At 38.6% G+C, this 57,671-nt stretch carries 55 protein-coding genes and 1 pseudogene (1 of these 56 running past the window's edge); 38 read left to right on the plus strand and 18 right to left on the minus strand.

The genetic code is table 11. The features are described from left to right. Nucleotides 1-512: 512 nt before the first annotated feature. The 13 genes from ACQKMR_RS17940 (at nt 513) to ACQKMR_RS18000 (ending at nt 14,377) form a co-directional block, all read left to right on the plus strand. Entirely contained in the window at nt 513-2,132 is a 1,620-nt protein-coding gene (locus ACQKMR_RS17940) for a long-chain-fatty-acid--CoA ligase (protein ID WP_427698513.1), read from the plus strand. A 25-nt stretch (nt 2,133-2,157) separates the two neighbouring features. Further along, nucleotides 2,158-3,309: an acyl-CoA dehydrogenase family protein gene (locus tag ACQKMR_RS17945; RefSeq protein ID WP_427698514.1), complete on the plus strand. Its 1,152-nt coding sequence runs from the start codon at nt 2,158-2,160 to the stop codon at nt 3,307-3,309. 26 nt (nt 3,310-3,335) lie between these two features. Next, nucleotides 3,336-4,511: an acyl-CoA dehydrogenase family protein gene (locus tag ACQKMR_RS17950; RefSeq protein ID WP_427698515.1), complete on the plus strand. Its 1,176-nt coding sequence runs from the start codon at nt 3,336-3,338 to the stop codon at nt 4,509-4,511. 20 nt (nt 4,512-4,531) lie between these two features. Beyond that, on the plus strand, nt 4,532-5,296 hold the full coding sequence (locus ACQKMR_RS17955) for an SDR family oxidoreductase (protein WP_427698516.1): 765 nt from the start codon (nt 4,532-4,534) through the stop codon (nt 5,294-5,296). Nucleotides 5,297-5,314: 18 nt separating this feature from the next. Then, nucleotides 5,315-5,767: a MaoC family dehydratase N-terminal domain-containing protein gene (locus tag ACQKMR_RS17960; RefSeq protein ID WP_427698517.1), complete on the plus strand. Its 453-nt coding sequence runs from the start codon at nt 5,315-5,317 to the stop codon at nt 5,765-5,767. Beyond that, nucleotides 5,764-6,165 (plus strand): MaoC/PaaZ C-terminal domain-containing protein, encoded by a 402-nt coding sequence (locus ACQKMR_RS17965; RefSeq protein ID WP_427698518.1) that lies wholly within the window; start codon nt 5,764-5,766, stop codon nt 6,163-6,165. The genes ACQKMR_RS17960 and ACQKMR_RS17965 overlap by 4 nt, the downstream gene beginning before the upstream one ends. A gap of 132 nt (nt 6,166-6,297) precedes the next feature. After that, nucleotides 6,298-7,998: a sigma-54 interaction domain-containing protein gene (locus tag ACQKMR_RS17970; RefSeq protein WP_427698519.1), complete on the plus strand. Its 1,701-nt coding sequence runs from the start codon at nt 6,298-6,300 to the stop codon at nt 7,996-7,998. A 1,456-nt stretch (nt 7,999-9,454) separates the two neighbouring features. After that, nucleotides 9,455-9,538, plus strand: coding sequence for an AMP-binding enzyme (locus ACQKMR_RS17975; protein WP_427698596.1), 84 nt, complete (start codon nt 9,455-9,457; stop codon nt 9,536-9,538). A gap of 304 nt (nt 9,539-9,842) precedes the next feature. Next, the gene (locus ACQKMR_RS17980) at nt 9,843-10,706 is read left to right on the plus strand and encodes a branched-chain amino acid ABC transporter permease (RefSeq protein WP_427698520.1); all 864 of its coding nucleotides are present in this window, start codon (nt 9,843-9,845) and stop codon (nt 10,704-10,706) included. Nucleotide 10,707: 1 nt separating this feature from the next. Further along, nucleotides 10,708-11,703 (plus strand): branched-chain amino acid ABC transporter permease, encoded by a 996-nt coding sequence (locus tag ACQKMR_RS17985; RefSeq protein ID WP_427698521.1) that lies wholly within the window; start codon nt 10,708-10,710, stop codon nt 11,701-11,703. Between the two features lie 2 nt (nt 11,704-11,705). Next, on the plus strand, nt 11,706-12,470 hold the full coding sequence (locus ACQKMR_RS17990; RefSeq protein WP_427698522.1) for an ABC transporter ATP-binding protein: 765 nt from the start codon (nt 11,706-11,708) through the stop codon (nt 12,468-12,470). Continuing rightward, nucleotides 12,463-13,170: an ABC transporter ATP-binding protein gene (locus tag ACQKMR_RS17995; RefSeq protein ID WP_427698523.1), complete on the plus strand. Its 708-nt coding sequence runs from the start codon at nt 12,463-12,465 to the stop codon at nt 13,168-13,170. Before ACQKMR_RS17990 ends, ACQKMR_RS17995 begins: the two co-directional genes overlap by 8 nt. 25 nt (nt 13,171-13,195) lie before the next feature. Beyond that, complete coding sequence (locus ACQKMR_RS18000) at nt 13,196-14,377, plus strand: ABC transporter substrate-binding protein (protein ID WP_427698524.1); 1,182 nt, start codon at nt 13,196-13,198, stop codon at nt 14,375-14,377. Between the two features lie 90 nt (nt 14,378-14,467). Here ACQKMR_RS18000 and ACQKMR_RS18005 read toward each other — a convergent pair whose 3' ends face one another. Beyond that, nucleotides 14,468-14,593, minus strand: a complete 126-nt coding sequence (locus tag ACQKMR_RS18005) for a hypothetical protein (protein WP_427698525.1) — start codon at nt 14,591-14,593, stop codon at nt 14,468-14,470. A 220-nt stretch (nt 14,594-14,813) separates the two neighbouring features. Between ACQKMR_RS18005 and ACQKMR_RS18010 the strand changes: the two genes are divergently transcribed. After that, the gene (locus ACQKMR_RS18010) at nt 14,814-15,041 is read left to right on the plus strand and encodes a YpjP family protein (protein WP_427698526.1); all 228 of its coding nucleotides are present in this window, start codon (nt 14,814-14,816) and stop codon (nt 15,039-15,041) included. A 216-nt stretch (nt 15,042-15,257) separates the two neighbouring features. Next, entirely contained in the window at nt 15,258-15,620 is a 363-nt protein-coding gene (locus ACQKMR_RS18015; protein WP_427698527.1) for a hypothetical protein, read from the plus strand. 412 nt (nt 15,621-16,032) lie between these two features. On the opposite strand, the gene ACQKMR_RS18020 is transcribed toward ACQKMR_RS18015, so the two are convergent. After that, nucleotides 16,033-16,212 carry an H-type small acid-soluble spore protein gene (locus tag ACQKMR_RS18020; RefSeq protein ID WP_427698528.1) on the minus strand — a complete coding sequence of 60 codons (180 nt, stop codon included), beginning with the start codon at nt 16,210-16,212 and terminating at the stop codon, nt 16,033-16,035. A 415-nt stretch (nt 16,213-16,627) separates the two neighbouring features. Here ACQKMR_RS18020 and murQ point away from each other — a divergent pair, with 415 nt between their 5' ends. The 10 genes from murQ (at nt 16,628) to ACQKMR_RS18070 (ending at nt 29,486) form a co-directional block, all read left to right on the plus strand. Then, nucleotides 16,628-17,542 (plus strand): N-acetylmuramic acid 6-phosphate etherase, encoded by a 915-nt coding sequence (gene murQ / locus ACQKMR_RS18025; RefSeq protein ID WP_427698529.1) that lies wholly within the window; start codon nt 16,628-16,630, stop codon nt 17,540-17,542. Between the two features lie 12 nt (nt 17,543-17,554). Further along, a complete protein-coding gene (locus tag ACQKMR_RS18030; RefSeq protein WP_427698530.1) occupies nt 17,555-18,412 on the plus strand; it encodes a MurR/RpiR family transcriptional regulator in 858 nt (285 codons plus the stop codon). Between the two features lie 37 nt (nt 18,413-18,449). Beyond that, nucleotides 18,450-19,817, plus strand: coding sequence for a PTS transporter subunit EIIC (locus tag ACQKMR_RS18035; RefSeq protein WP_427698531.1), 1,368 nt, complete (start codon nt 18,450-18,452; stop codon nt 19,815-19,817). Then, nucleotides 19,814-20,827 carry a MupG family TIM beta-alpha barrel fold protein gene (locus ACQKMR_RS18040; RefSeq protein WP_427698532.1) on the plus strand — a complete coding sequence of 338 codons (1,014 nt, stop codon included), beginning with the start codon at nt 19,814-19,816 and terminating at the stop codon, nt 20,825-20,827. Before ACQKMR_RS18035 ends, ACQKMR_RS18040 begins: the two co-directional genes overlap by 4 nt. A 471-nt stretch (nt 20,828-21,298) precedes the next feature. Then, nucleotides 21,299-23,251, plus strand: coding sequence for a glycoside hydrolase family 3 protein (locus tag ACQKMR_RS18045; RefSeq protein WP_427698533.1), 1,953 nt, complete (start codon nt 21,299-21,301; stop codon nt 23,249-23,251). 12 nt (nt 23,252-23,263) lie between these two features. After that, a complete protein-coding gene (locus tag ACQKMR_RS18050) occupies nt 23,264-24,502 on the plus strand; it encodes an exo-beta-N-acetylmuramidase NamZ family protein (protein WP_427698534.1) in 1,239 nt (412 codons plus the stop codon). Between the two features lie 500 nt (nt 24,503-25,002). Continuing rightward, nucleotides 25,003-26,475: an N-acetylglucosamine-specific PTS transporter subunit IIBC gene (gene nagE, locus ACQKMR_RS18055; RefSeq protein WP_427698535.1), complete on the plus strand. Its 1,473-nt coding sequence runs from the start codon at nt 25,003-25,005 to the stop codon at nt 26,473-26,475. Between the two features lie 557 nt (nt 26,476-27,032). Beyond that, a complete protein-coding gene (locus ACQKMR_RS18060; protein WP_427698536.1) occupies nt 27,033-27,455 on the plus strand; it encodes a DUF1801 domain-containing protein in 423 nt (140 codons plus the stop codon). 66 nt (nt 27,456-27,521) lie between these two features. After that, on the plus strand, nt 27,522-28,562 hold the full coding sequence (locus tag ACQKMR_RS18065) for an oxidoreductase (protein ID WP_427698537.1): 1,041 nt from the start codon (nt 27,522-27,524) through the stop codon (nt 28,560-28,562). A 255-nt stretch (nt 28,563-28,817) separates the two neighbouring features. Next, a complete protein-coding gene (locus ACQKMR_RS18070; protein WP_427698538.1) occupies nt 28,818-29,486 on the plus strand; it encodes a DNA alkylation repair protein in 669 nt (222 codons plus the stop codon). Nucleotides 29,487-29,633: 147 nt separating this feature from the next. Here ACQKMR_RS18070 and ACQKMR_RS18075 read toward each other — a convergent pair whose 3' ends face one another. Next, the gene (locus ACQKMR_RS18075; RefSeq protein ID WP_427698539.1) at nt 29,634-30,824 is read right to left on the minus strand and encodes an MFS transporter; all 1,191 of its coding nucleotides are present in this window, start codon (nt 30,822-30,824) and stop codon (nt 29,634-29,636) included. A 124-nt stretch (nt 30,825-30,948) separates the two neighbouring features. On the opposite strand from ACQKMR_RS18075, the gene ACQKMR_RS18080 reads away from it, so the two are divergent. Both ACQKMR_RS18080 and ACQKMR_RS18085 read left to right on the plus strand, forming a co-directional pair. Then, on the plus strand, nt 30,949-31,395 hold the full coding sequence (locus ACQKMR_RS18080) for a MarR family winged helix-turn-helix transcriptional regulator (protein ID WP_427698540.1): 447 nt from the start codon (nt 30,949-30,951) through the stop codon (nt 31,393-31,395). 570 nt (nt 31,396-31,965) lie between these two features. Further along, nucleotides 31,966-33,558, plus strand: a complete 1,593-nt coding sequence (locus tag ACQKMR_RS18085) for a long-chain-fatty-acid--CoA ligase (RefSeq protein WP_427698597.1) — start codon at nt 31,966-31,968, stop codon at nt 33,556-33,558. Between the two features lie 189 nt (nt 33,559-33,747). On the opposite strand, the pseudogene ACQKMR_RS18090 reads toward ACQKMR_RS18085, so the two are convergent. Both ACQKMR_RS18090 and nagE (ACQKMR_RS18095) read right to left on the minus strand, forming a co-directional pair. Continuing rightward, a pseudogene (locus tag ACQKMR_RS18090) lies at nt 33,748-34,383 on the minus strand (transposase); the annotation flags it as partial. Between the two features lie 315 nt (nt 34,384-34,698). Next, nucleotides 34,699-36,609: an N-acetylglucosamine-specific PTS transporter subunit IIBC gene (gene nagE / locus ACQKMR_RS18095; protein WP_427698541.1), complete on the minus strand. Its 1,911-nt coding sequence runs from the start codon at nt 36,607-36,609 to the stop codon at nt 34,699-34,701. Between the two features lie 317 nt (nt 36,610-36,926). Here nagE (ACQKMR_RS18095) and nagA point away from each other — a divergent pair, with 317 nt between their 5' ends. The 5 genes from nagA to ACQKMR_RS18120 all read left to right on the plus strand — a co-directional run bounded on the left by nagA (nt 36,927) and on the right by ACQKMR_RS18120 (nt 41,394). Then, the gene (gene nagA / locus ACQKMR_RS18100; RefSeq protein WP_427698542.1) at nt 36,927-38,105 is read left to right on the plus strand and encodes an N-acetylglucosamine-6-phosphate deacetylase; all 1,179 of its coding nucleotides are present in this window, start codon (nt 36,927-36,929) and stop codon (nt 38,103-38,105) included. Further along, the gene (nagB, locus tag ACQKMR_RS18105) at nt 38,105-38,839 is read left to right on the plus strand and encodes a glucosamine-6-phosphate deaminase (protein ID WP_427698543.1); all 735 of its coding nucleotides are present in this window, start codon (nt 38,105-38,107) and stop codon (nt 38,837-38,839) included. Before nagA ends, nagB begins: the two co-directional genes overlap by 1 nt. A 15-nt stretch (nt 38,840-38,854) precedes the next feature. Beyond that, a complete protein-coding gene (gene phnF / locus ACQKMR_RS18110) occupies nt 38,855-39,577 on the plus strand; it encodes a phosphonate metabolism transcriptional regulator PhnF (RefSeq protein ID WP_427698544.1) in 723 nt (240 codons plus the stop codon). Between the two features lie 90 nt (nt 39,578-39,667). Next, nucleotides 39,668-40,390: an SIS domain-containing protein gene (locus ACQKMR_RS18115; protein WP_427698545.1), complete on the plus strand. Its 723-nt coding sequence runs from the start codon at nt 39,668-39,670 to the stop codon at nt 40,388-40,390. A gap of 479 nt (nt 40,391-40,869) precedes the next feature. After that, nucleotides 40,870-41,394, plus strand: a complete 525-nt coding sequence (locus ACQKMR_RS18120; RefSeq protein WP_427698546.1) for a YtxH domain-containing protein — start codon at nt 40,870-40,872, stop codon at nt 41,392-41,394. Between the two features lie 331 nt (nt 41,395-41,725). Here the strand turns inward: ACQKMR_RS18120 and ACQKMR_RS18125 are convergent, their stop codons facing one another. From ACQKMR_RS18125 to ACQKMR_RS18165, 9 genes are all read right to left on the minus strand, one after another. After that, a complete protein-coding gene (locus ACQKMR_RS18125) occupies nt 41,726-42,619 on the minus strand; it encodes a foldase protein PrsA (RefSeq protein ID WP_427698547.1) in 894 nt (297 codons plus the stop codon). Nucleotides 42,620-42,982: 363 nt separating this feature from the next. Then, nucleotides 42,983-44,056 (minus strand): ABC transporter substrate-binding protein, encoded by a 1,074-nt coding sequence (locus ACQKMR_RS18130; RefSeq protein ID WP_427698548.1) that lies wholly within the window; start codon nt 44,054-44,056, stop codon nt 42,983-42,985. Further along, entirely contained in the window at nt 44,053-44,856 is an 804-nt protein-coding gene (locus ACQKMR_RS18135; protein WP_427698549.1) for an ABC transporter permease, read from the minus strand. The genes ACQKMR_RS18130 and ACQKMR_RS18135 overlap by 4 nt, the downstream gene beginning before the upstream one ends. Before the next feature lies 1 nt (nt 44,857). Then, entirely contained in the window at nt 44,858-45,661 is an 804-nt protein-coding gene (locus ACQKMR_RS18140) for an ABC transporter permease (RefSeq protein WP_053348246.1), read from the minus strand. Further along, complete coding sequence (locus ACQKMR_RS18145) at nt 45,651-46,760, minus strand: ABC transporter ATP-binding protein (protein WP_427698550.1); 1,110 nt, start codon at nt 46,758-46,760, stop codon at nt 45,651-45,653. Before ACQKMR_RS18145 ends, ACQKMR_RS18140 begins: the two co-directional genes overlap by 11 nt. 72 nt (nt 46,761-46,832) lie before the next feature. Further along, nucleotides 46,833-47,375 (minus strand): helix-turn-helix domain-containing protein, encoded by a 543-nt coding sequence (locus ACQKMR_RS18150; protein WP_427698551.1) that lies wholly within the window; start codon nt 47,373-47,375, stop codon nt 46,833-46,835. Nucleotides 47,376-47,681: 306 nt separating this feature from the next. Continuing rightward, a complete protein-coding gene (locus tag ACQKMR_RS18155; protein WP_427698552.1) occupies nt 47,682-49,067 on the minus strand; it encodes a protoporphyrinogen oxidase in 1,386 nt (461 codons plus the stop codon). A gap of 306 nt (nt 49,068-49,373) precedes the next feature. Next, nucleotides 49,374-49,868, minus strand: coding sequence for a GNAT family N-acetyltransferase (locus ACQKMR_RS18160; protein WP_427698553.1), 495 nt, complete (start codon nt 49,866-49,868; stop codon nt 49,374-49,376). Between the two features lie 114 nt (nt 49,869-49,982). Then, complete coding sequence (locus ACQKMR_RS18165) at nt 49,983-52,016, minus strand: Na+/H+ antiporter (RefSeq protein ID WP_427698554.1); 2,034 nt, start codon at nt 52,014-52,016, stop codon at nt 49,983-49,985. 175 nt (nt 52,017-52,191) lie between these two features. Between ACQKMR_RS18165 and ACQKMR_RS18170 the strand changes: the two genes are divergently transcribed. Continuing rightward, a complete protein-coding gene (locus ACQKMR_RS18170; protein WP_427698555.1) occupies nt 52,192-52,344 on the plus strand; it encodes a hypothetical protein in 153 nt (50 codons plus the stop codon). A 150-nt stretch (nt 52,345-52,494) separates the two neighbouring features. On the opposite strand, the gene ACQKMR_RS18175 is transcribed toward ACQKMR_RS18170, so the two are convergent. Then, nucleotides 52,495-53,142 (minus strand): diacylglycerol/lipid kinase family protein, encoded by a 648-nt coding sequence (locus ACQKMR_RS18175; RefSeq protein WP_427698556.1) that lies wholly within the window; start codon nt 53,140-53,142, stop codon nt 52,495-52,497. 552 nt (nt 53,143-53,694) lie between these two features. Between ACQKMR_RS18175 and ACQKMR_RS18180 the strand changes: the two genes are divergently transcribed. The 5 genes from ACQKMR_RS18180 to yhfH (ACQKMR_RS18200) are packed head-to-tail and all read left to right on the plus strand — an operon-like array spanning nt 53,695 to nt 54,505. Then, nucleotides 53,695-53,823 carry a protein YhfH gene (locus ACQKMR_RS18180; protein WP_427698557.1) on the plus strand — a complete coding sequence of 43 codons (129 nt, stop codon included), beginning with the start codon at nt 53,695-53,697 and terminating at the stop codon, nt 53,821-53,823. A 46-nt stretch (nt 53,824-53,869) separates the two neighbouring features. After that, entirely contained in the window at nt 53,870-54,007 is a 138-nt protein-coding gene (gene yhfH / locus ACQKMR_RS18185; protein WP_427698558.1) for a protein YhfH, read from the plus strand. Nucleotides 54,008-54,036: 29 nt separating this feature from the next. Beyond that, nucleotides 54,037-54,177 (plus strand): protein YhfH, encoded by a 141-nt coding sequence (gene yhfH / locus ACQKMR_RS18190; RefSeq protein WP_427698559.1) that lies wholly within the window; start codon nt 54,037-54,039, stop codon nt 54,175-54,177. Nucleotides 54,178-54,200: 23 nt separating this feature from the next. Further along, complete coding sequence (gene yhfH, locus ACQKMR_RS18195) at nt 54,201-54,341, plus strand: protein YhfH (RefSeq protein WP_427698560.1); 141 nt, start codon at nt 54,201-54,203, stop codon at nt 54,339-54,341. Nucleotides 54,342-54,364: 23 nt separating this feature from the next. Next, the gene (yhfH, locus tag ACQKMR_RS18200; RefSeq protein WP_427698561.1) at nt 54,365-54,505 is read left to right on the plus strand and encodes a protein YhfH; all 141 of its coding nucleotides are present in this window, start codon (nt 54,365-54,367) and stop codon (nt 54,503-54,505) included. 160 nt (nt 54,506-54,665) lie between these two features. On the opposite strand, the gene ACQKMR_RS18205 is transcribed toward yhfH (ACQKMR_RS18200), so the two are convergent. The 3 genes from ACQKMR_RS18205 to ACQKMR_RS18215 form a co-directional block, all read right to left on the minus strand. Next, entirely contained in the window at nt 54,666-56,300 is a 1,635-nt protein-coding gene (locus tag ACQKMR_RS18205) for a PucR family transcriptional regulator (protein WP_427698562.1), read from the minus strand. Between the two features lie 310 nt (nt 56,301-56,610). Further along, the gene (locus ACQKMR_RS18210; protein ID WP_427698563.1) at nt 56,611-56,823 is read right to left on the minus strand and encodes a hypothetical protein; all 213 of its coding nucleotides are present in this window, start codon (nt 56,821-56,823) and stop codon (nt 56,611-56,613) included. A 16-nt stretch (nt 56,824-56,839) separates the two neighbouring features. Continuing rightward, nucleotides 56,840-57,671 carry the 3' portion of an NCS1 family transporter gene (locus ACQKMR_RS18215; protein WP_427698564.1) on the minus strand. The gene runs 653 nt beyond the window's last position, so 832 of the gene's 1,485 nt are visible here — the last part of the coding sequence; the start codon falls outside the window, past its right edge; it ends in the stop codon at nt 56,840-56,842.

Genomic DNA, 57,671 nt, shown 5'->3' on the forward strand with positions numbered 1-57,671 from the left:
AGGCGCAAAGGCGCCGAGGAGGCTCCCGGACCGCCCGCGGAAAGCGAGTGCCTGGAGTGGAAATCAACGTTCGGATTTTTAAAACCCTCAAAAAACTGTAGACAAACTCGATTTTCATCGAGTTTGTCTACAGTCTGAAGGATGCTGACAATAATCAGCATCCTTTTTATTTAGTTTGTTATGATGAAAAGCAAATAAAACAAATAAACTTAGGGTTCCGGTTATGTATCATGTTCATCGACCAGAAAATAATCTCCTGATAATAATCCATTATTTACAACAACTTCAATTTTTATTTTTTCGGGCTATATTCTTAAATCAAAAATGACTTATTGAGTCAATTTTAAATCCTTGTTCTAGCAACCTAATAATCTTATCCAGACAACAAATAATTCAATTATGAATTCTAATGCTTATAGAATCTATGCACCAGAACAATTTATTTTTGGCACACTCCTTGCATGTTATTAGAATGACTTCTTTATTTTTCGAATGAAGAAAGGGGAGGACTAATGGATAGACCTTGGAACAAGCATATTCCGTCCGGAAATCCAATGGAAATTGATATACCTGAAATGTCACTAACAGACTTATTTTACCAATCAGTTGGACTGTATCCAGATAAAACAGCTGTTACGTTTATGGATCAAACGTATACATATTATGAGTTGGGGCAGCTAGTGAAAAGATGTGCCCGGTTACTTGCTGATGATGGGGTTAAAAAGGGAGATCGTGTGGCTCTTATGTTACCCAATTGCCCGCAATATCCGATTAGTTTTTTTGGAACGCTTTTGAATGGTGCGATCATTGTCCAAATCAATCCAATGTATAAGGCAAACGAATTGATACATGTCCTGAAAGATTCAGGTGCAAGACACATCATTGTGCTCGATAAGCTTTATCCCACGGTAGAAGCGATATTACCAGAAACACGTGTTGAAAAGACAATAAGCGTGTCTATGGAAAATGGCAGGTGTGAGCTGACAAAAAGGCTTATGAAAGTAATAGAGGAAGATTTTACTGTTCCAATTGAACCTGGTGAAGATGTTGCTGTCCTCCAATATACAGGAGGAACGACGGGGCGTTCAAAAGGTGCGATGCTAACACATCGAAACATAGTGGCTAACACCCTGCAAAGCGCGGCTACTTCACAAATCAATACTCAAAAAGCGAAGGAAAGGGTACTTGCCGTTGCTCCTCTATTTCATGTATATGGTATGACTTCAGCTATGAATCTGACGTTTTATAATGGAGGTAATTTAATTATAGTACCTCGGTTTGAGGTGGCAGAGATAGTTGATATTATTAATAAGCTCAAACCGACTATTTTCCCAGCTGTGCCGACGATGTTTATTGCTTTATTACAATATTACCAGTCACATCCTTTTGATTTGCGTTCTTTAAAAACATGCACTTCGGGTTCGTCTCCATTGCCTCTAAATGTATTGTCACGTTTTAACGAAGTAAGCGGATCGATGATTGCTGAAGGATATGGTTTGTCTGAGGCTTCACCAGTGACACATCGAAATCCAGTTATAGGCCTCCAAAAACCCGGAAGTATTGGGATTCCTATCCCAAATACAGATGCCGCAATTATTGACAGTATTACAGGTGAGCCGTCCCTTTTGGTTGATACGCCTGGAGAATTGGTTATTAAGGGACCTCAGGTGATGAAAGGGTATTGGGGCATGCCAGAAGAAACGTTGCAGGCGATTCAAAACGGATGGCTATATACCGGAGATATCGCAAAGATGGATGAAGATGGCTTCTTTTACATTGTCGGACGCAAGAAGGAAATGATTATCGCAGGCGGGTTTAATATTTACCCAATTGAAATTGAAGAGGTTTTTTACAGTCATCCAAAGGTACTTGAAGCAGCGGTATTCGGTGTTCCCGATCAATATCGTGGTGAAACCGTGCATGCAGCCGTTGTTCTAAAGCCAAATGAATGGATAACGGAAAAGGAACTGAATGTATACTGCCGAAAACAGCTCGCAGCCTTTAAAATACCGGAAGTAATCACGTTTCAAAGTGAACTTCCCAAAACGGCTGTAGGTAAAATTTTAAAACGAAAGCTTAAGGAAAAACATATAACTGCTTATTTTGCAAAAGATGAAAGCGTTAACAAATAATTCATAGATAAAAAGGGGAATGCAAATGGACTTCCGCTTAGATGAAGACATCTTGCTTTTAAAAGAAAATATTCGGCAGTTTATCGAAGAAGAAATCGAACCATTTTCAATGCAGATAGAGGAAGATGATCATATCCCGGAATCCATCATCAATTTATCGAAGGAAATCGGACTATTCGGACTCAGTATTCCAGAACAGTATGGCGGGCTAGGAATTGGAATGGTAGGGAAATGTGCTTTATATGAAGAAATCGGTAAAACACATAATGGATATACCACTCTGATTGGTGCTCATACTGGTATAGGTACGGTCGGAATCGTAGAAATGGGCAATGAAATGCAAAAGCTAAAGTACCTGCCAGATATGGCAAGTGGAAATAAAATTGGCGCTTTCGCTTTAACTGAGCCTGCTGCTGGATCTCATGCGACGAACCTAAAAATGACTGCTGTCAAAAGCGGAGAAAAGTATATTCTTAATGGGACTAAGCAATATATAACCAATGCAGATGTGGCCGATATTTTTACTGTTATGGCTGTAACGGATAAGGGAAAAGGAGCAAAAGGAATCACTTCATTCATTGTAGAGAAGGGGTTCCCAGGTTTTCATATTGGTAGCATTGAAAGGAAAATGGGACTTCGGGGTTCACATTCTGCCGAACTGGTTTTTGAAGATTGCGAGGTTCCGGTGGAAAATGTACTAGGGGAAGTTGGAAAAGGCTATGTAAATGCATTAAAAATCCTTGCAAATGGCCGGGCGGGACTTGCCGCACGAAATTTGGGGTCCTGCCAATACCTGCTTGATTTATCGACCCATTATGCTACTGAACGTGAACAATTTGATGTTCCGATTATCGATCATCAAGCAGTATCGCATATGATTGCTGAAATGGCGATGGAAATAGAAGCGCTCCGCTCTTTCACATACCGGGTTGCATGGATGGTCGATCAAAGAGAGAAAATTATTAAAGAAGCGGCAATGCTGAAGCTGTATGGTTCGGAAGTATATAATAGGGTCGCTGATAAGGCCGTTCAAATTCATGGCGGGATGGGATACATGAAGGATTATCCAGTTGAACGTTTCTATCGGGATGCACGAATTACTAGAATTTATGAAGGAACGTCCGAAATCCAGAAAAATATCATTACAGGACAATTAAAGAAAAAATATCAAAAATAGTTTATTGAGAAAATGGAGGGATTATTATGGATTTACGTTTATCAGATGAACAAAAAATGGTACAAAAAACAATACGCAAGTTTGTGGAAAATGAATTGATTCCTTTGGAAAATGAAGTACTTCGCAACGAAATAGCAGGAAAACCTAGTTTACCTGAAGGGAAATTAATAGAATTACAGGAAAAAGCAAAAAAAGCAGGGTTCTGGGGCATTAATACGCCAGTGGAGTATGGCGGGGCCGACTTAGGGCAGATGATGATGGCAATCGTCTTGATGGAAGTATCAAAAACGTTTGTACCTTTCAGCTTTGGCGGTTCTGCGGACAATATTCTTTATTATGGAAACGAAGAACAGAAAAAGAAGTACCTGATTCCTACGATTAATGGGGAGAAAAAATCCTGTTTTGCCATGACAGAGCCAGGAGCAGGGTCCGATACTCGAAATATTAAAATGACTGCTATAAAAGATGGAAATGAGTGGGTGTTGAATGGTGAAAAAACTTTCATTACAGGTGGAAATGATGCCGATTTCGTCATGGTCATTGCTGTTACCGATAAAGAACTTCATCAAGAAACTGGAACAGAAGGGGTCACCTGTTTCATCGTAGATCGGAACATGGGCTGGAAATCTGAGTATATTAACACGATGGGAGAATGGGGACCGGCGGGTTTAGTTTTCGATAATGTTCGGGTACCCGAGGAAAATATACTAGGAGAAGTGCATGGCGGTTATAAACTTGGCCTTGAGTGGATAGGTTTTGCAAGATGGATCGTAGGGGCACGGGCTGTCGGTTCTTCAGAAAGATTGCTACAAATGGCTATAGATTATGCAAAAGAACGCGTCACATTCGGTAAACCAATTGCAGAGCGCCAGGCTATTCAATGGCAAATTGCTGACTCGGCTGTTGAAATCGAAGCTGCAAGGTGGCTTGTGTTAAATGCAGCCTACACACTTGATCATGGAGAAGACAATCGTCATCTAGCTTCTATGGCTAAGCTCTATGGAGCAAATATGGGGAATCGGGTCGTTGATCGGGTGTTGCAAATACATGGGGGCATGGGTTATACGAAGGAACTTCCAATTGAACGCTGGTACCGTGAGGCAAGACTTTGGAGAATATATGATGGGACCGATGAAATACAGCGCATGATTATTTCACGGAATTTAATTAAAGGACATGTTAAATTAGGACAATTTTTATAATAGATTAGGAGGAAAAGAATATGACAGGAAGATTTTCAGGGAAAACCGCTTTAGTTACTGGTGGAAGCAGGGGAATTGGCCGAGCAATCGTAGAACTATTTGCAAGTGAAGGCGCAAAGGTTGCTATCATAGATATCAATGAGGAAGTTTTAACCTCAACAGGAAATGAACTAAGGGATCAAGGCCATACCATTTTTACAAAGATAGCAAATGTGGTAGATTCAGAAGAGGTAGAAGCATCAGTAAAAGAAATAGCTGAAACGTTCGGTTCGCTAGATATTCTCGTGAATAATGCGGGAGTCATTCGAGATAATTTACTTTTTAAAATGACAGATTCAGATTGGCAGACAGTAATGGACGTGCATCTAAAAGGTACCTTCAATGCGGTTCGTGCCGCTCAGAAGTATATGGTTGAAAACAAATATGGGAGAATTATTAATATATCATCCACCTCGGCACTCGGTAACCGCGGTCAGGCTAATTATGCAGCGGCAAAAGCGGGATTGCAGGGGTTAACAAAAACACTCGCAATTGAACTTGGTAAATATGGAATAACGGCTAATTCGGTAGCACCTGGTTTTATTGAAACCGAAATGACGAAAGAAACAGCACGGCGAATGGGAGTGAGTTTTGAACAATTTATCCAGGATAGGGCAAACAGTATTCCGGTTGCTAGAAGCGGTTTGCCAAGTGACATTGCTAATGCTGTTGCATTTTTCGCTGATGAAGCATCATCTTTCGTTAGTGGGCAAGTTCTATATGTTGCGGGTGGTCCAAAAAATTAAGTGTAAAGGCGGGATGATATGTTCAATGAAAGTATTGGAAAACAATCTAAACCGGTTAAAAATCTAGTTGAACGGGGAGCCGTTAAAAAATTTGTGTTAGCGATTGGTGATCCGCATCCGATTTTCATCGATGAAGAAAAAGGTAGGCAATCAAGGTATGGTACGAATATTGCGCCGCCTACTTTTCCAAGAGTCTTTGATTTTGGAACGATTGAAGGCTTAAACCTCCCAAATAAAGGCTTGATACACGGAGAGCAGATATATCATTATAACCGCCCGCTGAGGGTAGGAGAAGAAATTACCTGTTACACAGAAGTGAAGGACTACTATGAGAAAAAAGGAAAGCAAGGGGAGATGGGATTCCTAGCCTTTAAAAATTACGGGACAGATGTAAATGGAGAAATTGTTTTTACTGCTGAACAACTTGTCATTATCAATGAAACGATAAAAAGGATGGTGATGAGCAAGTGACGACATTAACCGAACTGCATATTGGCGATTCGTTACATTCGATAGAGCTTGACCCTGTAACACGTTTGGATCTTATTAAGTATGCAGGGGCATCAGGTGATTTCAATCCCATTCATACGATTGATGAAGAAGCAAAAAATGCTGGTCTGCCAGGGATAATTGCACATGGAATGTGGACGATGGGAAACCTCGCAAAGATTTTCAGTAATCTATATGAAATCGGGTTCATCGAAGAATACAAGATTCGTTTCAAAGGTATGGTTTTCTTGAATGATGTTATCACCCTTCAAGCAGATTTAAAAGAGAAAAAGGAAGATAAGTATTATTTCAATGTATCAGCCATCAATCAATATGGTAAGGAAGCGATCAGTGGTGAGGTTATTATTAGGACATATTAAAGGAAAGTAGTGGTGAAATTTATTTCATCACTACTTTTTTAGGATTAAAATTCGACAATATTAAAGGAGATTAGAAATCTATCCAGAATTGTACTAAAATAAGAATTCATATTGCGGCGGTGAATATTATTAATGAATCAAGTAAAACAGGATTCTCAGATTAATTTTCTCAAAGAGTGGATCTTTCCTGCTCTAGTCGTAGATTCTGAATACCGGATTAGGGGTTGGAGCAGTTACCTTAATGATCGGATAGGACAGAATGGGAAGGAACTACTTACCGAACAATTTGAAGAGTGGCAATTTCTCGATGATAATAGAATGGCAGCTGCGCGCCTGCATGACAAAAGGTATTTATTTTTATTTATGACACAATTGGATAATGGCAATATTCTTTATGTAGGCAATGAAACACAATTTTTGGATAATTTATTGGTTGATGCACATGAATCGGAAAAATTGAATCGCGCTCTTGATGCCATTATTGAAAATTCCTATGATGGGATTTATATCACTGATCAAAATGGCATTACTCTTTACACAAATTCAGCGATTGAACGGATTACTGGCATTCCGAAAGAGTATTATATCGGCAAATCCGTGGACCAATTAATAAAACGAGGCATTTTGAATACTTCGGTGACACATAAGGTTGTAAAGCTGAGGAGAACGGTTTCAGTCGTACAGGATAATTTTGCTGGAAAAGAAACATTAATTACAGGAAGTCCCGTTTTTAATGAAGAAGGAGAAATTGAACAAGTCGTTACGAATATACGTGATTTGTCAGATTTAAATGAACTGATGCATGAATTGACGAAAGTTAATGAATTGAATAATCAATATAAGCAGGAAATTGAAAAACTGCGAAAGATTACAAGTCAGGATGGGGTCGTTTTTGTCAGTGACAAGATGAAAATGATTTATGAGATTGCTGAAAGAATCTCGGATATTGATGCGACAGTACTGATCTTAGGAGAAACGGGTGTTGGAAAAGATGTGCTGGCACGTAATATTTACAACCGGAGCATTCGATCTAAAAAAGGAGATTTCGTCAAAATAAACTGCGGGGCAATTCCGGCGGATTTATTGGAATCCGAACTCTTTGGATATGAGGGCGGTGCGTTTACCGGTGCTAATCAAAAAGGGAAACCAGGGATGTTTGAATTGGCTGAGAGTGGGATTCTATTTTTAGATGAAGTCGGTGAGCTTCCCCTACAGCTGCAGGTAAAACTACTTAGGGCACTTCAGGAAAGGGAGATTCAAAGAATCGGAGGAACGAAGCCTAAAAAAATCGATGTTCGAATAATTGCAGCCACGAACCGCAATTTATTGGAAATGGTTAAAGCAGGTGAATTCCGCGAAGATCTCTATTACAGGCTGAATGTCATACCAATAACGATTCCTCCTTTAAGGGAAAGAAGAGAAGATATCCTAGCATTGACGGATTTATTTTTAACAAAAGCCAACGAACAATATAAATTCTCGAAAGAAATAGATTCGAGATTGAAAGGATATTTTTGTCAATATGATTGGCCAGGAAATGTCCGTGAATTGAATAATATAGTGGAAAGGCTCGTAGTCCTAACCAATAATCAATTACTTTCACTTAGCGATCTTCCGGAAGAATATCAGCAGCTAAATCAGAATCATTCTAACCATAAAGCCACATTTACTTTAAAAGAAGCGGTAGAAAGAGCGGAAAAGGAAATATTAACAAAAGCGGCGCAAACCTACCAAACTACATATGAAATCGCAGAAGCCCTGGACTCGAGTCAGGCGACTATTGTGAGAAAACTTAAAAAATATCAATTAAAGGTTAGTGAAAAGGATAGGTAAGTAAGAGGGGATTTCTGTTTTTCGGAAATCCCCTCTTACTATTTGTCGTTATAATAGGGACTATCTTTATTTTAGGTCTTCATTGACCTAATTTAATTCAAAAATGATTTTTTCAGTCAAAAGTGAATGGTGACAATCGCATATAGGACCTCTTTTTTCATTTATTTGATTCAATAATGAATTTTCAGGGACTTTGGAATAGCCAAAATCACTGTATTTAACTATGGCACAGCTCTTGCATAATTAATAAGGAATTAATCTACGGAATTTCAATGTAGAAAGTGTGAGGTGAGATAATTGAACGATCCAGTGGACCGCCCAATGGAAAGCGGTTATTCACAGATGATGAATTCTGCGAATATCCCTAAAATCAACTTTTACAGAATGCTTTCCAACACTGTAAAGAAGTTTGGGGACCGGCAGACATTTATTATAAAGAACAAATGATTACTTATCATCATTTGAGACGATTTGTGGATGGTCCTTCAACTGCTTGGCATAAGCCTGGGGCTGCTATTAAACTAGGAATGATCATCATACCAATCAACCCATTATGTACGGATAGAGAAATGCGAGAGATTCAAGAAGACTTTCTTGAAATACTTAGTCACCAGAAATGAAAGCGTTAACATGATGGGCGTTTTTCAGCTACTGCTAGCCCACGTATATATGTAGGGGTGAAAATAAAGAAATAAAACTCACATTGCCTTTTGAATATCTTGATGACCTTATCCATACTCCTTCGCAAGAAGCAACTATAAACCAAAAGTTTGTATGGCTGTGATTCAGTATACAGTCTGGACTTTCTGACAGATAAGAGGTGTGGAACTATCCCATAATAATTTAGTTGCCAATGTGATTCAGAACCAAAGTTTTTTCAATCGGGGATTCGGTTCGATGAGGAAGTAATCATGACGGCTTCTCCGCTTTATCATGTGTATATGATGACTATCACGATAAACCTGGCTGTTATGCTTTGTGCTGCCAATGTCATCTAGCCCAGGTTTCAGGCTAAACGGGTCAAAGTGACCATTTTTCCTCGAATACCCCAAATGTATAACTCTTTAATCAAAGAACTCGGTGATACTCACAATTCTTTGCATACATTAAAGCTCTGTTTATTTGATTCAGCCCCGCTGTCCCCTGCGGTGTAATAACAGTTTGAAAAGCTAACAAATATAAAAATTAATGAAGACTACGGTTTAACTGAGGCATCTTCATCCACTTATCGCAACCTGTTTCCGGGCGAACGAAAAGTAGTCAGTATTGGAATTCCTTTGTCGTTAACCGAATCTAATATCGTCAATGAGTTCGTTGAAGAGCTACAGTCTATTGTGTAGGGATTTTGATAGTGCGTGGTCCATGTTATGAGAGGAAACTTTCATAAAGTGGGGGGACAAGTCAAGCCATCCAGAATGGAAGGCACTATACTGGGTATGGCTTTTCTATTAATCCGCTGGAAGTCGAAAAAGTTCTGTATGAATACCCTGATGTGGCGGAAGCTGCCGTTGTTGGCATCCCGGATGGAACAAGTGGTTAAAAAGTTAAAGCCTTTGTCGTCGCCAAGCAGGGCAGAGATATCCATTTAGAAGCTTTGAGATGTCATTGATATCGATTGTTAACCCATTATAAAGTACCAAAGGCATTTCAAGTCAACCATGCCACGTAATGCTGTTGGTAAAATGCTGAAACGACTGCTCATTAAGGAAGAAATTGATAAAAGGAATAGTTTGATAAATGAATAAGTTGCCTTTCTCTTTTAGAATGGATAGGTTTCAAGGCATGGCTATGATTGTGAACCGAGTAGTGTGATAAAAATTCAATAAATAAGAAGGAGGAAGTAAATGGATATTTTAATCCAGCAGCTTTTTAATGGTTTGACAATTGGAAGCGTTTATAGTCTAGTTGCACTGGGATTGACGCTTGTATATGGAATTTTGCATATCCCAAACTTTGCCCACGGAGCTCTCTATATGTTGGGCGGGTACATCACATTATCAATGATGACATTATATGGCGTTAATTATTGGCTTGCTATGTTTGTATCCGTTATTGTTGTTGGTTTGATGGGTGTTCTATTGGAACGTTTCGTGTTCCGCTTGTTAAGGGAGGCACCGCCGTTGCACGATAAAATTGCGGCAATCGGAATCCTTCTTTTTCTTGAAGCCTTTGCGCAATTTGTCTGGGGCGCCGATTTCCATACAATGACTTCTCCTTACGGTCAAGTCGTAAACATCATGGGTTTGACGTTTACGCTGCAGCGCTTGTTGATTATCGTTTCGGCTATCTTAGTGATGATATTGCTTTATCTTTTCCTCAAGAAAACGTATACCGGTTCAACGATCATAGCGATGTCCCAAAGTCGTGAAGGAGCTTCACTTGTAGGGATTAATATCAACAAAGTTGCTATGCTGACCTTCATGATATCGGGTGGCTTAGCTGCCATTGCCTCATCTCTTGCTTCACCGATTAACCTTGTTTTCCCGGGAATGGGACATCTTGTAATTCTGAAGGCATTCGTCATTATCATTCTGGGAGGAATGGGAAGTATTCCAGGGGCGATTGTCGGAGGGTATATCCTTGGTTTCAGTGAGAGCCTGGGAGCAACTTATATTTCAAATGATTATAAAGACATCATTGCATTTGTTCTTTTAGTCGTAATTTTAACAGTGAAACCGACGGGCCTTTTTGCTAAGGGGGAGAGGTAGTATGAAGATTTTGACGAAACGAAATGGAATTATTGTTCTTATCATCCTAGCATTTTTATTCCCTATTATCGGTCAAAACGACTATTATCTCCATATGTTAACACTCTCATTCATTTGGGCGATTGCTGTTTACGGAATCAATTTGTTATCAGGCTACACTGGTTATCTCTCGCTTGCTCATGCTGGATTTTTTGCAATTGGTGCATACTCACTTGGTCTGCTGACGGTAAAAGCTGGAATGAATTTTTGGCTAGCTCTTGTGGGGGCCTGTTTGATCACATGTGCGATTGGATTTCTAATCGGATTAATAGCATTGAGAACAAAGGAACACTTTTTTGCCATATACACATTATGTGTTGGCTATATCATATATCTGGTCATCGATAAATGGGAGGGACTGACGGAGGGAGTTAGAGGGTTGATTGGCATCCCTGCCCCAAGTAATATCGGTCCAATAACATTCGATACGGCAGCTTCACAATATTATCTTGTCCTTGTGTTTCTGCTTGCAGTGATCTTGGTCATGTATCGGATTATCCATTCGTTAACAGGTAGAACGTATATGGCCATCAGGAATAGTGAGGACCTTGCTCAAACGATTGGAATATCAACGATGAAGAATAAACTGACGGCCTTTGTCCTTTCTGCATTTTTCGCAGGTTTGGCTGGAGCCCTGTATGCTTCATTCATTCGGTTTATTGGACCTGATATCGGCTCCACTTCTATTATGTTCGACCTGTTGATGTATCTCTTAGTCGGTGGAATTGGGACACTTTCGGGACCGTTGGTGGGAACGTTACTGCTCGTAATACTTTCGCAAAATCTGCAATTCCTTCAAGAGTATCGAATGTTGATCTTCGGACCTTTGCTTACAATAATCATCATCTTTTATCCACGTGGAATCGCCGGTGCCATCTTTGATTGGAAAATCAAGCGAAAAGATAAGAAGCCGCATGTGCTGAGAAACGATGTTCCTATCAAATTTGAGGAGGGATGAAAATGATTATTGAAACTAAGAATTTGACAAAGCGATTTGGCGGCTTAGCAGCAGTCAATAATGTAGATTTTTTGATTAAAAAAGGAAAAATCAATGCTATTATCGGACCGAATGGGGCGGGGAAATCCACTTTTTTCAACTTGATTAGCGGCTTTCATCGTCCAAGCTCTGGGACCGTCCTTTTTAAAGGAATTGATATTACCAAGCTTCCTGCTAATGCAATAGCAGGGCTTGGAATTTCAAGGACCTTCCAAACGACCAGCCTTTTTGATAAATCGACCGTTTTGGATAATGTCATTGTCGGACATAGACTGCGCACCAAATCGAATTTGGTAGACGCCATTCTAAATACAAAACGCTTAAAACGAGAGGAAGCGGCATGTCGGGATAAGGCTATGGAGGTGCTGGAGATTGTTGGATTAACGGATGTGGCTGACAAAATAGTCGCTAGTATTTCGCAGGAGGAAAAGAAGCGGACAGCAATCGCCCTTGCTCTTGCCACGGACCCGGAAATTATCTTTCTTGATGAACCTGCTGCTGGAATCAACCCGGATGAAACGGAAGGACTGACAGGTCTGATCAAGCAATTAAATCAATCCGGTCTTACGATTTGTTTAATCGAGCACAAAATGCATATGATCATGAGCTTGGCTGACCACATCATGGTCTTGAATTACGGAGAAAAAATTGCAGAGGGTACACCTAAGGAAATCCGGGGTAATGAAGCGGTGATTAAAGCCTATTTGGGAGGTAGTGCGAGTGCTTAAGTTAAGTAATGTTGCAGTCAGTTATGGAAGTTTTACTGCGATTAAACATGTGAATATCGAAGTTGCCAAAGGAGAGATTGTCGTTTTATTGGGTGCGAATGGAGCTGGTAAAAGTACGACTTTTCGTTCCATCAGCGGTATCAGTAAGCTGTCTCAAGGAGAAATTTATTTTCAAAATAGTCCTATAGGCGGTCAGGCCCCGGATAAGAATGTTCAAGCTGGAATTGTTCAGTGTGCCGAAGGACGTAAACTGTTTCCACAAATGACTGTTCAGGAAAATTTGAGGATGGGGGCATATGTGCATCGAAATAAAAAGGCGGAAATCAAGCATTCTTTGGAAAAAGTATATCATTTATTCCCGATTTTAAAAGAAAAGTATCATGATGATGCAGGAAGTCTGAGCGGTGGGCAACAGCAGATGCTTGCCATAGGAAGAGCATTAATGTCTAAGCCAAAGTTGTTGATGCTTGATGAGCCTTCGGTTGGACTCGCACCTTTGATTGTAGAACAGATGTTTAGGGTTATCGAAGAAATTAATCGGGAAGGAATCACCGTTCTACTTGCAGAACAGAATGCAAATGCTGCCCTCAGCATTGCAGATAAAGGTTATGTTTTTGAAAATGGAAAAATTGTCGTTCAAGGAACAGCGGGTGATTTATTGGCTAATGGTGAAGTACGGAAAGCGTATATTGGAGCATGAAAAAAAGAATGGGGGATATATTTATATGAAACAACTGAAAGTGTTATTTGTATTCATGCTACTAGTAGTAACTGCTTTGGTTGGCTGTAACAAGGGAGATAGCCCCGCATCAAGTAGTGGTAAAAAAGGTAAAAGTGGAAATGTCGTTAACATCGGTTTTAGTGGTCCGTTAAGCGGTGCTGCGGCATTGTATGGGAAACGAACTTTGAATGGTGTGGAAATGGCTGTCAATGAAATCAATGATGATGGCGGGTTTGAAGTAGATGGGGAAAAATACACGCTTAATCTCGTTTCTTTGGATGATAAATACTTACCGAATGAAACAGGTTCGAATGCTAAACGCTTAATTCAGGAATATAATACACCGATTATTTTTACTCCGCATAGCGGCGGTGTCCTGGCGCTGCAGGTTTTTAATGAACAAGAGAAGTTTATCATTGGAGCGTATACGAGTGAGCCTGCAGTTACTGAAAGCGGAAATTCATTAACCGTACGAATTCCACCGAATTATGAAGGATATATCGAACCGTTTACAACGTATGCAATGGAACATTTCGGTAAAAAAATTGCAGCTTTGCCAACCTCTTCTCAATACGGAAAAGACTGGACAGAAGCGGTTCTCCCTCATTGGAAAAAGCAAGGTGGTAAAGTCGTTTATAATTCGTCGATTGATTTTGCTAAAGAAACAGATTTCTTTACGATTGTTACGAATGCATTGAAAAAGGATCCTGATGTACTGTTTATCGGAGGTGCGTCTGAACCGACGGCAAAAGTAGCGAAGCAAGCTCGGGAGTTAGGATTTAAAGGCGGCTTTATTATTATGGATCAGGCGAAGCTGGATCAAATGAAGCCAATTGCAGGATCATATGAAACATTGGAAGGCTCAATCGGTGTCCTACCACTTATTAACTCGGATGAAGAAGCAGTGCCAGCTTTTATTGAGAAATATCAAAAAAAATATAAGGAAGATCCTAGCTCCGAAGTCGGTTTAAATTACATCGCGATGTATACTTTTGTGGAAGCGATGAAATCGGCAGGAAGTGTAGATGACGCCAAGGCGATTCGTAAACATATGCAGGACGGGCTGACGAATATTTCTGCTGAACAGAAAATTTACGATATCCCAACAATTGATGAGAATGGAGGATTCGCATCTACAATTGTCGTTGGAGCGGTTGAAGATGGAAAAGTAGTTCCCATTCGTTAAGGTAACAAAGACAGTTCTGTTTTCACGTGAAGTATCCCTGATAATCAAGTAAACAGTCATAAAAAACAGTAGCTAGAGTTCGGCGGAATTCTACAAGTGTGTATTGATATAGTAGATTGTTGTATTTCTTGGACGTGCACCGGAATCCTCCAGTTGAGGGATTCCAAGTACACGTTCCTTTTTTTGTTTCTTCCTTTCTTCCACAAATGTATCCATTACTAGGTCCTTTATGGTACTTTGGAGAAATGATTATTTTCTAGTAAAGGACCTGAACGATAGAAAAATAAAGTAAAAGCGACAATAGCAAAAAGTGAGTATCGTGTAATTGTTTCTCTTTAAACTCGGTAAAAGAGTTTTTTGAAAATGACGGATCCTTACTTCCCTAAGGACGATTGAGAAAGATTTTTATAAGAAAGTACGGTCTACTCTAGTGAGAGTGGCAAAAAAAGGATATGATAAGCATGGGTATTCTAGACGTGTAGGACCAGTAAGCAGTACAGCACCTAATGGTAACAAACAAGGAGAGCATATTTTTGAGTTATACGGTGACAATGGAAATGCCTACTTAAGATTCCATGTATTTAAAAACCAATCTGGAAATCCAACAAATTGGCATTATCATACAAAAGGTGATTGGAGTGATCATAAAGGGTTATTAAATTAAATCATGATTCATTACCGAAATGGGGATCGAAGTAAATGATAGACTATTTTTTATTAACCTTTGGTTGTAATCTTGATCATAGCAATATTGAATATTTAGTAAAAGAAAGGCTAGAACCTTATGTAAGACCAATAAAGAAAAACAACAAAATAGACCGACGAAAATAACAAAATAAGAAAAGATTCAACTATACATTTTATGTATGATGTGAATGATGTGAATGATAAAAAACATAGTGAAAATTTGTATTACATCAAAGATTATTATTTAACGGAAGCACAACTGCTAGGTTTTGAGCACTCTTTGCGAAAACTTAAAGGAAATCATATTTGGTGCAGGCCTAATACCAGAGGTCACTTTAATTTGAAAATTGAAGAAATCGAATATACTGGGCATATATATGTAACTGTTAATAATGATAAAGAGATACGTTTATTGGACAGGGAAGTGTTAAATTCATTAAGAGGGCAGATTCATTTAGTCCCTGAAAAAGATCAATGGATAGAATTCCCAAGAAGTCTGACAGAAGAGGGAAAAGATAAAAAGGACACTAAATTGGATAGAAGAAAGTCTGATTAAAGTTGGAAAAATGTAACGATAATTCATTTATCATTTAACAAAGCATTTTTCATAAATAGAGGGGGTTATTCATAAAATAAGGATGAATATAAACTAAATAAATGATTCTAGTAAGCACTTTTTTAATAGGTGTGCTTATTTTTATTTATTTTAATCAATAGTGAAGAACCAATACATATCCACCAATCTCTTCAAAAAAACCACTAATACAATTACCTAACTTACCTCAACAATTCAATTTAACTACAAGCCTTCTCAGCAACAATGAACCCAATATGAAATGAAATTCAAAGGCAGTTCAAATCATGTTTCTCGATTTCATTTATAAGCAGCCATACTAATTCAGTATGGCTGCTACTATTCCCGTTTTGTTTTCTCGGGATGTTATGGGTAGATAGTGTTTTATAACTCTTTATATTTCTTTAAGCTCTTCAATTTCGACTTCTGACCTTTCCTCTAATGGTCCTCTTAGATGTACAGTAGCTGTTCTTCCATCTTCATTTACATTATCAATCCAAACTGAAGTGCCATTATATCTAACCTCAATGTCAGATGGTGAAGAAAGAATCTGTTTTACACGATTAACATCCACATAAATCCCTCCCTTATTATTTGTCTAATTATTATTTGAAAAGGTAAAAGATTTTATACTTTTTTTAAAAGGTATGCAAATGATCATCTAATAACACCGTCTACAATATAAGAAAATTCCGAAGTACTCATAAGAGTAGATACTGTGCTATCAAAAAAGTTTATCCTCTAAGAATCCATCTGATGGCTGGTGGTGTTACATACGCCATAATATGACGTGGTAAGCGTTCTTTTGAAATAATAGAATGATTTTATGAAATTAGGCATTAAAAAGTAATATAATACCAAACTTACAAAAAAAATCTTGTTATTTAGTAATGAAAGCGCTACCAATGAATATAATATGAAATATAATTTCAAGATTATTGAGAATAAATTGAAATTATATTTAAGTAATTGATAATAGGAGGATTTATTTGTCTATGGAAGAACAACTGCGTTCATTAACGACTGAATTACGCAATGAAGGGACCATGAACATCGACAGTGTAAATACACTGGAAATTATTACTGCTATTAACAACGAAGATTTAAAAGTGGCAGTAGCCATACAGGAGGTTTTATCAGATATTAAAACGGCTGTTGAATTTGCATATGAATCGTTAATGAAAGGAGGAAGACTCATCTACATTGGGGCTGGAACGAGCGGTAGACTTGGTGTTCTTGATGCCGTGGAATGTCCACCGACTTTCAGCACATCACCGGATAAGGTGCTGGGAATAATGGCTGGAGGGGAAAAGGCATTTGTTCGAGCAATTGAAGGAGCAGAGGATAAAGAAGAGTTTGGGGAAAGAGATTTAAAAAACGTAGATCTTACAGCTAATGATACGGTTATCGGCATTGCAGCAAGCGGTCGTACTCCTTATGTGAAAGGAGCTTTACATTATGCAAGAAAGGTAGGAGCAAAAACGGTGGCCTTATCGTGCAATAAAAGCTCCATTATCACGGAAGTCGCTAATATTGGAATTGAAGTTGAGGTCGGACCTGAAGTTGTAACAGGGTCTACGAGAATGAAAGCGGCAACTGCACATAAAATGGTACTTAATATGATCTCAACAGCTACCATGATTAGAATGGGAAAAGTGTATGAAAATCTGATGGTTGATGTAAATGTGAGCAATCAAAAACTGAAGGATCGTGCAATAAGCATTATACAAACTGTCACGAATGTTGAATATGATTTTGCGATGAAAATGCTCGAAAAAGCGAATAATCAAGTTAAAACTGCGATTGTAATGATAAAGGCTTCAACAAATTATGATCAAGCAACGGAGTTACTAGAACTAGCGGATGGAGATGTCAGAAAAGCCATCTCGATGCGCGAGGATTAAGGAGAGAAAGCAATGGCTACAGGAGGATTATCCATTATACAGACGATGCTAAGCAAGCTTCCACAATCAGAACAAAAACTAGCAGAATATATCCTGCAGAATCCTCATGAGGTAGTGAATAGCACTGTACAGGAGTTGAGCTCATCTGCCCATACAAGCGGGGCTGCTGTGATAAGGTTGTGCAAATCTCTCGGTTTGAAAGGATTTCAAGATTTGAAAATGCGAATTGCTGGTGATTTGATGAAGTCTGTTGAACAGGGCTACCGAGATATTGAGCCTTCAGAATCACTGTATCGAATTGTTGATAAAACAACTAGTAATACGATTCAGATTATTCGTGACACTTCTGAAATTATCGATCACGATAATCTCAAAAATGCGATTAAATTGCTGCTGAACGCTAAAACTGTTCACTTTTGTGGAGTGGGGGCTTCGAATATTGTTGCGGCAGACGCTCAGCAAAAACTGCTTCGAATCAACAAAGGGGCAACTGCTTTTACTGATATGCATTTAGTTGCAACTCTGATTGCCAATGCGGATGAAAATGATATCGTTTTTGCTATTTCATCCTCAGGAGAAACACCTGAAGTTGTCAATATATTAAAGCTTGCTAAAGATCGAGGAGTCAAAACGATCGGCCTGACTCATTTTGGTCAAACAACGGTATCTTCTTTGTGTGACACATCGCTGTATACATCCTTTTCAAATGAAGCTCCGTTTAGAAGTGCTGCAACATCTTCCCGATTGGCACAGTTATATATGATTGATATTTTATTTTTAGGAATGGCGTCAGAACAGTACGAAGAGACTGTCCAATATATTGATAACACACGGGCAGCCATCCAATCGATGACAGATCATTATAAATGAACATTCATTTGGAGATTTTGACAAAGGGGGCTTTTGAATGGGTAAGGGGGATAAGCACGCCGATTTAGCACGAGAATTATTAGAAAAGTTAGGTGGGGCATCAAATGTTGCAGGATCTGCACATTGTATGACCAGGCTGCGGGTATCACCAATCGATCGTTCAAAAGTAAACATGGATGAAATTAAAAAAACGGAAGGCGTTCTTGGTGTTATCGAAGAAGAAACGATTCAAATCGTTCTAGGTCCAGGAGTAGTGAACAAGGTGTACGCTGAATTTGAAAAGCTTCTCGCATCTTCTGGAGATTTTAATTTAAAAGAAACTGCTTCCAAGAACAAATCAGAGATTGATAGGAAAAATGCAAAACCTTTTAAACTATTTTTACGTAGAATTGCGAGTATCTTTATCCCGTTAATTCCTGCATTAGTAGCTTCAGGTTTGATTACAGGGATTACAAAAGCGGTCGTTCAAGCGGGCTGGCTTGCGGGAGATTCACAATTAGCCATTATTTTAACTGTTATCGGATCTGGATTATTTGCTTACCTTGGGATTTTAGTTGGGACGAATGCGGCAAAGGAATACGGGGGATCACCTGCACTTGGTGCATTGGCTGGTATCTTGGTTATCAATCCGGCAGTCGGCGACATTTCATTATTTGGTGAAAACTTGCTCCCAGGACGTGGAGGGTTAATTGGAGTCCTTTTTGCCGCGATTTTTATAGCATTGGTAGAAAAGCAGGTAAGGAAATTCATTCCTCAATCACTGGATATAATTTTGACTCCAACCATCGCTTTACTTATTACAGGGATAGTCACTTACATTGTTTTTATGCCGGTAGGAGGATTTTTATCGGATACGATTACTACAGGTTTATTAAATGTATTAGATTTCGGTGGAGTTGTAGCTGGATTTGTGCTTGGAGCAACATTCCTACCGCTAGTCATAACTGGTCTGCATCAAGGTTTAACACCTGTTCATCTTGAATTGATCAACGCGATTGGAGACGATCCTCTGCTTCCCATTTTGGCAATGGGTGGAGCCGGCCAAGTAGGTGCGGCATTCGCCATCTATTTCAAAACGAAGAAAGCAAGCCTAAAGCGAGCGATAGGAGGAGGTCTTCCATCAGGAATGCTTGGTATCGGCGAACCTCTTATATTTGGAGTGACATTACCACTCGGTCGTCCTTTCTTAACGGCATGTCTAGGGGCAGGGGTAGGAGGCGCATTTCAAGCTCACTTCGGAATTGCGACCACTGCAATCGGTGTATCTGGATTACCACTTACCTTTTTAGTTCATCCAAACCAAATTGTGCTTTTCTTGGCAGGGTTATTCATTTCCTACGGAGCAGGATTTATTTTTACGTACTTATTTGGATTTAAAGATGAAATGGCGGCTGAATTCAAGTGATTGGAATCTCTTTTTATCTACAAGACCCAGATGCAGAAACACAAATCATTCATGCAGCAAACTTAGGTGTGAAGCGAGCATTTACCTCGCTTCATATTCCTGAAGAAAAAGGTGATCACGTACAAAGAATGGTTGAACTATTAAAGCTTGTAGAGTCATATGAAATGGAAATCCATGCAGATGTCTCATTAAACACGCTTAATCATTTAGGAATTAGCAAGTTTGAAGAATTATCCTCATTAGGGGTTAAGGGAATTCGCTTGGATGATGGGTTTGACTATGAAACGATAAGATCTTTATCTGAGGTATTTTCTCTTTCACTAAACGCAAGTACGTTAAAGGAAGATGAACTAAAGGCTGTACTTGGGAGCGGAATAAAACCTGATAGACTCATAGCCTGGCATAACTTCTATCCAAGGCGTGAAACGGGTCTCCAGGAAGAATTTTTTCAAAAACAAAATCGAATGTTCAAGAAATATGGGATACCTATTGTTGCTTTTATCCCGGGTTCTGGAAGTAAGCGAGGACCCCTTCATGATGGACTTCCGACGCTTGAAAAACACAGGTTTATGAATCCTTTTGCAGCCGGAGTTGAACTGTTTCAGCATGTGAATGGAGTATTTATTGGAGATCAAGGTGTGGAAAACGATTTGATTGAGAACCTATCCGCCTTTAGTAATCAGAATATTCTATCTATACGCGTGAAGTCTTCCGTTTTGCAAAGCGGTATTTACCATTTACGACCAGATGTTTCAAGGGATGTATATCGGCTGCAACATACCCGTGTCACAACACAAGTTAAACCGCAAAATACTGTCGAACGATGCCTTGGTTCCATTACGATGGACAATGATGAATATGGGCGCTATCGGGGAGAAATCCAAATTTGCAGGCGAGATTTAGAAGCAAATAATCGAGTCAATGTGATAGGGCAAGTCATAGAAGAAGATCTTCCTTTGTTAGCACTTCTGGAACCTGGTCAAACCGTAAAGCTAAAATGTGAAGAATAATATATATAGATTTAGAAATACACGGAAAATAGATGAGTATTTCACTCACTTCAGTACTTACACTCTATTACACTCATGAACTGAAGCCCTTGCTCACGAAGTGTTAAATAGCAACTGTAATTGTTGGTAACGATTCAACAATAGGATTTTCTGTCATTAAGAAAGCTGAGATCCCAGAAAAAGAGCTGAATTTTCCTTGGAGAATAAAAAAGTGAATGAGAAATTGAAAAAGGTGGCCACTGGATTTCAAGGTGCTGCCTTTATTGTCATAAGAGTGTGGAAATTTGTAAAAAACGATCATACCGCTAACAACATTCAGTACACATCATGACACACTTAAGAAGCATTGAAGATACATGAGGATACACTGACTTCTTTAAACAGATATTGATTAAAACTCTTGGGAACCTTTTTACCCACTACTGCTAAGGAAGCCTTTTGAGTTTAAAAAGTAAAAAGGAGGATGCCACAATGAATAAAAAAATATGGGCACCTGCTGGGTTAGCTATTTCCTTGGCTTTATCCACTCTTGGTGGAGTTACCTCAGCAAGGGAGTTTGCGGAAGAAAAAACAGTGCCGGATGTTCAGACAATCGTAGAAAATATGTCCATTGAGGAGAAAGTCGGTCAAATGCTCATGCCAGATTTTCGTAATTGGCAAGAACAAGGAGAAAGTAAAGCAACAGGTTTTATAGAAATGAACTCAGAAGTTGAAAGCATCATTGAAAAATATCATTTAGGCGGAGTGATCTTGTTTGCTGAAAATGTTGTAGATACTGAGCAAACGGTACGGCTGACAGATGGTTTACAGAATGCGAGCAAGGATCTTCCACTATTTATAACTATTGATCAGGAAGGAGGCATCGTAACTCGCCTTCAAACAGGAACGAATCTTCCAGGAAATATGGCACTGGGTGCAACAAGAAATAAGGATTACGCCTATCAGTCTGGAGAAATCATCGGCAAGGAATTGTCCTCTCTTGGTATAAATGTAAATTTTGGACCGGCTGTTGATGTCAATAATAACCCTGACAATCCAGTTATTGGCGTCCGTTCCTTCAGTTCTGATCCAGACCTTGTATCAAAACTTGGGATTCAAACCATAAAAGGATTGCAAAGTCAGAATATGATAGCAACGACTAAGCATTTCCCTGGTCATGGAGATACGGCGGTTGATAGTCATTATGGTCTTCCTCTTGTTTCGCATAATAAAGAGCGCTTACGTTCTATAGAGTTAGTTCCTTTTCAAAAGGCAATCGATGCTGGAGTAGATATGATGATGACCGCACATGTTCAATTTCCTGCATTCGATGATACTACTTATATCAGTAAAAAAGACGGACAAGAAATCATGGTCCCGGCAACACTGTCACAGAAGGTCATTACTGGTCTTTTACGTGAAGAAATGGGATTTGATGGCGTAGTGGTTACAGATGCATTGAATATGAAAGCCATTGCGGACAATTTCGGACAAGAAGATGCTGTTGTTTTGGCCTTGAAATCGGGTGTAGATATTGCATTGATGCCTGCACAAGTAAACTCGCTTCAAATGGAAAAGAATATAACCACTGTATTCGATGCAGTGAAGGAAGCCGTGGAAAGTGGTGAAATTCCGCTTGATCAAGTCAATCGTTCTGTAACAAGAATACTTGAGCTAAAAGTGAAAAGAGGGATTCTAAAGCCGGGAAAAGAGGCTGCCGACACCCCAATTGATAAAAAAATATTAAGGGCTCTTCAAGTGGTCGGTAATAAAAATCATTTGAAAAAAGAAAGGGAAATCGCGGAGGATGCAATCACTCTTTTGAAAAATGAAGATAAAACATTGCCCTTCAAACCTAAGAAAAATGAAAATATTTTAGTTCTTGCTCCTTTTGCCGATCAGGTTGAAGCTATGTCAAGGAGCATCAATGAATTAGTTGATCAAAAGAGAATAAAGAAAGTCCAAGTAAAAGGTATGAGTTTTTCAGAAAAGTCATTCACTAGTGAAGTGGCAAGACTCATTGATGAAGCCGACTATGTCATTACTGGGTCCTATATTGTTAAAAACGATCCGGCTGTAAATGATGGAGTAATTGATGACAGCGTTCAAGATTCAAGCAAGTGGGCAACAGCCTTTCCAAGAGCAGCCATGAAATATGCACAGAAAAAAGATAAAGGGTTTGTGTTAATGAGTTTAAGAAACCCTTATGATGTTGCCAATTTTGAAGAAGCAAAAGCCGTGATGGCTGTATACGGATTTAAAGGATATTCAAATGGACGGTATAGGCAGCCAAATATACCGGCAGGCATCGCGACGATCTTTGGAGAATCAAAACCAAGGGGGACGTTACCAGTGGATATTCCTTCCGTGACAAAACCATCCGAAAGCCTATATAAATTTGGGTATGGATTAGATATTAAATCTGGCAAGCCTATTAAAAAGTAGAGGGGAAACACAATGAAAAGAATTCTTATTATATTCACCATTTGTCTGTTGGCCTTTAATATAGTTTCCTCTAAAAGTGTTACTGCCGATAAGGAAAAGAAAAAACAAAAGGTCAGGCCTGGTATTGAGGTTCTTTTAAAAGATGAGAAAGATGTACTTAAAGGAAAAAAGGTGGGGTTGATTACAAATCCAACAGGAATCGATTCCAAATTAACGAGCATCGTTGATCTGCTGTATGACGATCCGGATATTGAATTAACTGCGTTATATGGACCCGAACATGGAGTTCGTGGAGATGCACAGGCAGGGGCAAGCGTTGAATTTTATATAGATGAAAAAACAGGATTGCCCGTTTATAGCTTGTACGGTAAAACGAAAAAGCCAACTCCTGAAATGTTAGAAGGTGTAGAGGCACTTGTCTTTGATATCCAAGATGTCGGAACGCGTTATTACACCTATATTTATACGATGGCTTATGCAATGGAAGCCGCGAAAGAAAATAACATCCCGTTTATCGTGTTAGACAGGCCGAATCCGCAAGGGGGGATATCAGTAGATGGACCAGTACTTGAACCGGAATTCTCCTCATTTGTTGGTTTGTATCCGATTCCGCTTAAACATGGGATGGCAGTCGGCGAACTCGCTGTTTTGTTTAATAAAGAGTTTAAAATTGGTGCAGATTTAAAGGTCATTAAAATGAAAGGCTGGAAGCGCTCGATGGATTATGACGAAACTGGGCTTCCATTTGTCTTGCCATCGCCAAATATGCCAACAGTGTCCACTACATTTGTATATCCAGCTACAGGGTTAATTGAGGGAACAAATGTCTCGGAAGGCAGAGGGACGACTAAGCCATTCGAATTAATCGGTGCACCGTATATCAACAGCGATGAACTTGCCGGAAAATTAAATGCACTACGTTTGCCCGGTGTGAAATTTAGGGCTGCCTCTTTTACACCTTCTTTTTCAAAGTATGCAGGTAAACTTAGCCATGGAGTTGAAATCTATGTAACGGATCGTGATGAATTTAGGGCTGTACCAACTGGACTGCACATTATAAAGACCATTCATGATCTTTATCCAGATGATTTCGAATTTCTCGCAGCCAATAATTTCAGTCTATTAATAGGTAATGACTGGGTGAGAACGATGATTGAAGAAGGCTCATCTGTTAATGAAATTATGAAAGTATATCAGCCAGAGCAAGATGCTTTCAAAAAGGTTCGCGCACAGTATTTACTCTATAAATAACCGGAGGAAATTAGAAAAGTCTGTAAGTCTTGGTTAATCTCACTTTAAAGACGTTCTCGATAAGCACGTGTTTCAACCAAAAAGACTGTAGGCAAAAGCGGTTATATCTATTTGTTAAAACAAAGTGGATTGGAACGGATGGTGCGAGACTCCTGCGGGAAAAGCGCGTCCAAGGGAGACCCCGCAGGCGCAAAAGGCGCCGAGGAGGCTCCCGGACCGCCCGCGGAAAGCGAGTGCCTGAAGTGGAAAGTAACATTCCAATTTTACAACCCCTCAAAAAAACTGTAGACAAACTCAATTATTTATCGAGTTTGTCTACAGTCTGAGAAAAGTCTGTAAGGACTTTTCTCTTTTTTTATAAGAATTAAAGGGGCATAACGTAAAGAATTTCCTGGAAATAGACAGTTTATAAAAGAAATAAAGTTCTAAAAAAGAAGGAACCGCTGTCTAATAGGTGTATAGGGTTATCCTAAATTAATAACTGTCAGGGGGGAAGCGGGATGAAAAAATATCTTCAAAAAATTGGCCGTTCATTGATGTTGCCAGTAGCCGTATTGCCGGCAGCTGCCATTTTAATGGGGATTGGTTATTGGATAGATCCAGCAGGATGGGGAGAGGGAAGTCCGATAGCGGCTTTCTTAATTAAAGCTGGTTCTTCCATCATTGACAATATGTCTATCTTGTTTGCTGTCGGGGTTGCATTGGGGATGTCGAAAGGAAAAGATGGATCAGCCGCTTTGAGTGGGCTGGTAGCCTATCTAGTCGTAACGACATTGCTTGCCACAGAATCAGTAGCTATGCTGCAAGGTATTGATGCAGAAAGTGTAAATCCAGCATTTGAGAAAATAGAAAATCAATTTGTCGGAATTCTCTCGGGCCTTATAGCTGCTGCTATGTATAATCGGTTTAGTAAGGTCGAGCTGCCGGATGCCCTCGCTTTCTTTAGTGGTAAACGGCTGGTCCCCATACTGACTGCGGTTATTATGTTACTAGTTTCCCTTATATTATTTTTTGTATGGCCGCTCATCTACTCTTGGTTAGTTAATTTCGGTGAAGCGATAAGTGGATTAGGTGCTGCAGGTGCAGGGTTATATGGATTCTTCAATCGGTTATTGATACCAACGGGTTTACATCATGCATTAAACTCCGTGTTCTGGTTTGATGTAATTGGACTTAACGATATCGGTAATTTCTGGGCAGGAACTGGAACAAAAGGAACTACAGGCATGTATCAAGCCGGATTCTTCCCTGTCATGATGTTCGGATTGCCTGCCGCGGCACTTGCTATGTATCATTCAGCAAAATCTAAGAAGAAAAAACAAGTGGCGTCATTAATGCTCGCTGCAGGATTTGCTTCATTTTTTACAGGAGTTACAGAACCCCTTGAATTTGCCTTCATGTTTGTAGCACCTGCACTTTTTGTTGTTCATGCTTTATTAACAGGAATTTCGTTAGCCATTGCTGCATCTTTCCAATGGACAGCAGGTTTTGGTTTTAGTGCAGGCTTTGTTGACTTTGTTTTAAGTTCAAGATTGCCATTAGCAAATGAACCTTTTATGCTCCTTCTTCAAGGGCTGGCTTTTGCTGTCATTTACTATTTCTTATTCCGCTTCTTGATCGCAAAGTTTAACTTAATGACTCCAGGGAGGGAAGATGATACAGATGAAGATCTTAATGTTGGAGGAGCACAGACTAAAGCAAGCAACCATGCTGAGTCAACAGGAAGTAAATTCTTTGGGATGGCTACAGCGATTTATGAAGCCTTAGGTGGAGACGATAACGTAATGTCTGTTGACAACTGTGTAACCCGTTTGAGAGTTGAAGTAAAGAATATGGAAGCTGTTGATCAAAATAAAATTAAATCAACAGGTGTCGCGGGAATTAATATTGTTGGTCCACAAAGCATTCAAGTCGTTGTGGGTACACAGGTACAATTCGTAGCGGATGAAATTGAAAAGATTCGTAGACAATAGAGCTCCCATAATTTGTTGTTCGAGGAATCCTTCATCTTTTATTTAGAAATAGGTTACTTGCGAGATTATTAGACAAGGATTATACTCAACGATCAGGAATGAGATCCTGTTCCATACCTGATCGTTGAGATTATTATGCGAAAGCGCTGTAGTAACGTTTTATCAAGCATGAGAACACTTTATCAAAAACCTTTATTTTGGCTTTTTTTATGAACACTTGATTGAAATTAGAATAAAACAAATCAATGTTCTATAATATATTAAGGATATTTGTTTGGAGGGTATTGGATGACGTTCGGAGAATTAATAACAGAGAATAATTTAATCTCACATAAAATCATTTGAAAGAATTCTTTATTCATTCTCTTGCGTAATTTTCAGCTAAAGATAGCTTCAATTACCGAAAAACCTCACCAGATCTAACTCCACTCCCTTATACCGCACTCATAAGCCTGATGCTAAACCAAATTCAAATGTGCTTATTAAATGATCTATATTTTAAGCAAAGTTATCTTTGTAAAATATTTATAAAATCCCTTAGTATAGGAGAGATTCTATTGTACCAACCAAAAACCAAAGAAACTGACAGCAGTGTTATCGAATTTATTGAAAATGTCGACAGCCCCAAAAAGCGTGAAGATGCGTATCAATTATTAGATATTTTTACTGAAACGACGGGTTTTATAGCAAAGATGTGGGGACCGAGTATTATTGGATTCGGTACATATCATTATAAATATGAATCTGGTCATGAAGGTGATGCTCCTCTTGTAGGTTTTTCACCTCGAAAAGCAAAAATAAGTTTGTATTTTGCTACGGGTGACACAAAACGAGAGGAATTATTAAAGGACTTTGGAAAACATACTTCCGGAAAAAGTTGTGTGTACATAAATAAAGTAGCAGATATTGATCTTAATGTTTTAAAAGATTTAATTAACCAATCTGTAAAATTTTTGAGAGAAACCTATCCGAATAATTAGAGTGAAAGTATATGGATGATTATCCTTTAATTGTTTCAGAAGATAAAGAAAGTGAGAGGGAGCAGAATGAGAAAAATTAAAGTGGGTATAGTTGGATACGGACTTTCAGGTGCTACATTTCACGCGCCTTTGCTAAGTGTTTTAGAGCAATTTGAAATAGCGAAAGTAGTAAGCTCCAAAAAGGAAAAAGTGCAGCAGGATTTGAAGCACGTGGCAGTAGTAAGTAGCTTAGAAGAAGTTTTAGAAGATGCAGCGATTGAATTAGTAGTTATTACGACACCAAGCGGCTTGCATTATGAAATGGCTAAACAGAGTTTACTTGCTGGAAAACATGTTATCTTGGAAAAGCCGATGGTAGTAGAAACATGGGAGGCAGAGGAGCTCATACAGATAGCTGAGGAAAAGGAGCTGCTTTTAAGTATATATCATAACAGAAGATGGGATAATGATTTTTTGACAATTAAAAAGCTTATAAATGATGGTGTGCTTGGAGACATCAATACATATCAGGTCCATTATGATCGCTTTAGACCGGTGGTTAGAGATAGGTGGAGAGAAAAGGAAGGTCCAGGAGCAGGCATGCTATATGATTTAGGCTCACATCTAATTGATCAAGCCTTACATTTATTTGGTTGGCCACAATTCGTATGGGCAGATGTTTTTGCGCAGAGAGAGAATGCAGAAACGGATGATTATTTTCATGTTATTTTAGGGTACGACAAGCTACGGGTGATATTGCATTCAGGTTCCATCGTCCCGATTAATGGACCGCGGTTTCAGGTACATGGAAGTAAAGGAACTTTTATTAAATACGGGCTTGATGGACAAGAGGCTGCGCTAAGTGAGGGGAAAAAGCCTGTAGATAACACTTGGGGTGCAGATAATCCCCAATTTTATGGTCAGCTGGTTACGATTGATGAAGAAAAAGAAAAACATGAAACAATTCAAACTATACATGGTTCTTATTTAACATATTATAAAGAAATTGCTGAAAGTATATTTGAGGGAAAAAAGGCTCCTGTAACTTCGGAAGAGGGGCTATCTGTCATCAAAATCATTGATGCAGCGCTTGAAAGCAGTCAAGGGAAAAAAGCTATATATGTTTAATGAGATACTTTGTTGTCACATTTGAATTCTTTTTTCCTCTTTTTGTATTAAAATGAAATGAGAAGATTTAAATAATAGGCAGCCTTGTTTTTCCAAACGGAATAAACAGGTTGCTTTTTACTGCTGTCGATAAAACAGGAACTCAAGGTTAGTTTCAAAGGTTTTTGATTTCCCTTCATATCACTATGAAGTTATATAAAGGGAAATCAATTTTGGGGAACATTTTACAAAGTGTATTAAATTATGGAGGTAATTATGAATTCTTATATTCAAGAACTGGTTAAAGTATATTCAAAACACACTGATGTGGAATATGCAGAATGGTCTAAAAAATATTTGAGGAACCAATTTGAATTTTTGGGGATTCGATCCCCTATTCGTCGGACATTAACTAAACAGTTTCTGAAGGAACACGGATTGCCAACGGAAAGTAATCGTAAAGATATCATTCTTATGCTTTGGGACCGCCCAGAAAGGGAATACCAAAAGGCAGCCCTTGATATTCTTGAAAAGGAAAAAAAGAACCTCTGCCCTGAGGATATGCCTTGGTTAGTCAATTTGATTGTAAGTAAGTCATGGTGGGATACAGTAGATGTACTTTCTCCTCATGTTATGGGCTATATGTTTTCAACTTATCCTAAACTCATTCCTCAATACTCCGATTTGTGGATTGAAGATGAGAATATTTGGTTGCAAAGATCAGCGATATTATATCAACTACACTACAAAGGCGGAACGGATGAAGAACGTCTATTCCGTTACATAATAAGACGAGCAAATAGCGATGAATTCTTTGTTCAAAAGGCAATTGGTTGGGTGTTACGTGAATATGCAAAAACTAACCCCGAGAGCGTGAAATCATTTGTTTTAAATCACCAATTAAAACCTCTTAGCAAGAGAGAAGCGCTAAAACATCTAGCTTAATATGGGGTATTTTTGAATAATGAGAGACTTCAAAGGTGAGGAGCTTCCCTTATTTTCAATAATATCTAATAAATTTAACAATACCCCGAATAGTTGCCACTATTCGGGGTATTGTTAAAAGTATATACATTATCTTTTATCGTAGCTCTACGATAATGCCTTCGCATGAAGGGATCTCTTTTGCCAAGCCATTGTAATCATTAAAGTTAGGATCAAGAGTAAGAGGCCTAAAATGAAAGGATAGGTAATTTGAACGTCATACATCAATCCGGCAAGAGTGGGTCCAAGCACATTTCCAATGCTCATATATGCATTATTCATACCCATCGCAAATCCCTGCTCATTCCCCGCCATCTTAGAAATCAGTGTGTTTAAGACTGGTCGAAGGATGGAGGTAGAAAGGAAGATGATGAGAGAGATTCCAAAGAAAATTAGGTAACTTGAAGCAAAAAGCGAAAGAAGGAATCCAATGGCTGCGACGCTAATAAAGATAATTAGCACACTTACCTCCCCAAAACGACGAACAATCCGGTCAACAACAAAGAGTTGAACGATTACGCTGACGATACCGGTAGCTGTAACCATTGTTGCGATGTCCTTAGGTGTTGAATTAAATTGATTGTCAAGATAAAGGCCGATAACAGATTCATATGCCATTAATCCAAAGCTCATCACAAGTGTAATGATAAGAGGAATGAAATAAGGCATTTTCACAGACAAGGCAATTTTACGAACCATCGATTCGTTATTTGCCATGTCCATAGCTTGTGAAGCTTGTTTCGTTTCGCTTTCCTTTAAAACAAAAATAGAAAATATTACTGCGACAAGTGATACTAGCGCAGAAATCAAAAATGGAAATTTTAAGCCGAAGTCAGCTAAAAATCCACCAATTCCTGGGCCAACAACAATCCCTAGGGACATGGCGGCAGATACTAAACTATTGCCTTTAGCCCGTTGATCGAAAGTGGTGATATCAGCAACATAAGCAAATATTGCTGGTACAAGCAAAGCAGCCCCAACCCCACCGACAACCCGAGAAGCATACAGTAGCCAAATGGAATTAACAGCATAAAAAATAAACATGGAAATAGTCAAACCAATTAATCCATATATAATCATTTTTCTACGACCAAATTGATCAGTCCATTTTCCGGCTATTGGCGAAAAGATAAGTTGGGCACCTGCGAAAATGGCAATCATTAGCCCAGCTGCAGTTCCACCTTGATTAATGGAAGCCAGGTATGCGGGTAAGATAGGAATAATAATACCGAAGCTTCCTATTGCTATAAACATATTGATCATAAGGATAATTATCTTTTTACGTTGTTCTGCTGACATAGACAGCCTCTCTTTCCCTTTTAAAAAATCAATAACCAATTTAATTCGCATGGTTAATTTTTTGACACGTTAATTATGTTATAGTTTTAGATAGATAGTTGTCAATAAGAAAGGATTGTCAAACATGTATTCTAGTGAATTATATAATTTACATTCAGCGATTAAAGAGCTTAGCGGTCTCTCACAAGAATTAATTGAACCGTTATTAGTTAAATATGATTTAACTTCTGTGCAATATCACGCATTACAATTAATTGTCTTAAAGGAATCCATAGCTGTTAAAAATGTTTCAAATCATTTGAAAATTAAGCCTGCAGCTGGGACAGCGTTAATTGACCGGCTTGAACGGAAGAATCTAATTGAAAGAGTTCACAGTGAGGATGATCGACGTGTCGTTTATATTAAATCCACCACAACTGGTAGAGAAACCTATCATTCTATCAATAAATGCTTCGCAAATATTTTTCAAGATTTTTATAGTGTTTTAAATGAAGATGAAACGCAACGACTTAAACAAATCGTGGGAAAACTAACCGAACATGTGTCATCACGTATAGAGAACAAACTATAGCAAAACATCAGAGGATAGTTGAAAGGTTTAGTAAAACTATAGGTCATCTCATCTGAAGCTTGTACAAGAAAAACCGCTATAAAAGCAGTGAATTTCGCAATAATCTCACTGCTTTAGCTATTTTATGAGATGTAAGCGGATGATCGGCGATCAATCCATTGTTTACTCCGAGTAGAAAAACATTTAAAACAAAAACCCTCTAGACTCTTCTTCACCTCTCATCTGCTTCTAGTTACAACTGAAACTTTTCCTTGCAGACTCATAACCTGTTACCTCTAAGAATTGATTACTATTAAGCTTATTGTAGCAATAGCGAAAAGAACCCCTTATAAATTGTTTTGTTAGTAGGTTTTCAAATAGAAAAGACTAGTATAAGATTCTCTTTAAAAGCTACTGATTTTTATTTGCTGACTGATTTGAAGTGAGTGGCTAACTATTTATGGAGATAATTTTTTTGTTTTGTCGGGTGAAATTTCTTAATTAGAACATTGACGAAACTAGTAGAGGTAAGTATACTGAATTTTACAAATATTCAAGCAAAAGAGATGTTAAAAAAAGGAGTTGTTTATGATGTTTTCCCCATTAACCCCAATGGACTGGAAACGTAGGGCTGTGAAATATTATCCGCATAAAGTGGCTGTCATTGATGAAGAGAAGGAGTTTACATATAAGGAATTTGGGCAGCGTGTAGATCAACTTTCTATGGCTTTAAATAAAGCAGGTATAGAAGAAGGTGACCATGTTGCAGTGATGTTGCCAAACACTCATTATATGTTGGAATGCTTCTATGGTATTTGTCAAATGGGTGCGGTAATGGTGCCTTTGAATTACCGTCTCTCAGCTGAGGACCTGGAGTATATTATCAGTCACAGTGATTCAAAAATGTTAATCGTCGATGAAGAATTTATTGCTCCGATTGAGAACATCGTTCATAAACTTGCCTTGGATAAAATCATTATCGTATCTGTCACAGGGCATAATACATCTTTAAATGGTATAGATTATGAGACCTTTATTCAACAAGCTAAAGATTTTGAAGCACAGCCAGAGGTTGTAATCGATGAAAATCAGCTTCTGACTTTAAATTATACGAGTGGAACGACTTCAAAACCAAAAGGGGTTATGTTAACGCATCGTGGAAATTACATTAACGCTGCAAATTTCATGTATCATCTTGGAGTAAAACATGGTGATGTGTATCTTCATACATTACCAATGTTTCACGCGAATGGGTGGGGTGGTGTTTGGGCGATTACGGCTGCTGGTGCTACTCATGTATGTTTAAGAAAAGTTGATCCTCCTCTTATTCTGGACTTATTTGAAAATCAAAATATTACATTGTTATGTGGAGCACCAACTGTCGTCAATATGCTTGTGAATGATCCGAAAGCAAAAGAGACCAATATCAAGATGCGCCTACGTATGGCGACAGCTGGTGCTCCTCCAGCTGCGGCTCTTATTCATAAAGCACAAGATATCCTTGGGTTAAATATGATTCATGTGTATGGATTAACAGAAACTTCACCTTTCATTCTTTATAATGAGTGGAAGAATGAATTTGAATCTAAATCGCTTGACGAACAAGCAACAATTAAGGCAAGACAAGGAATAGAATTGGTTTTTAACGGGGAAACAAAGGTTGTTAATCAAGATGGCGAAGAAGTCGCTTGGGATGGGAAGGAATTAGGAGAAATCATTACCCGCGGCAATGTTGTGATGGATGGATATTACAAGGATCCGGAAAAGACTGCCGAAGCAATAAGAGGTGGATGGTTTTATACTGGGGATTTGGCAGTAACCTATCCTGATGGATATATTGAAATACAAGACAGAGCTAAGGATTTAATCATTTCCGGAGGAGAAAATATTTCTTCTACAGAGGTTGAAGGGGTTTTGTATAAACATCCAGATGTATTGGAAGTGGCTGTTATTGCCGTTCCAGATGAGAAATGGGGAGAAACTCCTAAGGCAATCATTGTGCTGCATTCCAATGTGAATGTGACTGAAGAAGAAGTTATTAATTACTGCCGGTCTCATATGGCTCACTTTAAAGCACCTAGATTAGTAGAATTTGTGGAATCTTTACCAAAAACAGCTACGGGAAAACTGCAAAAATATCGTTTGAGAGAAATGCATTGGAAAGGATCGAAGAAGGTAAATTAAAGGCTTTCTCACTTGTTTTTCAGATAAACGGTTATTATCAACTGTTTGTAAATACTAAGATTTTAGTATGCAATATTGCGTTTTAAAAGGATCTTCTAATTGAAGATCCTTTCAGTTTGTAGACAAAAGGGGTTCGGAATTAAAACATTCCGAACCCCTTTTGAAATTTCCTTTGAATTTTGCTCAATATTCACGGTCAGTTGTACTTTGTTTAATTTCTTTGGTTTCTTCCTTATTAAGTTTATCTGGTGGAAAAAGTTTTTTATTATGGTTTTCACGGTCTTGATTTATTTCTTCTTGAAGTCGTCCTTGATACGCACGTGTTTCCTTGTGAACGATTTTCTTTTCAAATTTCCGCTTATTCGCACTGGCTTTCACATGTGTGGAATCGACAAATACGTGTTCTGCACTTATTAACTTTCTATCAGTGGCTGTCATTAAGATGCAATAGAAAATCTGTTCAAATAAGTCTGTATCTTTAAAGCGTCGCTCATAATTTTTCCCGAACGTTGAAAAATGAGGCACTTTATCACGGAAACCATAGCCTAAGAACCAACGGTAAGCCATATTTGTTTCAACTTCTTCAATCGTTTTACGCATTGAACGAATACCGAAGGTATATTGAATGAATGTCAGTTTAACTAAAATAACTGGATCAATACTTGGGCGTCCTACCTCTGAATACATATCTTTCACCAAGTCATATATGAATGAGAAGTCAATGGCGGCCTCAATTTTTCGAACCAAATGGTTCGCTGGCACCAGTTGATCTAAAGTAATCATTTCAAGTTGATCTCGCTGAATAGAATCATGTTTAGAAAGCATCCTCATCACCTCAAGTTTTAATACTTCCATTTTAAAACAAAAAAGACTGTAGGCAAAAGAGGTTCTATCTAAATGTTAAAACAAAGTTGATTAGAGGGAAGGTGCGAGACTCCTGCGGGAAAAGCGCGTCTAGGGGAGACCCCGCAGGCGCAAGCCGAGGAGGCTCCCGGACCGCCCGCGGAAAGCGAGTGCCTGGAGTGGAAATCAACGTTCAAATTGTACAAGCCATAAAAAAACTGTAGGCAAACTCGATTTTCATCGAGTTTGTCTACAGTCTGAGAAGGCGTCCTATTGGACGCCTCTTTTTTACTGTTATTATAGTTTTTCCACCCGAATGATGTCTGCAGTATTTTGTTTCTGGAACCCTGTCTTCTGCAATTTCACTGCCGTTCCTTCTGGTAAGTTAGTGAATATGATAGGAGTGACCGTAGACGGAGCATTCCGTTTTATGAATTCAAGATCGATTTCCAAAAGAGGTGTACCTTTTGTTACCCTTTGACCTTCTTGCACTAGAGGTGTGAAACCTTCTCCATTTAATTTAACTGTATCTAAGCCAAAATGGATCAGAATTTCCAGACCATTATTCATTTTCAATCCCAATGCATGATTTGTCGGGAAGATACTAAGTACTTCCCCATCGATTGGCGATACTAGCTTCCCGTTGACTGGCTCGATAGCAAAGCCGTCGCCCATCATTTTCATCGCAAACACTTGATCTGGAACTTGTTCGATCGGTAAAACGGCTCCTTCAATTGGAAGGACAAAATCATTGGCGCCGATAGCTTGGTTTTCTTCCACTCTATCCTCGACTGCTTGTGCAGATGGATCCATTTTCACTTGGCTTGGATTGACGTCATTTTTGACAAGTTGTTTCATTGCATTTGCAACGAATTCTACATTCGTTCCAACAATGACTTGCACACTCGATTTATTTAACTTCATAACGCCACGTGCACCATGTCTTTTTAATGCTACTTCATTCACATTTTCTGAATCGGCAACTTCTAGACGTAAGCGTGTTGCACAGTTATCAATTAGTTTGATATTTTCTTTCCCGCCAAGGTCTTGAATGAAAAGTGACCCCATATCGGTATATTTATCCCCTGTTTTCACAACAGTATCTTCTTCTACTTCTTCCTCATCGTCTTCACGGCCAGGTGTTTTTAAATCCATGATCTTGATGACGAAATAGAAAATCACGAAGTAAACTGCTGCGTATACTAAGCCAATCGGTATTAACCATAGTGGTTTTTGAGCAATTCCAAAGTTCAAGAAATAATCAATGGCTCCTGCCGAAAACCCAAAACCATGATGTATATCCAATATAACAGCGAGAGCCAATGAAATCCCAGTTAAAATGGCATGTATTACATATAATACTGGAGCAATGAACATAAACAGAAACTCAATTGGCTCAGTGATTCCTGTTAAAAAAGAAGTAAAAGCTAAACCAACCAGCATCCCCGTCACCAATTTACGTTTCTCTTTCTTAGCAGCTGCAATCATCGCTAAAGCTGCTGCTGGTAAACCAAACATCATGATAGGGAAAAAGCCTGTCATAAATGGCCCAGCAGTTGGATCACCTGCGAAGAAACGATTTATATCACCAGTTGCTCCATTGTATTCACCAAATACAAACCATACCATACTATTCAAGACGTGATGTAAACCTACTGGAAGCAATAAGCGATTCAATACGCCAAATACGCCTGCACCTAATGCTCCTGCACCTGTAATCCAGTCTCCAACGTTATTGATTACATCTTGAATTGGCGGCCATACAAAACCAAATATTCCTGCCAATATAATCATCGCTAACGATGTAATAATCGGAACAAATCGTTTCCCTGAAAAGAATCCAAGCCATTCAGGGAGTCTTATTTCAGAGTATCTATTATATAGGAAGGCAGCAACTATACCTGATATAATCCCGCCCAAAACAGCCATGTCGATATCTTTATTAATTGCTTGTGTACCATTCGTCAAAACAAAATAACCAACAAGACCAGCTAATGCGGCTGCACCGCTTCCGTCTTTAGATAATCCTATCGCTATACCTAAAGCGAACAGTATAGCAAGATTATCAAAAATCGCTTTTCCTGCGGCAGCCATAAATGCAATATCAAGTAAATCCGGTTGACCTAGGCGAAGCAATAAAGCCGCTGCTGGCAAAACAGCAATCGGTAACATTAGAGCTTTCCCAATTTTTTGTAAAAAATTTAACATCGAACTCATCTCCCTTGTTCCAAATTTCTTTTTTGATTCAGCAGCACGCCAAGACATATAAAGCGTTTTCATTTTTTAAAGTTTCGATACAATGAAATTATACTAGCATATAAAACATATAGATGTCTATACCAATTCTCTTGAAAATATACTATATTCTTCGAAAATAAAGCAAAAACATCATTTTTATACCCTTTACTCCTCAACTGGTCTAGACAACTATTAATAAAAGCGATAAAATGAGGGCAAAATATATGAGACCAATTCACAATTCATGACTCATTCATTAAGTTTTACTTTCATAAAGGAGATTATGTATGAAAACATTCATTATTAATAATCTAATAGTTTATAACGAAAAGGAAACATACAAAAATGGGTACATTAAAGTCGTCGACGGAAAAATTGCCGAAGTAGGTCCAGTCAACCAATACAAACATGACGATGATGTTAAAGTAATTACTCTTTCACCGGATTATCAGGTAATTCCAGGTGCCATCGATATTCATATTCACGGGGCATCCAATGCTGATGCAATGGATGCCACATTCGAAGCTTTATCTACAATGGCAGAAACTCTTCCAAAAGAAGGAACCACCAGCTTTCTGGCCACTACAATGACTCAATCGACAGATGCCATTGAATCAGCACTCTTTAATGCTGGTCAATATATCGGAAATCAAACACAGGATCACGCTGAAATAGTCGGAATTCATTTAGAAGGTCCTTTCATTTCACCAGCACGTAAGGGAGCACAGCCTGCAGAGTATATCGTTGATCCTGATGTCCCCCTATTTAAAAGATGGCAGGAAATTGCCCAAAATCAGATCAAGCTTGTAACGCTTGCACCTGAACAACCAGACGGATTAGATCTTGCAGCTCATTTAAAGGAGACAGGCGTCGTCGCTTCCATTGGACATTCAGATGCAACGTATGACCAAATAGGTGAAGCGATTTCTGCAGGGGCTACTCACGTCACGCATCTTTATAATGGGATGCGGGGTCTTCATCACCGCGAGCCTGGTGTATTAGGTGCTGCTTATCTTCGAGACGAGCTGTTTGTTGAACTCATTGCTGATGGCATTCACTGCCGACCGGAAATGGTGAAGTTAGCTTATAACCAAATTACCAGTGACCGGATGATCTTGATAACGGACTCGCTACGTGCCAAATGGCTTGAAAAGGGTACCTATGATTTAGGTGGTCAGCCCGTGTATGTTAACGAAACGACAGCAACGCTTTCAAATGGAACACTCGCAGGCAGTATATTGAAAATGAACGATGCCATTAAGAACACCTTGCAATATACAGGTTGTTCCATGACTGACATTATTAAAATGACGGCAGAAAATCCTGCCAAACAGCTCCAGATTTTTGACAGAAAAGGCAGCATCCAAGTTGGTAAAGACGCCGACCTTGTTATATTAAATGAACGATTGGATGTTGAAATGACGTTCTGTAAAGGTAAATTAGCATTTAAAAAGGAGAATGTATAATGAATATTATTAAAGTACAGGATTACAAAGAAATGAGTCAGTCAGCTGCAAAAATAATCATTCAAAAAGTTAAAGAGAATTCGAAAATCAAGCTCGGTCTTGCAACAGGCGGGACGCCAAAAGGGACGTACGATGCTCTAATTGAAGATCACATGCAAAATAATACTTCGTATGAAAACGTAACATCATTTAATCTTGATGAGTACATCGGCTTAGATTCAAATGATCCAAACAGTTATCATTATTATATGGACCAATCATTATTCGCTCATATTAATATAAATAAAGAACAAACTTATCTTCCAAATGGTACAGCAGATAATCTGGACATGGAATGTACTCGTTTTGACAAAATGATTGAAGCCCTGGGCGGGATTGACCTTCAAATACTTGGAATTGGGCAAAATGGTCATATTGGTTTTAATGAACCAGGAACTTCTTTCTCATCTGGTACACATGTAGTCGCACTTGAGGAATCAACTCGACAAGCGAACGCACGCTATTTCGACTCCATCGACGAAGTGCCCACACATGCAATTACAATGGGAATTGCCACAATAATGAAAAGTAAAGAAATTCTGCTGCTAATATCTGGAGAAGAGAAAGCCGGAACCTTGAAGAAATTAATACATGGGGAAATAACAGAGGAATTTCCTGCATCTATCCTTAAAAAACATAATAATGTTACAATTATCGCAGACCAAAAAGCGTTATCTGGAGTGTTAATACCCTAAAAGGAGCGAAGATCAATGATTGATAAAAACTCACCTCTTCCAATTTATTTTCAAATTGAAGAACAAATAAAAAGACAAATAGAAAGTGGTGAGTTCCAAGCACACAATGCCCTTCCATCTGAACGTGAATATGCAGAAAAATTCGAAATTAGCAGAATGACTGTCCGTCAGGCCATAAATAACCTAGTTAATGATGGCTACCTATATCGTCAAAAAGGCAGAGGAACCTTTGTAGCAGATAAGAAGCTGGAGCAGCAGCTTAATGGATTGACTAGCTTTACAGAGGATATGAAAGCCCGAGGGTTAAACCCAAGCAGTAAACTGCTGAGCTTCGAAATCATTCCTGCAAGTAAAAAAATTGCTAATGAACTGCACATTTCCATTTATGCTCCTGTTTATGAAATAAAGAGGATACGATTGGCCGATGATGTTCCAATGGCACTCGAAACGGTGTATATGTCTGCGAATTTAATTAAAGGATTAACTGAAGAAATTATAAACCTGTCTCTTTACCAATATGTAGAAAATTACGTTAAACTTAAAATCGACTATGCAACGCAAACATTGGAATCAGCGATTGCTTCAGATACAGAGATTACCCATTTAGCAATTCCTAAACATTCGCCCATTTTATTCATTCAAAGGAATACGTTTCTAAAGGATGGAACACCCCTTGAATATGTTAAATCAGCTTATCGTGCAGACAGGTATAAGTTTACAATCACAATAACTAGATGATTTGAATAATTGGCCGGTATTCCTTCACTTGAAAATGGTCATATATTTAAAATTCTTTTAATTGCTAAAGGTAATCGGAAGGAGTTACATATGAACTCATATTTTGAAGAAGTGAAAGCTTTACTCTCAGCTGCGGTAAATCAAGAGCAAAACGCAATTAAAGAATCTGTGAAGCATATTGCCAAATCCGTGATGTCAGATGGAATCATCCATTTATTCGGAAGCGGTCACTCTCATATTTTGACAGAAGAGGTATTCTACCGCTCAGGCGGGTTAGCAGCCATTCGTCCTATTTTCGTTGAAGATTTGATGCTTTTTAAAGGAGCATCAAGGTCATCGCAACTTGAAAGACAAAATGGCCTATCAGAGAAATTCATGAATGATGAGGACATCCGTCCTGGTGATGTCTGTATCGTCATTTCATCCTCTGGTGTGAATCCCGTCCCCATCGATGTTGCTGCAATCGCAAAAGAAAAAGGCGCCTTTGTTATTGGATTGACTTCACCTGAGTATGCTAAAAGTTGTCCTTCACGGCATAAACAGAAACTTTATCTCCACGATGTCGTTGATTTAGTCATAGACAATCATATTTCCAAAGGTGATACATTACTGAAATCAGATAACATATCATTTGGATCTGGATCGACTGTAATCGGAGCTGTCCTTCTAAATATGATTTTCACTCAAGTCATTGAGACCATTATTGAATCAGGGGTGACCCCTCCTGTTTTCCTAAGTGGGAATATCGAAGGGGCAGATGAACACAATCAAAAGCTTATCGCGAAATATAAAACAAGAATTCCCCAATTGTGAATCCTTTTAGCCAAAAAGAATCAAAATTAAAAGAAGGTATCCATACGATGCCTTCTTTTAATTTTAGAGGTACTCCTCTTATTCCTGTATTAATGTGGCAATCACTAATAGCGCGAAAAACTCCTGCAGGCATCATAGCAACAAATGGACCTACGAGCAATGACAGATGCAGAGATAATAACCGTACCCCCACTTTTCTCATGAACAAGTACATCGCTTCTTTGACTTGTTTGTCTTTAATTTCGTTAAAGCGATCCATCTAGAAAAGCGATGTAAAGCGCAATCAAGATAATAAAAGGAACCTTTCATATATCGATCAGTCAATCCAGAAACTGTCTAATTACTCATCATTTTACCTCTTAAAATTTGGATTATTATGCAAATTCCATAACAGTCTATTATTACAAGTTTAAGTTATGGTAAATAAGGGAAAATCCCAATAAGCAATCAATCTACTATTCTTAGAGGAGGAAATATAAATGACACAACCAACTATCGACACTGAAACGAATAGCAAACTGTTAAAAGGTATTCTTATTGGCGGACTTGTAGGTGGTGCTTTAACCTTACTTGACTCCAACATAAGGAATAAAGTAAAACGGTCGGCAATTCTTTTAAAAGATAACTCCGTGAATATGATTGAACAAGTTAAGGAAAATCCAGGCGAAGTGAAGGAACAGATGGTATCTGGTGTTAAAGGAGCAGCCAACACGATTAAAGAGGCAATCAATGACGTTGAAACTTTATATGAAAACATCAATGAAGACGTGGTAGGCAAGGTAACCGAAGTAAAGGATATCTCCACCGATGCCCTTGATTCAGCCAAAGAAGCAACAAGTGAACTAAAAGGCATCAGCTCCAAAGTTGTAGTGGCGGGAAAACAATTGAAAGAAACACCAGCTCAGTCATTAAAAGCTGACAATAAAAAAGGAAAAAAAGAAAGTGATGAACTAGTTACAAAATCAGAACTCTCCAATGAAAAGTCCATTTCATCCAACTTCTGATATATAAAAAAGCTGAGGCATTACGCCTCAGCTTCACTTTGTAGACAAAAGGGGTTCGGAACACGTATTAACACCTTCAATTCCTTAGATATGGTTTCTTTCAAAAGTTTTAATAACAAAGTTGATTGGAGTGGAAGGTGCGAGACTCCGGGAAAAGCGCGTTTGGGGGAAGACCCCGCAGGCGCAAGCCGAGGAGGCTCCCTGACCGCCCGCGGAAAGCGAGTGCCTGGAGCGGAAATCAACGTCCAAATTGTACAAGCCATAAAAAAACTGTAGCTGAGGCATTATGCCCCAGCTACAGTTTTTCCATATATCATCTCACTTGATAACCTTAGTTAGAACCTTCTAATTTATTCGTTATATCATGATCTTCTTTTACTTCAGCTAACCAATTGGGATATTCCTCTTGTAATCTTTCAGAAAGAAGCGTTTGTTTAATTACTTCTTTACTGTCTTCTAAATTAGCTTTTTTTGCTTCCTTCTTACCGGTTACTTTTATGATATGGTATCCATAATCGGATTTGACTGGATCACTAACTTTATCTATATCAAGATTAAAGGCAACATCTTCAAACTCGTCCACCATATCACCTTTGCCAAAGTATCCTAAGCTTCCACCGTTTTCTGCCGTTTCTGTATCAGTAGAATATTCAGCTGCCAATTTAGCAAAATCGCCGCCTTCTGCAATTTCTTTAGCAACTTTCTTAGCCGTTTTTTCGTCTTCGACTAAAATATGACTAGCTTCCACTTGTTCTGCTTGAGCAAAGGAATCTTTATTATCTTCAAAATACGTACTGATTTCATCATCTGTCACGGTAATTCTCGGTTCAATCAATTTTTTTGTTTGAAGATAAACTACGATGTCTTTTTTCAAGGCAGCCATGGAAGAACCGCTTGCTTCCAATTGCTCTTTTAACGCTTTTTCATCACCACCATAGGATTCAACCATAGTATCGATCTCTTTCTGGATTTCTTCATCCTTTATTTTAATCCCCGCTTTTTCCGCTTCCAATTCAACCAATTTATTTGTAATCAACAGGTTTAATGTATCTGCTCCATACCCCTCAACAAGCGTGTCATAAAGCTCATCCTTATTGATTTTCTCTCCATCCACGCTCGCCATTGTCTTATCTGTAGACGAAATCATCGCAAATACCATGATACCGGCAATGATTAAAATGCTTCCTGCCCAAACATATGCCTTCGTGCTTCTTAATAGTTTCATGAATACTCTCCCTTAATTTTTCTATTATGATAGCTTGGAAATATTAATTAATCCTTAAGGTTTTACTCCCAACTGCTGTATGCACCGTATCCTGTCATTATACTAACATACTTATCTCTCAACTGATATTTTAGAGTATTATTACTAAAGACTGATCGTCTACCCTCTGACCAGTTCAATAAAGGTTCGTTATTCCAAAGATAATAAGTTATATCCATACTGAATTTCGGAGTGAATATAACAGAGTTGATGATGTACTTTTATATGTTTGGCATGAAATCCTATTAGTACTTGTCACAAACTTAGAAACGAAAAAGCATGGTCTAAGAAGAGGATTCCTCTCAAACCATGCTTTTTCTTGTGTTATTTACGATGCATTTTGAATTCCAAAAAGAGTTCGTTGTAATGGGCTAAGTTTTTCTTCCCAAGGTTTTCGTACACTTCCAGTTTCTCTGTTAGTTCTGGTGATGGATAAAAACGTTCATCCTTCACTACTTCTTCCGGCATATATTTCAACGCTTCTTTATTAGGAGTTGAGTAGCTAACATATTCAGCATTTTGTGCCGCTACTTCTGGATCCAGCATGAAATTGATAAACTGATGAGCAGCGTCCACATTTTTGGTCGTTTTCGGTATAACCATATTATCAAACCATAAATTGGACCCCTCTTCTGGAACCACATATTCAAGATCTTCATTTTCAGCCATAATTTCAGAAGCCACTCCCGACCAAACCAGACCAATCGCCGCCTCCTGTGCTTCCAATAGCATGCGGCTTTCATCCCCAACAATTGCTTTAATGTTCGGAGTGAGTTTGTCTAGCTTGGCTTTTGCCTCTTGAAGATGTTCTTCATTCTTATCATTCAGGGAATAATTCAAAGAGTTCAGCCCCATACCAATTACTTCTCGGGCACCATCTGTTAAGAGGATTTCATTTTTCAAATCCTTATCCCATAAATCTGCCCAGGCTGTAATCTCTTTACCACCAAGCATCTTAGAATTATAAACAATACCAACAGTTCCCCAGAAGTAAGGAACAGAAAATTTATTTTCTGGATCAAACGGCAGGTTAATAAATCGCTCGTCGATATTTTTCAAATTAGGAAGCTTGGAATGATCCAAGGGAACAAGTAAATTTTCTTCACGCATTTTATCAATCATATATTCTGACGGGATAGCGATATCATAAGTCGTACCGCCCTGTTCGATTTTGGTCATCATTGCTTCATTAGAATCGAACGTCTCATAAATGACCTTGGTGCCTGTTTCTTCTTCAAAACGGTCGATTAAATCTGGATCGATGTAATCGCCCCAATTATAGATGGTAAGCGTATTGCTGCTCGTAAATCCCTGCGATGTATTCAATCTTGAAATCGCATATAAAAGCAAGGCAGATACGACAGAAATGACTAAGAACATTTGGACGAGCTTTTTCATCGTCTCCCCCCCATTCCCGTCTGCCTGACTCGTTGAGTAATAAAATAATAAACGACAACCAACAGAAGTGTTACTGCGAACAGCAATGTCGATAACGCATTAATATTTAATGAAATTCCACGGCGAGCCAATGAATAGATTTCCACGGAAAGGGTCGAGAATCCGTTACCGGTCACAAAAAATGTAACCGCAAAATCATCGAGTGAATAAGTCAAAGCCATAAAAAACCCAGCAAAGATACCTGGTAAAATGTAAGGCAGGATAACCTTTGTCAATACATCCCACCGACTTGCCCCTAAATCACGGGCCGCATCGATTAAGGTCGGACTCATTTCCTGAAGTTTTGGAAGCACGAGTAGAACAACAATAGGAATACTGAAGGCGATGTGTGACAACAGTACGGAGTAAAACCCGAGCTTAATTCCGGCCATTGTGAAAAGAATCAGGAAGGAGGCACCGATAATTACATCTGGGCTGACGATCAATACGTTATTCAGAGACAATAACGTATTTTTTGCTTTACTGCTCGCAAAGGAGCGGATTCCAATTGCTCCAATCACGCCAATGATCGTAGCGATAAGTGCAGATAATAAAGCAATCACAAGTGTATTTAATACAATGATCAACAATCTTGTATCTTGGAATAGCTCCTTGTACCACTCCAAGGTAAACCCTTTAAAGTTATACATCGTTCCACCGCTGTTAAACGAGTAAAATACTAAAAAGAAAATCGGTGCATAGAGTACTAGAAAAATCAAAACGAGAAACGCTTTTGATAATGGTGATAATTTATTACTCAATTTACACACCCTGCTTTCGGTTACCCGTTACAAACATAATCAGGAACATTATTATAATCAAAAAGACAGCAATTGTGGAACCCATTCCCCAATCCTGTGTCACTAGAAAATGCTGCTCGATTGCCGTACCAAGGGTAATGACACGGTTACCGGCGATCAATCTTGTCAGCATGAACAATGAAAGTGCCGGGATGAATACGACCTGGCACCCCGTCTTAACACCATCAATTGTTAACGGGAAAATCACGCGGCGGAATGTCATCCATCTGGACGCTCCTAAGTCATTGGCCGCATCCAAAAGTGTTGGATTCATTTCGTCCAGTGCATTGAATATCGGTAAGATCATGAACGGGATAAATATATAAACCGAAACGAAAATGAAACTGAAATCAGTAAAGAGAATTTGCTGCTTCCCAATTCCTATCGCTTCTAGAAAACCATTCGCCACACCATATGTGCCAAAAATGCCGATAAAAGCATAAGCTTTTAAGAGTAAATTAATCCAGGAAGGTACGATGATCAGTAACAGCCACAACTGCTTATGTTTGGTTTTTGTCAACAAGTAAGCCGTCGGATAGGCCACTAACAGCGATATCCCTGTAATTAAAAAAGCATACCAAAATGAGCTCAGAGTCATTTTTAAATAAACAGGTGTAAAGAATTTTTGATAGTTAATCAATGATAAATTTCCTTCGATATCAAAAAAGGAATAATAAAGGATTAGCAGAATAGGCGCAATAACAAATAGAGCAATCCATAGGACATAAGGAATGAAGTAAATATTACGGGACATTTTATTCTGCATGACTTTCCCCATCATGATACGCTTCTAGACGCTTATCGAATTCTTCCTCTGTTTCCCCTAACCTCATGACGTGAATCGCTTCAGGATCGAAATACAGTCCAATTTCGTCTCCAACTGTCGCCTTTTTAGTAGATTGGACAAGCCATTCATTACCATCATGGTCATAGCAGCTGATTTCGTAATGCACACCACGAAATAGCTGAGAATCCACCCGAACCCGCAGTTTCCCGCGATCAACAGAAGTAATCTCCAAATCTTCTGGACGGATGACAATATCCACAGCTTCATTTCGATTCAAACCTTGATCGACGCATTCAAATTGCCTGCCGACAAATTCCACTAGATAATCTTCAATCATTTTCCCTTTTACGATGTTAGACTCACCAATGAAATCTGCAACAAATCGATTCAGCGGCTCATCATAAATATCCGTAGGCGGCCCACTTTGCTGAATTTTTCCTTTGTTAAGGACAAAAATTTCATCCGACATCGCGAGTGCTTCCTCTTGATCATGAGTGACGAAGATAAAGGTGATTCCAAGCCTTTGTTGTAGCTCACGTAATTCATATTGCATTTCTGTACGCAATTTCAAATCAAGGGCAGATAACGGTTCATCAAGAAGGATGACTTCTGGTTCATTAACAATCGCTCGGGCAATCGCTACCCGTTGGCGCTGACCGCCGGACATTTCCCTAATCTCACGTTTTTCATAGCCCTCCAAATTTACAAAGCTCAGAGCTTCCTTTACCTTTATTTCTACATCCGTATTTTTCATTTTTTTGATCCGGAGCCCGAATGCCACATTTTCAAACACATTTAAATGCGGAAAAAGTGCATAATCTTGAAAAACCGTATTAACTTGTCGTTTATTGGCTGGAACATTATTGATTTTTTTTCCTTCAAAATAGATATCACCCTTGGAGGCTTCCGTAAATCCAGCAATCAAGCGAAGGATAGTGGTCTTACCACAGCCTGAAGGTCCTAAGAGTGTGTAGAACTTGCCCCTCTCAACTTCAAAACTAACATTATCGAGAACAACGGTATCATCATCAAATTGCTTTGTAACGTGTTCGAAGCGTATTATCTTCTCGTTTATCATAGCTACTTCCCTCTTTCCATTACCTTACATAATCTATTTTTACCCTAAACAACCGGCTGCATATGTTTGTTTCTATAAATATGATTCCGTCACCACAAGTAATAACTCAGATGGACCATCAAAATCATTGATGATTTGATGTTCATCAGATGCATGAAAATAAATTGATTCCCCGGCTTTCACGAGATAAGTATGTGTACCTAGCTTTACAATAACCCTGCCACTTAATACATATCCGAAGGTTTCTGACAAAGATGGTTCAAATCGTTTGAATTCCCCTTTTTCCTGAAGAGTCAAAAGGATTGGTTCCATTTCCTTCTCATTCGATTCAGGTACAAGCCATTGAATTTGATAGCCTCGTTCCTCATCGATAAAAAATGTTTGTGCTTCTTCCTCATAAACTACTTTCTGGACCTGTTCCTCTTCATCGAAGAATTGCTTTGGGGTACAGCCTAGTACTTCTAAAATATTGAAGAAAGTTTCAATTGAAGGTGAACTCAAATCTCTTTCTAATTGTGAAATATACCCTTTGCTTAAATCAGTTCTTTCTCCTAACTCTTCTTGGGTCAAACCCTTTTTCAAACGAAGGTTTTTTATTTTTTTTCCAATTTGCATAATTTTACCCTCAATCGGTTTACAAATAGTAAACTCAAAGTGCATAAAGTTTTGTATTAGTAAACTTTATGTTTAATTTAACGATTTTATTATACAGGAAATGAGTAAAACTTCAACGGAAATTAAATGAAAGTGCCTTATTAAATGAGGAAAATCTGAAGTAGATAAAGGAAACGCCAATTGGCAGACCGAGGCTGAGAAGATTTATAAAATCCAGGATGCTTCTAGTATTTGCATTTAGATTAATCTGTTGATTAAATGAGCTAAAAAATAATAATAAGAGGACTGCCACTGGCAGTCCTCTTATTACCACTTCTCACAAATCTCCCGCGCTTTTTTTTCCCCATTTGCAATACAGTCAGGAATTCCTACACCATAATACGAACAACCTGCAAGCAACACGTTTGGATAATTTGCGGCGATTTTCGCCTCCAACGATTGAACAATGTGAGGATGCTTTATATGGTAGTTCGGCATATCTTCATGCCATTTTGTCACTTCACTAGTAATGGGAGTCCCGGTAATACCCAAGCTATTTTTAATATCACTTAAAGCCACCTTTATTAATTCCTGTTTCTTAAGGGACTGTAATCGATCATAGTCTGGACTTGAGCTTTTATAAAAGAGCCTTACTAAAAGTTGACTGTTTTTAGAGGTATGCTCCCATTTCCTGCTCGTCCACGTACAGGCGTTACAGATTAAATCACTATTATCACCCACAATAAAACCTGTTCCATCATTTGGGAGATTGCTATCTGGTATATCAAATCCAAGATAAATGCTAATCATCGAGCTATTGATTAAGCCAGTGAAATCTCTATCCAGTTCCTGATCACCTAATAATTTCTGGGCAGTCGTATGCGGTGTACTCAATACGATGAAGTCAGTTTCAAGTGTTTCACCGTTTGCTAATGAAATTATATACCGATCGTCATTCCTTCTTATTTTTTCCGCCAGAGTCCCTTTTAAAATCTCCACCGTATCTAGATGTTCTTCTAATCGTTCAACTAACATAGATAAGCCGTTTTTAAATGAAAGAAACTTCTTATTACCCTTGCTCTGGTATTTATGTTTATTTTCCGATAGCCCGCGAATGATGCTACCATATTCATTTTTATAATCCAACATCTCAGGCAGGGTTTTAGCAATAGTCAGTTCATTTAATTCCCCTGAATAAACACCAGATAGGACTGGCGAAATCTGTTTCTGCACCAATTCCTTACCTAAGAAGCTTTCAAGAAATAAGCCGATTGAGTCATTCTTCGTAAACGTCTCATTTTTTGTATAAAAATCCTTTAATGCATCGACCTTTCCCTGTGCAGATACAAGTTCACTCTTCGCCAAAGACTCTAAGCTCATTGGAATCCCGTACAGGGCATCTTCCGGGATTTTCTTCAGCTCACCATCCGTATGGATAAATGATTTTCCTGTTGCGTTATAAACCACTTGATCCTCTAGGTTCAATTCATTAAGGAGCGGTTTTATATTTTGTTTTCTGGCAACAATTGAATCAGCACCAGTTTCTATTTTAAATGGACCATCCTGCACTGTCATGATTTTTCCGCCTAATTTCTCATTGCCTTCTATTAATACTAAGCGTACAGAGATACTGTTAGCTTTAGCTGCTTTTTGTAAATAATACATCGTTGATAAACCGGTAATGCCTCCGCCGATAACTACTACTGTTTTCAATAGAATCACACCTCAATTAACATAATTATCATTAAGTAAAGTGTACCATAAGGCAGCCGCATTATTAAAACCACTATATAAATCATGTATATTTCTATGATGACATGTAACAAATTAGACAAAGAAATAGACCTTTCCTGTTTCGAAAAGTCTAATCGCCCTTTGCATTTTATTAATTCGTAATCGAATGAATCTATAATTATGTGCGGTTCCTTTTTCTTTTTCTCCAATCCCGAAGGAAAGCAATACCCTCCATAGACCAGCCATCAAATGCAAGGCATTATCATTTCCCTCACTCGTTCCGTCTCATAATATATATTCCATTATCTGCATCCACCCGCTTTTTCCTTCTTTTTGAATTCCTGTATCTTGAAATCCCGATTTCTCATAAAGGGTTTTCGCAATCACGTTCATGACGTCCACTGCAAGAATAATCGAATCTTTGTTTGGAAAAATTCCTTTTGCAAATTCCGGAAGGACTTGCAAGGCTTTCTTCGCAATTTTTTTGCCTTGGTACTTTTGATCAACGAGAAATCCACGGAGTAAAATTGCTTTCTTATTGTTGGTGAAAGGGCTAATGTTTTCTCCAATGTGTAAAACAAAAAAACCGACAGGGATACCATCAGCCAATATAACGAAAGGATGCCTGTCCACATCTTCCCGGCAGTATTGTAGTGACTGTTCCGGCAGAACAGAAAAGGATGTTTGTGTTTCCGGTAAATAAAACTGTGACAGCTCCTGATGATGTTCCAGCAGATAAGGCGATAAAGTGATAGACTCGATTCTCTGGTCCTGTTTCATTGGGTTCACTCCTTCAGTTACGATTACTATTCTTATTCAATAACTCTTTCGAAAATCCCTCCATTAACCAAAGAAGCGCTACCGAATGTATCGGCAGCGCTTCTTTGGTTAAATTCAATGGATGTTTTCATTGATTGTTAGTGCTTCACGTAAATTGATTTGCTGGCGGAGTATATTTGCAACATCACGTGTGATTTGTCGTTTTTCAAACATATCCTGTACTTCGTCTCGTTCTGCCTGAATCGCTTTATAGAATAGCTCTCTTTCATAATCAACCATTTTACTAGGGATTCGGCCTCTATTCTCTCGTTTGCATTTTAAAATAAGCACTTTATACTCTTCAATAATCATGGATGACGTCTCATGGTTTTCAGAAGTAATACCCGCTTGTATCTCTTGGATGGCGGCTTTATACATCCTGATTTTAAGGTCTCTCACCTTTTCCAATCTCTCTATATTGATCCTTCTTATTTCACTTTTATTAGGGAAAAATAATTTAATAACCCTCAGCATACTTCTTCTGAAAAGCGTTACTGACCTGAAAAAACGGAATTTCATTCGGTTTGTGACCGCGCCTTCCATACGTTGAATATATTCCTTGCATATAAATGCCGTTTCCCGGTCCACTTTCTCCTCCTTAATAAGTTTATCAAGGAATCTTTGCTCTGCTTCAAGGGCTTTAAAGCGAAGAACCTTTTCTTCTTCCCTTAATGCAGCTGGCTCTTTCTCCTGTTCTACATAGGACAGTGCATTAATCTTGGTACAATACCTCGAAATAATCGATAAAGCCGCTTCCCGGTTTTCATCTGTCATTTGGGATTCTACAACTTTAATCGCCGCTTGATGTGTGTGAATGGTCGCAGCTTTCGTTTTATCAGCCTGCTTATCCACGATTTCCTCTTCTTCTGTCCGTGCTATGATTGGCAGAAATACGCTGGCAACCATCAAAGTCAGCAATATGACACCTGCTGCAATGAAGATGATTAACGAACGCTCCGGGAAAGGACTTCCATCTGCCAACACATACGGAATAGAGAACGCACCCGCTAACGTTACAGCTCCGCGAACACCGGAAATGGTAATGATTCCGGCCGCTTTCAAGTCTGGTTTTTGGACGCCTACTTTTTTCGTCATCCAGCCAATTGACCAGGCTGCCATAAGCCAAATGAATCGTAAAGCAAAGAGGAAAAGTGTAATGACCATAATATATAGGATCACTTGCCCATTATTGAAGGCTGGATCCGCAAATATAGTTTTGGCCACGCTTGGAATTTGCAGGCCAAGTAATACAAACACAAGCCCGTTCAGTACATACAAAATGACAGACCATGTACTCTTAGAAACAACCTGTAGTTCTACCGTTGGTGATATTTCCCGATCTCGTTCAATGGCATGGACAATACCCCCAGCCACGACCGCTAAAATCCCAGAAAGGTGGAAATGTTCCACAGCGAGGAAAATAATAAAAGGAGTCAGGATTTGGATTAACATGTGCATCGTAACATCTTCCATTCCTAAACGGCGAAGAAATACACGGAGCCTGATAATGATGAAGGCAATAATTGCTCCTCCTACAAAACCACCAGTCGCAATCCATATGAAACTGAACGTTGCGTCCACTAAGGAGAAAACACCAGTGACTGTAGCTACAACGGCAAATTTAAAGGCAACTAGACCTGAGGCATCATTCATGAGCCCTTCTCCTTCAAGAAGGTGCATTATGCTCTTAGGTAACTTAACTCGACTCGCCAAAGCGCTGACTGCCACTACATCGGTAGGTGACAAAATGGCAGCTAAAGCAAATGCAGCCGGCAATGGAATTGAAGGAATCATCCAGTTGATTAAATAACCTCCAGCCCAAACCGTTATGAATACTAAGCCTAATGCAAGCATGAGAATAGGCGCTCTCAGCTTCCATAGAGCTGTACGGGGCACACTCTTCCCATCATTAAATAAAAGAGGGGCGATAAATAACAGCAAAAACAGCTCTGTCTCCATCTCTACGTGGATACCAAAAGGTAAAAGCGCTAGCACAACACCCAGTGCTATTTGAATTAACGGTACAGGTATAAAGGGTATAAAATGGTTAATTACATTAGACATTCCAATTAATATTAGAAGGGCTAATATAACAAGAAAAAACTCCATACAAGCATCTAACATCCTCTCTCATCTATTTTCATAACAATAAGCGTACCATATATATACCCCTTTATTCATTCAATAACTATTATTTCCTAGAAACACACGGAATAATAATACCTTTTTATAAAAGCAATTGACCCACACGTGGCGTGATAGATAAAGATGAATATTGAGGTGATTGGCAACATTTACCCTATCAGTTTCTCCAATTAGTGTACTCGACTTCTATACCTATACATTCATGTTGTTCTCGGAACAAAAAGACGAAGGTGTTTGTGCAACACATTTGCCTGAAAAGGTAAAAGAAACCCTTCATCGCCATCAATATTGATTGCAAGTTCCTCTGAGTAGATAAATGCAACTTGGACGTTTGAAAATATTCTACTTCTTCATGTCCTTTTATCTCGCCCTTCATTAAACTCGGAATAATCCTGACAATAAGAGGAAGGGATAAATCTTTAATAATAAATGTGTGCAGCTTTCAATCATTTACTTCCGCCTCGGGTGCAAGTTGTTCGAAACCCCCGACTGAATTAGTCATCGTGGCAATTAATAAATAAGACTCTCCCAACCACCTTCCCTGATCATGTTCAACAGTTAAAGGAAACGAAGTCTTTTTGACTAACGTTCTTGCTCCTTCTATAAAATAAGCAAGTGAGCCAAGACGAGTTTTTTGCTCAACGGTCACATTATAGGTAGCCTCAGCAATTGCACCGACCGCCAACACATTCATGAAATAACGATCATTGATCTTCCCGATGTCAGCATTCTTAATCTGCGCTACTTTTAACATCTCAATGGCTTCATCAGGATGCAAAGGTATGCCAAGGGACCTAGCGAAATCATTTACCGTACCTAGTGGTATAACCCCGAAAACAGGCCGGTGCTTCTGTTCGGCCAACCCATTCACTGTCTCATTTACTGTTCCATCTCCCCCCATCGAAATAACTGCATCAAATTTTTCTGCACAGGATTCCTTAGCAAACTCCAAAGCATCACCTTCGGCTTCGGTTTTACGAACAACCACTTGATCATAGATTTCACCGAGTACCCTTTCTGCATTCGGCAAAATCTGTCCTGCCTTTTCTTTCCCTGAAGATGGATTTATGATAATCATCACTTTTGACATATGCTACCTCCCATTACTGTATCTCTACTACCAAGTAACCTCTTTACTGAAGTACTAAAACCGCACACTCTCTTTTCTGGAGCTAAATATTCATTTTTTTGAATCAAAAGTATCTGTTTACTAAAAAAAGGAACGGAACACTACAGACAAGTCAGACCCTTTCCTAGATTGAACCATATAGAGCAAGCACCTAAAAGACGTATAGAAGTAGTAACCGGTTAGCCATCAATCTGTTTTTTCTGTAAATTATCTGCACTTCATCTGTTACATAAACACCCTATTCTATTTCATTGAATATTGCCTAACCTTTTGTTCGCTCTTTATTCCCCTCACTCTTCAACCTATATATTTCTTCTTATTTTCACTTTTTTTAATAAATAACCCCCCAAAAATATTAACAAGAACCCTATTCCTATAGGGTTTTTGTGCTCAATCTGAAATATTTTTTAAATTTTCTGTAAAATACCTATACATTTTCCAATTTCGGGTATATACTGTATTATAACAACAAGTAGACAGCGAAAACTGTACTATATAGAGGAGGAGCGAGACATGCAAACAAATCAATCAAGTTTATTAATAAACCATTCATTTAAACATTGCCCAGAATGTGGTGAAACACTTGTCGAACATTCAGATCTGATGGAATGCAATCGCTGCCTTTCTAAACGTGAAGAATAAATCATTTTAAGAAAAAATATAAAAATATTAAAAGGAGGAAATAATCATGCAAACGAAAAAATCCATTGAATTTTTCAACAATATCCCTGCTAAACATTGCCCCGAGTGCGGTGATCATATTGTCGAACATGCTGAGTCCTACTTAATGGAATGTGACCGCTGTCTTACCAAACGTGAAGAATAGATTAACCAAATTAAAAGGAGGAAACCATCATGCAAACGAAAAAACCCATTGAATTTTTCAACAATATTCCTGCTAAACATTGCACTGAGTGCGGTGATCATATTGTCGAACATACTGAGTCCTACTTAATGGAATGCGACCGCTGCCTTTCTAAACGAGAAGACTACTAAACAATTTAAAGGAGGAAACTATCATGCAAACAAAAAATCCGTTGGAGTTCTTTAGAACCCTTCCACCTAAACAATGTCCCGAATGTGGTGATCAAATCACTGAACAAGCCGAATCTTACCTCATAGAATGCGACCGCTGCCTTTCTAAACGAGAAGACTACTAAACAATTTAAAGGAGGAAACTATCATGCAAACAAAAAATCCGTTAGAGTTCTTTAGAACCCTTCCACCTAAACAATGTCCCGAGTGCGGTGATCATATCACTGAACAAGCCGAATCTTACCTCATAGAATGTGACCACTGTCTTTCCAAAAAAGATGAATATTAAAAAAAGTTACTGACATCAAGAAGCTGTAAAGGCCAACTTTTTGATGTCAGTACATTTCCGAAAAATCACCAATATATTAACCTGCCACTCCAGATCCCTTCTAGTGCATTATAAAAAGGATGTCCTTTGAACACCCTTGGTTAAAACTTATTCATTTTTTCTATTTACCCACATATTTATCCATATATTTCCCACTAATCTTCCTACTACTGTTCTGTAAGTAATCCAAGGCAAAAATCATGAATTCGATGCCAAGGCGTTGATCTGAGCGCATAAAATTTGACCCTAACAGTTTTTCTAATTTTTCTAGCCGATGATACAGTGTTTGCCGGACAATAAATAGTTGTTTTGAAGTTTCCTGTTTCGATCCATTACAAGCGAGATAGGTCTTCAAGGTGGGCATCAATTCACCGTTATTTTGTTTGTCATACTCGATGACAGGACCTAAATATTCATGAACGGTTTCTTCCAAATTACCATGCTTATTGATTAGAGAAATCATCCGGTACATATGTAAGTCCTGATAAAAAAAGCTTCTGTTCTCCTCTGGTAAGGTATCCTGAAGCAGTAAAGTCTCACGGGCCATTTCATAACTTTTATAAATCTCACTTAACTTTTGAACGTATTTTCCAAACCCAATAGTAAGCAGGCTCATACGATTACGTCCGCTGACATCCATTTTCATGATACGATCCAAGGCACTTGTCACCCTCTCTTTCCAATCTTCGGATGAACGATTATCGCCTAAGATGAAGACAAGGTGCTGATGAACTTCCATAGAGAAAATCTGAAAGCCATATTGTTCAAAAACTGTCCTAAACATTATCTTAAAATAGGTTCCATCTAATTTTGCCGAACTTTTATTATACCGTGGATGTTGTTTGCAAATGCAAACAATCCCGCCATCTAGCTGCATTTTCGGATCAATATAGGAAAGCCTCTCACGGATTGCTTCGTCACTATACTCCCCTTCAATCCAGTTTGTCAGCCATTTGCTTTCTTCTGACATTTTCTTTTCTTCTATATATAATTCCCGTAATAGATGCTGAGCCAAAGCGGTGGCCGTCCGATCCAAGATCAGTGAATCAAAATCCGTCAACTCTCTATCGCTACTGCAAATGAGCAGTTCCGCATAATTTTCGCCGAGCACTTGAATCGGCTGTCTAAGAACAGTTTTGTTCAAAGTTCGCTTTTCTTCATTTACTTCCACTAACATTTGATAGGTTATTTTTTTCTTTATTTTTGGAATACTGGCTATATCGTTTTCATTAAAGATAAGAATAACCTGTACATTTAAATAGCTATGGAGAAATTTTAGAATTGGTTCATAATGGTCAATTTCGAGGAGATTTTTATTTAGCTGTTGGGAGTAGTTTTCTAAGTTGGAAATCATTTGATATTGTTTATTAATGATCAGGGAATGAATATCCTGAGTAATTTCTACGAATGGAACTTCTTGATGAAATAGGATGATAGGGAATTGGTGTTCATCTGCAAGATCAATGACACATTGGGGAACTGCCATTGTGTGGGTACCTATCTCTATACACAGTCCTGCTGCATTACATTGAATTAGCTGATTTAAAAAGGAAAGAAATGTGCCATCACAATCTTTCCACCCTAAACCGGTGGTCAGAATCAGTTCATTTCCATTTAACAAGTGGCTGATTTGGGTGACTTCCATGCAGTGGACCCATTTCACTTGACGCTTTATTCCACTGCTGCCTGCGATTATATCCGTCTGATTAAAATGCCTGCGCGTTAGAATTTCCTCGATTGTAATCGAAGTATTCATTCATCTATCCACCATCCTTCTATAAAACTGCTATAAAATCTATTATAAACGGACAGTCTATAAATCTCCAGACACTTGTCAGAAAATCTAACGTCAAAATTCAACAAAAAATTCATCATTTATTGTTGAAAATGATGCTATAAACTCAAATTCTACATTGAGGCTATCTATCTAACCATTTCTTTCAGAAAGCCAAGAATATTGATTTCTCAGATTCAAAAGTATTCCCGAACTTTGATTCAAGACAACCACACAAAAGTGGCCTATTCATTTGATGAATAGGCCGGCATTTAAAATTTAGAAGTAAATTTTAATTCAACTTCCTAAGCAATGTTGAGAAGTATTTTCTTCCTTCCGGGGTTTTGATATTCAACTGCTTCCATTCTTGCTTCGTACCCTCTATCAGTTCGAAATCAAGAAAAGCCCCACTTAAATTTTCCGAAACTCGGGTGATTCGATATCCTCTTTCAAGTAAAAAATCAATTTGTTCCCTTTCTAAGCGATACTCTTGATATTCGGACATTTCTACTCCCCCTTTTTTACACATTATCCCCACCGGTAGCAGTCGTAATAACCAATTCTTTTTCAATTTCTAATTCACTTCCGATTTCCCAATCCCTTCCTATTGAAACACCTAAATATTTCTCATCACTTGGGTCAATAATTTCGGCTTGTTCATATTTCTTAAACCACCAAAATTTTGCCAATACATAATAACTTGCGCTACCAAGCACGAATCCCACAATAAACGAATAGTTTGAAAACACTATGGCACCTATTCCACCAATCGCCCAAGAAATGATTCCCGCCCAATTCACACCATTCAAGTATTTATATTGACCTTCACTTTCATATAGTTCTGGTACATTAACACGGCGTTTACGAAGGAAATAGTAATCAGCCACCAGGATGCCAACAATGGATGCTAAAACTCCACCTACAATTAACAAAACTTCTATTATTATGCCGAACAAGCTCCATGGCTGAACTACGATTCCAATAAACCCAGCGACAACAACTCCCGCCCAAAACGGCATTTTAGGACCCAGGATATTTGAGAAAATGGTAGCTGCCGGGATTACATTGGCCGTAGTATTCGTCGACCATTGAGCAAAAACTATCATGATTAAAAGGACACCAAGAGTAATTCCACTTGCCGATCCTTGTATAGCAACGACGGGATCGTAATTGGAAACAGCCATGTAAGAGACCCCTCCGATAATAACCATGAACGTCTGAGTAATGGGATAGGTAATAATATTCCCAATAATCTGCCCCTTATTGCGCTTGAACCAATTTTTTTCATTTTTAGGTGCCTTGATATAACGAGAAAGTGTCGGCATATCCGCCGTCAACGTACCCCAAAATCCC

It is taken from the genome of Peribacillus sp. NPDC096540 (assembly GCF_050278525.1).
Lineage (GTDB): Bacteria > Bacillota > Bacilli > Bacillales > DSM-1321 > Peribacillus.

What these genes read in the sequence shown, in the direction of transcription:
- ACQKMR_RS18030 (WP_427698530.1), top strand. Translation starts at nt 17,555, where the DNA reads ATGGCTACAGGAGGATTATCCATTATACAGACGATGCTAAGCAAGCTT.
- ACQKMR_RS18065 (WP_427698537.1), top strand. Translation starts at nt 27,522, where the DNA reads ATGAGAAAAATTAAAGTGGGTATAGTTGGATACGGACTTTCAGGTGCT.
- ACQKMR_RS18075 (WP_427698539.1), bottom strand. Translation starts at nt 30,824, where the DNA reads ATGTCAGCAGAACAACGTAAAAAGATAATTATCCTTATGATCAATATG.
- nagE (WP_427698535.1), top strand. Translation starts at nt 25,003, where the DNA reads ATGAAAAAATATCTTCAAAAAATTGGCCGTTCATTGATGTTGCCAGTA.
- ACQKMR_RS18210 (WP_427698563.1), bottom strand. Translation starts at nt 56,823, where the DNA reads ATGTCCGAATATCAAGAGTATCGCTTAGAAAGGGAACAAATTGATTTT.
- ACQKMR_RS18145 (WP_427698550.1), bottom strand. Translation starts at nt 46,760, where the DNA reads ATGATAAACGAGAAGATAATACGCTTCGAACACGTTACAAAGCAATTT.
- ACQKMR_RS17950 (WP_427698515.1), top strand. Translation starts at nt 3,336, where the DNA reads ATGGATTTACGTTTATCAGATGAACAAAAAATGGTACAAAAAACAATA.
- ACQKMR_RS18005 (WP_427698525.1), bottom strand. Translation starts at nt 14,593, where the DNA reads ATGGATACATTTGTGGAAGAAAGGAAGAAACAAAAAAAGGAACGTGTA.
- ACQKMR_RS17960 (WP_427698517.1), top strand. Translation starts at nt 5,315, where the DNA reads ATGTTCAATGAAAGTATTGGAAAACAATCTAAACCGGTTAAAAATCTA.
- ACQKMR_RS18080 (WP_427698540.1), top strand. Translation starts at nt 30,949, where the DNA reads ATGTATTCTAGTGAATTATATAATTTACATTCAGCGATTAAAGAGCTT.
- ACQKMR_RS18120 (WP_427698546.1), top strand. Translation starts at nt 40,870, where the DNA reads ATGACACAACCAACTATCGACACTGAAACGAATAGCAAACTGTTAAAA.
- nagA (WP_427698542.1), top strand. Translation starts at nt 36,927, where the DNA reads ATGAAAACATTCATTATTAATAATCTAATAGTTTATAACGAAAAGGAA.
- ACQKMR_RS18035 (WP_427698531.1), top strand. Translation starts at nt 18,450, where the DNA reads ATGGGTAAGGGGGATAAGCACGCCGATTTAGCACGAGAATTATTAGAA.
- ACQKMR_RS17990 (WP_427698522.1), top strand. Translation starts at nt 11,706, where the DNA reads ATGATTATTGAAACTAAGAATTTGACAAAGCGATTTGGCGGCTTAGCA.
- yhfH (WP_427698561.1), top strand. Translation starts at nt 54,365, where the DNA reads ATGCAAACAAAAAATCCGTTAGAGTTCTTTAGAACCCTTCCACCTAAA.
- ACQKMR_RS18140 (WP_053348246.1), bottom strand. Translation starts at nt 45,661, where the DNA reads ATGCAGAATAAAATGTCCCGTAATATTTACTTCATTCCTTATGTCCTA.
- ACQKMR_RS18165 (WP_427698554.1), bottom strand. Translation starts at nt 52,016, where the DNA reads ATGGAGTTTTTTCTTGTTATATTAGCCCTTCTAATATTAATTGGAATG.
- ACQKMR_RS18180 (WP_427698557.1), top strand. Translation starts at nt 53,695, where the DNA reads ATGCAAACAAATCAATCAAGTTTATTAATAAACCATTCATTTAAACAT.
- ACQKMR_RS18115 (WP_427698545.1), top strand. Translation starts at nt 39,668, where the DNA reads ATGAACTCATATTTTGAAGAAGTGAAAGCTTTACTCTCAGCTGCGGTA.
- ACQKMR_RS17980 (WP_427698520.1), top strand. Translation starts at nt 9,843, where the DNA reads ATGGATATTTTAATCCAGCAGCTTTTTAATGGTTTGACAATTGGAAGC.
- ACQKMR_RS18125 (WP_427698547.1), bottom strand. Translation starts at nt 42,619, where the DNA reads ATGAAACTATTAAGAAGCACGAAGGCATATGTTTGGGCAGGAAGCATT.
- ACQKMR_RS18050 (WP_427698534.1), top strand. Translation starts at nt 23,264, where the DNA reads ATGAAAAGAATTCTTATTATATTCACCATTTGTCTGTTGGCCTTTAAT.
- ACQKMR_RS17940 (WP_427698513.1), top strand. Translation starts at nt 513, where the DNA reads ATGGATAGACCTTGGAACAAGCATATTCCGTCCGGAAATCCAATGGAA.
- ACQKMR_RS18175 (WP_427698556.1), bottom strand. Translation starts at nt 53,142, where the DNA reads ATGTCAAAAGTGATGATTATCATAAATCCATCTTCAGGGAAAGAAAAG.
- yhfH (WP_427698558.1), top strand. Translation starts at nt 53,870, where the DNA reads ATGCAAACGAAAAAATCCATTGAATTTTTCAACAATATCCCTGCTAAA.
- nagB (WP_427698543.1), top strand. Translation starts at nt 38,105, where the DNA reads ATGAATATTATTAAAGTACAGGATTACAAAGAAATGAGTCAGTCAGCT.
- yhfH (WP_427698559.1), top strand. Translation starts at nt 54,037, where the DNA reads ATGCAAACGAAAAAACCCATTGAATTTTTCAACAATATTCCTGCTAAA.
- ACQKMR_RS18085 (WP_427698597.1), top strand. Translation starts at nt 31,966, where the DNA reads ATGTTTTCCCCATTAACCCCAATGGACTGGAAACGTAGGGCTGTGAAA.
- ACQKMR_RS18160 (WP_427698553.1), bottom strand. Translation starts at nt 49,868, where the DNA reads ATGAAACAGGACCAGAGAATCGAGTCTATCACTTTATCGCCTTATCTG.
- ACQKMR_RS17945 (WP_427698514.1), top strand. Translation starts at nt 2,158, where the DNA reads ATGGACTTCCGCTTAGATGAAGACATCTTGCTTTTAAAAGAAAATATT.
- ACQKMR_RS18000 (WP_427698524.1), top strand. Translation starts at nt 13,196, where the DNA reads ATGAAACAACTGAAAGTGTTATTTGTATTCATGCTACTAGTAGTAACT.
- ACQKMR_RS18205 (WP_427698562.1), bottom strand. Translation starts at nt 56,300, where the DNA reads ATGAATACTTCGATTACAATCGAGGAAATTCTAACGCGCAGGCATTTT.
- phnF (WP_427698544.1), top strand. Translation starts at nt 38,855, where the DNA reads ATGATTGATAAAAACTCACCTCTTCCAATTTATTTTCAAATTGAAGAA.
- yhfH (WP_427698560.1), top strand. Translation starts at nt 54,201, where the DNA reads ATGCAAACAAAAAATCCGTTGGAGTTCTTTAGAACCCTTCCACCTAAA.
- ACQKMR_RS18070 (WP_427698538.1), top strand. Translation starts at nt 28,818, where the DNA reads ATGAATTCTTATATTCAAGAACTGGTTAAAGTATATTCAAAACACACT.
- ACQKMR_RS18130 (WP_427698548.1), bottom strand. Translation starts at nt 44,056, where the DNA reads ATGAAAAAGCTCGTCCAAATGTTCTTAGTCATTTCTGTCGTATCTGCC.
- ACQKMR_RS18045 (WP_427698533.1), top strand. Translation starts at nt 21,299, where the DNA reads ATGAATAAAAAAATATGGGCACCTGCTGGGTTAGCTATTTCCTTGGCT.
- ACQKMR_RS17970 (WP_427698519.1), top strand. Translation starts at nt 6,298, where the DNA reads ATGAATCAAGTAAAACAGGATTCTCAGATTAATTTTCTCAAAGAGTGG.
- ACQKMR_RS17985 (WP_427698521.1), top strand. Translation starts at nt 10,708, where the DNA reads ATGAAGATTTTGACGAAACGAAATGGAATTATTGTTCTTATCATCCTA.
- ACQKMR_RS18150 (WP_427698551.1), bottom strand. Translation starts at nt 47,375, where the DNA reads ATGCAAATTGGAAAAAAAATAAAAAACCTTCGTTTGAAAAAGGGTTTG.
- ACQKMR_RS17955 (WP_427698516.1), top strand. Translation starts at nt 4,532, where the DNA reads ATGACAGGAAGATTTTCAGGGAAAACCGCTTTAGTTACTGGTGGAAGC.
- nagE (WP_427698541.1), bottom strand. Translation starts at nt 36,609, where the DNA reads ATGTTAAATTTTTTACAAAAAATTGGGAAAGCTCTAATGTTACCGATT.